Genomic DNA, 45,693 nt, shown 5'->3' with positions numbered 1-45,693 from the left:
CACCGAGAACCCGGTCCCGTTGCCCAGGTTGTAGATCCGGTGCTCGCCGGGCGCGGGCGGCAGCGCCCGCACCGCGGCGACCGCCGCCGCCCAGCTGGGCGTGCCGGTGGGCGCGATCGCCAACAGCCTGGTGTTCGACGTCGACGGCGCGCCGCTGCTGGTGCTCACCAGCGGGGCGCACCGGGTCGACGAGCCGCTGGTCGCCGACCTGCTCGGCGTCCCGCGGATCACCCGGGCCACGCCGGAGTTCGTCCGGCAGCACACCGGGCAGGCCATCGGCGGGGTCGCCCCGGTGGGGCACCCCGAGCCGATCGGCACGCTGGTCGACGTCGAGCTGGCCCGCTTCCCGCAGGTCTGGGCCGCCGCCGGGCACCCGCACACCGTCTTCCCCACCACCTACCCCGAGCTCCTCGAGCTCACCGACGGCACCCCGGCCGAGGTCGGGCCGGGGGCACAGACAGAGGAGGCGGTCCCCCGGTGACCGGCACCGCACCTGCCACCCGGGTGGCCGAGCTGCCCACCGCCTGGATGCGCGAGCACCTGCACGAGGCGCTGGCCATCTACGGCGCCGCGATGGGCTACAGCGAGTCGGTCGTCGCCGGCCGCTACGGCTACGCCGTCCAGCACACCGAGCGGCCCGGCTTCCGCGCCGTCGGGGCCTTCGCCGACACCCCGTCCGGGGAGCAGTTCGTCGGCTTCGGCTACGGCTACCTGGTGGCCCCGGGCCAGTGGTGGCACGACCAGGTGCGCAACGCCCTGGACCGGCGGACGGCGAAGCAGTGGCTGCCCGGCGCGTTCGAGGTCTGCGAGCTGCACGTGCACCCCGACCACCAGAGCCGCGGCATCGGCCGGCAGCTGCTGCACGCACTGGTCGAGGGGCTGCCCCACCCGGCCGCGCTGCTGAGCACCCCGGACACCGACACCAAGGCGTTCCGGCTGTACCACAAGGACGGGTTCGTCGACCTCGCCCGCAACTACAAGTTCCCCGGCGACGCGCGCCCGTTCGCCATCCTCGGCGCCCGCCTCCCGCTCACCCCGCCGCGGAGCTGATCCCCGTCGACACCTGCGACGCCGTCGTCATCGGCGCCGGGCACAACGGGCTGGTCGCCGCCGCCTACCTGGCGCGCGCCGGGCTGCACGTGGCGGTCGTCGAGGCCGACGAGGTGCTCGGCGGCGCGGTGAGCACGGTCGAGCGCTGGCCGGGGGTGCGGGTCGACCGCGGCTCCAGCGCGCACGTGATGATCCGGCACAGCGGGATCGTCGAGGAGCTGGAGCTCGAGCGGTTCGGGCTGCGGTACGTCGACTGCGACCCGTGGGGCTTCGCCCCCGCCCCGGTGCCCGGCGACCCCGGGCCCGACGGCCGGCCGCTGGTGTTCTCGAAGGACCTGGACGCCACCTGCGCCTCCATCGCCGCAGCCTGCGGGGACGCCGACGCCGCGGCCTACCGCCGGTTCGTCGAGGTGTGGAGGCCGCGCAGCCGCGCCGTCGTCGCCGCGTTCGGCGACCGGCCCGCGCCGTCCCGGCTGGTGCGGCACTTCTGGCCGATCGGCTCGGCCCGGCCGCGCACCTCCGGCGGGGACATCGCGGTCGACTTCCTGGGCTCCGGCGACTCGCTGCTGGACCGCTGGTTCACCTCCGAGCGGCTCAAGGCGGCGCTGGCCTGGTTCGGGGCGCAGTCCGGCCCGCCGATGTCCGAGCCCGGCACGGCCGCGATGATCGGCTGGGCCGCGCTGCTGCACGACGTCCCGCCGGGGCACCCGGTGGGCGGCTCGGGGCGGCTGACCGAGGCGCTGGCCGCCCGGGTGGTCGCCGACGGCGGCGGGGTGCACCTCGGCGACGCCGCCGTCCGGCTGCTCACCGACGGCGGCCGGGTGACCGGTGTCGAGACCGCGTCCGGACGGCGGTTCACCGCTCCCGTCGTGGTCGCCGCCTGCCACGTGGGCGCCACCCGCGCGCTGGCCGGCGACGCCGCACCGCCCGCGCTCGCCGCCGCCGACCCGCCGGTGGGCAACGGCTTCGGCCTGGTGCTGCGCGCGCTCACCGACGCCCCGCCGTCCTACCCCGGCGCGGGTGCCGAGTCGTTGCAGGGACTGCAACTGCTGTGCACCGACCGGGCGCAGCTGGCCCGCGCGCACGGCGACTTCCTGGCCGGCGAGCTGCCCCGCGAGCCGGTGCCGCTGGCGATGTCGTTCTCCGCGAGCGACCCGACGCTCGCCCCGCCCGGCCAGCACGTGGTCACCGTCTGGGGGCAGTGGTACCCGTACGCGCTCGCCGACGGCCGCGACTGGGACGCCCTCGCCGACGACGCCGCCGCCGCGCTCGTGGCCGCGGTCGACCGGTACGCGCCCGGCTTCGCACAGTCGGTACAGCGGCTGCACGTGCAGACGCCGGTGGCCCTCGAGCGCGAGTTGAGGCTGCCGCGCGGGAACGTCATGCACGTGGAGATGGGCCTGGCCAGCATGTTCAGCCTCCGGCCCACGCCGGCGCTGGCCGGCCAGCGGGTACCGGGGCTGGCCGGGCTCTACCTCGCCGGTGCCTCGGTGCACCCCGGTGGCGGGGTGCAGGGCAACTCCGGCCGGACGGCGGCCCGCCTGGTGCTCGGCGACCGGACCCGGCTGGGCCGGCTGCGCCGCCGGGCGGCCCGCAGGTGACCCGCGCGCTGACCGTGCCGCGCCGGCCGTCGCCCGCCTGGGTGCCGGCAGTCGCGCTGGTGCTCACCGCGATCGCCTACCCGCTCACCGACGGCGGCGGCCGGGACGTCGTCAGCTGGGCGATCGTGCTGCTCGGCGCGGCCGCCTCGGTGGCCGCCGCGGGCACCAGCCGGGGCCCGCGGGCCGCAGCGACCGTGCTGGTGCTGGTCGCCGTCGTCGCGGTCGTGTTCGAGGCCGTGGGGCTGGCGACCGGGTTCCCGTACGGCGAGTACTCCTACGCCGACACGCTCGGCCCGACGCTGCTGGGCGTGCCGTTCCTGGTGCCGCTGGCCTGGCTGATGATGGCCTGGCCGAGCTGGGTGCTCGCCAGCCGGCTCGCACCGCACCGCCGGCCGCTCCGGATCGCCCTCGCGGCGTACGTCTTCGCGGCCTGGGACGTGCTGCTGGACCCGCAGATGGTGCAGGCCGGCTACTGGCGGTGGGCGCACCCCTCCCCCGGGCTGCCCGGCATCGGCACGGTGCCGCTGACCAACCTCGCCGGCTGGCTGCTGGCCGGCATCGTGCTGATGACGCTGCTGGACCTCGCACTCGCCCGCACCCCGCGCACCGGTCCCGGCGACGCGGCGGCGCTGCTCGTGCTGGCCTGGATGACCCTCGGTGGCGCGCTGGCCCACGCCGGCTGGCTGGGGCTGCCCGGGTCGGCGGTGTGGGAGGTCGTGCTCGCCGTCCCGGTGCTGGCCGCCGTCGCCGTCCGGCTGCGCCGGTGAGCTCCCGGCTGGTCCGGGGCGCCGCCGCGCTGTCGGTGCTGGGCGCCGCGCACGCCGTCGTCAACACCCGGCTGCTGCGCCGCCCGCCGGCCGTGCCGCCCCCGGTGACCGCCCGGGTCGCGGTCGTCGTCCCGGCCCGCGACGAGGCCCACCAGATCGCCGGCTGCGTGGCCGCGGTGCTCGACCAGCGCGCGGTGCCGGACCTCGCGGTCGTCGTGGTCGACGACGGGTCGACCGACGGCACCGCCGCTCAGGTGCCCGCCGACGACCGGGTGCGGGTGCGCTCCGCGTCGCCGCCGGCGCCGGGGTGGCTGGGCAAGCCGAACGCCTGCGCGCAGGGCGCCACGGCCGCCGGGGACGCCGACGTGCTGGTGTTCCTCGACGCCGACGTCCGGCTGGCGCCCGACGCGCTGGCCGCCGCCGTCGCGGTGCTGGACGACGCCGGCCTGGACCTCGTCTCCCCCTGGCCCCGGCAGCTGACCGGGTCGGCCGCCGAGCGGCTGGTCCAGCCGCTGCAGCAGTGGCTGTGGGCGACGCTGCTGCCGCTGCGGGCCGCCGAGCGCTCCCGCCGTCCGTCGCTGGCCGCGGCCAACGGGCAGTTCCTGGTGGTCCGCCGGGCCGCGTACGACCGGGCCGGCGGCCACGCCGCGGTGCGCGGCGAGGTGATCGAGGACATCGCCCTGCTGCGCGCGGTCAAGGCGGCCGGGGGCCGCGGGGTGGTCGTCGACGGGTCGACGCTGGCCGTCTGCCGGATGTACGACGGCTGGCCGGCGCTGCGCGAGGGCTACACGAAGTCGCTGTGGGCCGCGCTCGGCGGCCGGCCCGCGGGCGCGGTGGCGGCGGCGACCGGGCTGAGCCTGGTCTGGCTGGTGCCGCCGCTGGCCGCGCTCACCGGCTCGCGGGCGGGGCTCGCCGGGTACGCCGCCGGCGTGCTGAACCGGGCGGTGGTGGCGGCGCGCACCGGGGGCCGGGTGTGGCCGGACTCCCTCGCCCACCCCGCGTCGGTGGCGCTGCTGGACGTGCTGGTGGCCCGGTCGCTGCGGGCCGGCCGCCGCGGCGACCTGCGCTGGCGCGGGCGCACCCTGACGATGGACCGGTGACCCAGCCCGCGCGCACGTCGTTCGACCCCGCCGAGATGTCCTCCGGCGCCTTCTACCGGGTGCTCAACTCGGTCGTCGTCCCCCGGCCGATCGCCTGGGTGTGCAGCCGCTCGGCCGAGGGCGTGCACAACCTGGCACCGCACTCCTTCTACACGGTGGCGTGCGTCGACCCGCCGGTCGTCCAGTTCACCTCGGTGGGCCGCAAGGACTCGCTGCGCAACATCGAGGCGACCGGTGACTTCACCGTCAACCTGACGCCCGAGCCGCTGTTCGAACAGGTCAACGCCACCGGCACCGACTTCCCGCCGGACCAGGACGAGGCCGAGCACACCGGGCTGCGGCTGGAGCCCAGCGACACGGTCGCCGCGATGCGGGTGGCCCAGTCACCGGTGTCGCTGGAGTGCACGCTGCACTCCACGCTGCGGCTGGGCGACAGCACGGTGGTGTTCGGCCGGGTCGAGCACATCAGCGTGTGGTCCTCCGCCGTCCGCGACGGGCGGCCGCGGATCGAGGAGCTGCGCCCGCTGGCCCGCCTCGGCGGCAACGAGTGGTCGACGATCGGCGAGGTCCTGGAGATCCGCCGGATCCCCTACCGCACCTGGGCCGAGGACCCGACGATCGGCGAGCGCCTCCGCGAGCGCTGATCAGGCCGGCAGGTGCGGCTCGACCTCGGCGGCGGCGTCGGCACCGAACGCGTCGGCGAACCGCTCGAGGAACGACGCCCGGGGCAGCGAGTACTCCTGGGTGCCGACCACCTCGACGGCGGCGGTGGCCACGGCCGACCCGACCTGCAGCGAGCGCTCCAGGCCCAGGCCCCACTGGCGGGCGGCGACGAAGCCGGCCCGCAGCGCGTCGCCGCCGCCGGTGGGCTCGACCGGCTTGGTCTCCGGGACGGCGATGACGTCGACCGGTTCCTCGCCGGCCCGCTCGACGCGCACCCCGCTGGCCGCCCGGGTGGTCACCCAGCAGCCGACGCGGGCGAGCACCTCGTCGTCGGACCAGCCGGTCTTCTGCAGCAGCAGCGCGTGCTCGTACTCGTTGGTGAACAGCAGCTCGGCGCCGTCGACCAGGTCGCGGATCATCTCGTCGCCGGCCCAGGCCAGCTGCTGCGAGGGGTCGGCGAGGAAGGGGTAGCCGCGGTCCCGGCACTCCTGCGTGTGGCGCACCATCGCGGTCGGGTCGTTCGGGCCGACGACCACCAGGTCGATGCCGCCCACCCGGTCGGCGACCGGTGCCAGCTCGATCGAGGACGCCTCGCTCATCGCGCCCGAGTAGAACGACGCGATCTGGTTGTTGGCCACGTCGGTGGTGCAGGTGAACCGGGCGGTGTGCTTGAGCTCGGACCAGTGCACGCTCGCGGTGTCGACGCCGTGCCGGGTGAGCCAGGCGTCGTAGTCGGCGAAGTCGTTGCCGACCGCGCCGACGAGCACCGGCTGCAGCCCGAGCACGCCGAGCCCGTAGGCCATGTTGGCGCCGGCCCCGCCCCGGTGCTGCACCAGGTCGTCGACGAGGAAGGACAGCGAGACGTTCGCCATCTTCCCCTCGACGAACTGGTCGGTGAACTTCCCGGGGAAGGACATCAGGTGGTCGGTGGCGATCGAACCGGTCACGACGACGGGCATGGGGAACTGCTTCCTCGAGGACGGCGGGACGCGGGCCGCGGCGTCCGCGGGGCGGGCACCAGGGTAGGGCCCGGCTCCCCACCCGGCCCGGGCCGTCATCCCCCGTCCTGCTCCCCGCCGAGCTCGCGGCGCAGCTGGACGCCGAGCTGCGCCGTCCCGACCAGCCCCAGCAGCGCGCCGACCGCCGCGCCGCAGGTGACCACCACCGCCGGGTCGACGACGGCCGCGACGACGCCCGCCCCGCCGAGGGTGAACCCGGTCATCGCCACCCGGGTGGGCCGCTCCCAGACCGAGATGGTGCCGGTCTCGCGCACCCCCGCCTGGCCACCGCGGGCCCGCAGGTAGTCCGGCAGCCAGCACAGCGCGCCGAACGCCGCCGCCAGCCAGCCCGGCGTCCCGGCCGCCCAGAGCGCCCCGGCGTAGGCGACCTCGGTGAGCCGGTCGACGGCGGAGTCGAGGACGAACCCGCGGCGCGACGCCCGGCCCCCGGCGATCGCCAGCGCGCCGTCCAGGGAGTCCAGCAGGCCGGACAGCCCGACGAGCAGCCCGGCGGCGACCAGCCACGCGCCGCCGGCGACGGCGGGGCCGACCGCGCCGGCGGCGACCAGCAGGCCGAGCGCGGTCGCGGCGATCGGCGGCAGCCCGGCCAGCGGGCGGGCCAGGGTGTGGGCCACGGTGAGCCAGCCGCGGACGATGCCACGGGAGGCGTCGGCGTCCCCGTGCCAGCGCGACCACGCCACGAGGTACTCGTCGCGGCTCAGGAAGGGGCGGCGGGGCACCGGTGCAGTCCACCATGGGGGTGTGCTCGCCGGTCTCTCCCCCGCCCGCCGCCGGCTCGTGCTGGGGCTGACCGGTGCGCTGCTGGTCGCCGTCCTGGCCCTGGTCGCGGCGGTCGTCGTCCCCCGGCTGACCGGCGAGGACCCCGCGCCGGTCAGCCAGGACCGGCTCGGCCCGGTGCTGCTCGTGCCCGGCTACGGCGGGTCGACCGCGTCGCTGCGCCCGCTGGCCGACCGGCTGCGCGCGGCCGGCCGGGACGCCGAGGTGGTCGCGGTGCCCGGCGACGGCACCGGCGACCTGGTCGCCTCCGCCGGGGCGCTGGACGACGCGGTCGACGCCGCGCTGGACCGCACCGGCGCCCCCGCCGTGGACGTCGTCGGCTACTCCGCCGGCGGCGTGATCGCCCGGCTGTGGGCGGGGGACGACGGCGGCGCCGACCGGGCCCGGCGGGTGGTGACCCTGGGCTCGCCGCACCACGGGACGACGATCGCCGACCTGGCCGGCTCGCTGGTGCCCGGCGAGTGCCCGGAGGGGTGCCGGCAGCTGGCCACCGACAGCCCCCTGCTGACCCGGCTCAACGCCGGCGACGAGACGCCGGCCGGGCCGACGTGGGTGTCGGTGTGGTCGACCGCGGACCGGACGGTGACCCCGCCGGACTCCGCCCGGCTCGACGGTGCGCTGGACCTGCCGGTCCAGTCGGTGTGCGCCGACTCGCGGGTCGCGCACGGCGACCTGCCCTCGGACGCGCTGGTGCAGGCCATGGTGCTGGCCGAGCTCGCCGCCGGCCCGCCGGTGCCGCTGGACGCCGGCGACTGCACCCGGCTGCGGGCAGGCTGAGCAGCCCCGCCCTCGGGGCGGTCAGTGCACCGAGAAGCCACCGTCGACGTGGACGGCCTGGCCGGTGACGTAGGCCGACGCCCGCCCGGCCAGGAAGACGGCCGCACCAGCGAAGTCGGCCGGCACGCCGTTGCGGCCGACCAGGGTGCGGGCGGCGAGCGCGGCGACCTGCACCGGGTCGCCGGCCATCCGGGCGTTGAGCGGGGTGGGGACGAACCCGGGCACCAGCGTGTTGACGGTGACCCCGGACGGCGACCACGCCTCCGCCTGCGACCGGGCCAGCGCCTCGAGGCCGCCCTTGGACACCCCGTAGGCGCCGCTGTCGGCGAACGCGCGGTGCGCCTGCTGGGAGCTGATGTGCAGGATGCGCCCGAACCCGCGGGCCGCCATGCCCGGGCCGAACCGCCGGCCGAGCAGGAACGGCGCCGTCAGGTTGACCGCCAGGGTGGTCGCCCAGACCTCGTCGTCCAGCTCGCCCAGCGGCGGCCGGAGGTTCACCCCGGCGCTGTTGACCAGCACGTCGGGCTCGCCGAACACGGCGGCGGCGTCGTCCCCGGCCCGCCGGACGCCGTCCCGGGTGGACAGGTCGGCGGCCACCCAGCCCGTGGTCCCGCCCAGCCCGGCGATCTCCTCGGCCGCCTCGGCGAGCGGCCCGGGACGGCGGGCGACCAGCACCACCCGGGCACCGGCCCGCGCGAGGGCACCCGCGATCGCCCGGCCGATGCCGGAGCTGCCGCCGGTGACGACGGCGACCTGGCCGTCCAGGGAGAACAGCTGGTGGAGGTAGCCGGCGGAGGTCACCGGGGCAGTGTGCCGTGGATCAGCCGCCCAGCTGCTGGACCGCGGCGGTCCAGCGGGGCGAGCCGGCGCGGTCGGCCACCTCCCGTGCCGCGGCCAGGTGCCCGTCGGCGGGCCGGCCCAGCAGGCGGGCCAGCCGGGCCAGGTGCACCCCCACCGGGCCGAGGGTGAGCAGGCCGCTGCCCGCTCCGGCCAGCTCGCCGTCGGCCGGCAGCAGCTGCGGGTACCAGCGCTCGGCGGCGGCCCGGTCGCCGAGCCGGACCGCGGCCTCCGCGGCGAGCGCCAGCCGCGCCTCGAGCAGCAGGTCCCGCGGCGGGTCGGGCACGGCGGCCAGCGCGGCGCGGGCCGCCGGCCGGTCGCCGGCGGCGAGCAGCACCAGCGGGCGGGCCTGCGCCGCGTACGGCCCGAGGTCGGCGTCCGCCGGCGGGTGCCCGGGGTCCAGCGAGAGCAGCGCCAACGGCAGCAGCCCCGGCTCCAGCCCGGCCATGCCGCTGCCCGGCAGCCGGGCCGCCGCGGCCCGGTAGGCCGCCGCGGCCGCACCGGCGCTCCCCCGCACCGCCAGCCGCAGCGCCCGGTACCAGTCGGTGAGCACCCCGACCAGCGGCAGCCCGGACCGGTCGGCCAGCTCCTCCGCGGCCGCCGCGGCGCGGTCGGCGACGTCCAGCTCACCCAGCCCCGCGTGCGCCTGCACGGCGAGCAGGTGCCCGGTGACCGCGGCGGTCCCCTGGCCGCCGGCGACCGCCAGCAGCTCACCGGCCAGCGCCGCGCGCTCCGCGGCCAGCCCGGCCCGGGCGAACGTCTGCAGGTAGCGGGCGTCCAGCGCCAGCGCGAGCAGCGCGGGATCGCCCAGCTCCCGGGCCAGCCCGGCCGCCTCGCGCGCCGCCTCGGCGCCGCGCGGCCCGTCGTCCGCCCGCCGCTCCAGCGCGACGGTCACCAGCAGCCGGGCGCGCTCCGCGGTCGCGCCGGCCGGCAGCCCGACCAGGGCGCGCTCGGCCGCTCCGACCAGCCGGGCGGACAGCGTCGGGTCGTCGTTCGTCGTCCAGACCGCCGGGACGGCGGACGCGCCCAGCACCGCCGCGGTCAGCACCGGGTCGCCCACCTGCTCGGCGAGGTCGAGGGCCACCGACCGCTCGGTGCGGGCCGCGGCCAGCCCGCCGGTGACCGCCAGCGCCCGCACCCGGCCGGTCGCCACCTCCAGCCGCAGCCGGGGACCGGCGTCCGGCAGCCGGTCCAGCACGGTCGCGGCGGCGCTCCACCAGCGGGCGGCCTCGTGCGGTGCGGACCGCCGTTCGGCCCGGTCGGCGGCCGCCCGGAACGCCGCCAGCGCACGCTCGGCGGGCACCGCGGTGCCCGCCTGCAGCAGGTGGTGGGCGACCGCGCCGACGTCGTCGGGCCGGAGGTCGGCCAGCAGGTCCGCGAGCGCGGCGTGCCAGCGGGCCCGGCGGGCGAGCGGGACGTCGCCGTACACGGTCTCCTGCACCAGCGCGTGGGCGAACCGCAGCCGGTCCGGCCCCGCCTCCGCGACGAACCCGGCGAGCAGCGCGGCCTCCACCGACGCCAGCACCGCGTCCTCGTCGCCGGCCAGCCGGACCAGGAGCTCGACGTCGACGTCCACGCCCTGGACGGCGGCCTGCCGCAGCACCGTCTGCGCCGGCGCGGGCAGCCGGGCGAGGCGGTGGCGGAGCACGTCGCGCACGCCCGGCGGCACCGACCGCAGCCCGGCCTCGGCCTCCCACAGCCGCAGCAGCTCCCGGGCCAGGAACGGGTTGCCGCCGCTGCGCACCTGCAGCAGGTGCAGCGCCGCGGGCGGCGGGAGCCGGTCGGTGAGCCCGGCGACGAGCTCCGCGGTCTGCGGTCCGGTGAGCCCGCCGAGGTGGACGCGCACGGGCTCGGCCCGGGCCACCCGGCCGAGCGCACCGGTGAGCGCCGGGCCGATCTCGGTCGAGCGGTGGGTGGCCACCACGAGCACGCGGGGCCGGACCGGGTCGGTGGCCAGGGTGCCCAGCAGGGCGAGGGTCTCCTCGTCGGCCCAGTGCAGGTCCTCCAGCACGACCAGCACCGGCGCGGCCGCGGCCAGCGCGGCCCGCACCGCGGCGTGCCGGGCGGACCGGGCGGCGGCCGGGTCGCCGGCCTGCCCGGCCAGGTCGGCGGGAGCGTCGAGCTGGGTGGTCACCTGCTGCCACGGCCAGGCCGGGGGCGCCCCGCCGACCTCGGGGCTCGCCGCGGTCGCGACCGTCCACCCGCGGGCGGTCAGCCGCGCCGCCAGCGCCCGGGTCAGCGCGGTCTTCCCCGCCCCCGCCGCGCCGGACACCAGCGCCAGCTGCGGCCGGCCGGCCACCGCGGCGGCCTCCAGCGCGGCGAGCTCCGCGTCGCGGCCGACGAGGGGCGCGGGCGCCGGCGCCGGCGCGGGCAGCGGCGGCCGCGCGCCGGCGACCAGGGACGGCGCCTGGGCCAGCACGTCGGCCTCCAGCCGGCGCAGCTGCGGCCCCGGGTCGAGGCCCAGCTGGTCGCGCAGCAGCTGCCGGGCCCGGCGCAGCGTGGCCAGCGCGTCGCCCTGCCGGCCGGCCCGGTACTCGGCCAGCGCGAGCAGCCGCCACGCCTCCTCGCGCAGCGGCTCCTCGGCGACCAGGGCGCGCAGCTCGGGCACCGTCTCGGCGGACCGGCCCTCGGCCAGCGCCGCCTCGGCCCGCCGCTGCCGGGCCAGCAGCCGCAGCTCCTCCAGCCGGGCGGCCTCGGCGCGCGCCCACGGCTCACCCGCGAACTCGGCGTACGCGGCGCCCCGCCACGACGCGAGTGCCGCGTCCAGCAGCACGCGGGCGTCGGCGGGGAGGCCGTCGTCCAGCAGGCCGGTGGCGGTGGTGACCTCGGCGGCGAACCGGTCGGCGTCGACCGCACCCGGCGCGGGGCGCAGCGCGTACCCGCCGGCCACGGTGACCAGCAGCGCCGACGGGGTGCGCGGGAGCCGGTCGGGCTCCAGCGCCTTGCGCAGCGCCCCGACGAACGTCTGCACCGCGCCGGCGGCGTGCTCCGGCGGCACCTCCCACAGGTCCTCGACCAGCCGGGGCAGCGGCACCGGCCGGCCGCGGGCGACCAGCAGCCGGGCCAGCACGGCGCGGTGCCGGGGGCCCTTGAGGTCGGCCGGCCGGCCGTCGTCGTCGGCGGCCAGCGGCCCCAGCACCCGGAACTCCGGCATCGACCGGGACGCTACTGCCCGCCCGGGCCGGTGCTGATCGGCTGCTGATCGGGACCGCCGAGGGTGGCGGTCATGACTCCCCCGACCATCACCGGTTTCACCCAGCAGCGGGTCGACGTCGCCGACGGCGTGGCCCTCCACGTCGCCGTCGGCGGCAGCGGCAGCCCGGTCGTGCTGCTGCACGGCTTCCCGCAGACCCACCTGATGTGGCGGCACGTCGCCGCCGACCTGGCCGCCGACCACACGGTCATCTGCCCCGACCTGCGCGGCTACGGCGCCAGCGACAAGCCGGCCGACGACGGGCAGGCGTACAGCAAGCGCACGATGGCCGCCGACGTCGTCGCCGCGGCCCGGGCGCTGGGGCACGAGCGGTTCGCGCTGGCCGGGCACGACCGCGGCGCGCTGGTCGCGATCCGGACCGGGCTGGACCACCCGGACGCCGTCACGCACCTGCTCTCCCTCGACGTGCTGACCAACCTCGACACCTGGGACGTGCTGTCCGGGCTGAGCGCCTCGGTCGCCTGGCACCTCTACCTGATGGCCCAGCCGGCCGGCCTGCCCGAGCAGCTGATCGGCGGCGCGCCGGACGCCTTCTTCGGCCACTTCCTCGACGTCTGGGCGCACGACCCCGCGGCGGTGCCGGCCGACGTCCGCGCGGCCTACCTGGCCGCCTGCCGCGACGCCGTCCCGTCGATCGTCGCCGACTACCGGGCGTCGGCCACGGTCGACGTCGCGCACGACCGCGCCGACCGGGCCGCCGGCGCCCGGTTGAGGATGCCGGTGACCGTGCTGCAGCAGGACTGGGGTCCCGAGCTGAGCTCCGGCGCGGCGGCGATGTGGGCGGCCTGGGCCGACGACCTCGAGCACCGCACCGTGACCGCCGGGCACTTCATGGCGGAGGAGGCGCCGGCGGAGGTGGTGGAGGCGCTGCGGGAGCTTCTCGCGCGCTGACCCCTTCGGGTCAGGTGCAATTCGATGGGGCATCACTCAACGTGTCGGGGTCATTACTGAGATGGGCGCCCGATCGGTGCCCGCTCATGACGCCACCTCGGAGGACCTCCTCGTGCGCACCACCCCGGCCCGCTCCCCGTTCCGCGACGCGGGCATCGCCACCAAGATCATCGCTGCGGTCTCGGTGGCGGTGCTCGTCGCCGTCGTCGTCGGCCTGCTGGGCCTGCGGAGCCTGGGCCACACCGCCGACGCGACCGACGAGATGTACCGCAAGCAGCTGCTGGGCTCCGCGGCGGTCGAGACGGTGCGGTCGGAGTTCTACGCCGTCCGGCTGGCCGGCACGAACTACGCCATCGCCCCGGACGCCGCCGCCCGCGCCGGCTACCTGCAGGACCGCAACGACGCCTACGCGGCGCTCGAGCAGGCCGCCCGGGACTACGAGGCCACCGGGCTCACCAGCACCGGCCAGCAGCTCATCGACGCCGTGCTGGACGGGGTCGCGCAGTACAAGCAGGGCATGGTGCAGCTGGACGCGCTGGCCGACGCCGGTGACCTGGCCGGCTGGTCGCAGGCCCGCGCGACGGTCGTCGCGCCGGTCGCCAAGGACGTGCTGGCGACCATCGACGAGCTGGCCGAGCGCCGGCAGACCAAGTCCGCGGCCAGCGCGGCCGCGGCGGTCGCCGAGTACCACTCCACCCGCACCGTGCTGCTGGTCGTGATCGTCGCCGGGGCCGCGCTCGCGCTGACCACCGGCCTGCTGGTGGCCCGCAGGATCACCCGCGGCCTGCGCCGGGTGCAGGCGACCGCCGAGGCGCTCGCCGCCGGCGACCTCACCCGCCCCGCCGGGCTCGGGTCGCACGACGAGGTCGGCCGCACCGGTGCCGCGCTGGACGGCGCGCTGGCCGAGCTGCGCACCGTGCTCGGCGCGGTCGCCGGCTCCGCGGACGCCGTTGCCGCCTCCTCCGAGGAGCTGTCCGCCTCGTCGGCGCAGATCGCCGCGGCCGCGGAGGAGACCGCCGTCCAGTCGACGGCGGTGTCGACCTCGGCCGAGGAGGTCAGCCGGAACGTCGCCACGGTCGCCGCGGGCGCCGAGCAGATGGGCGCCTCGATCCGGGAGATCAGCTCGAACGCGTCGGAGGCCGCGCGGGTCGCCGCCGACGCCGTCGCCGAGGCCCGGGCCACCACCGCGACGATCGAGCAGCTGGGCACCTCCAGCGAGCAGATCGGCGCCGTGGTCAAGACGATCACGAGCATCGCGGAGCAGACGAACCTGCTGGCGCTGAACGCGACCATCGAGGCCGCCCGCGCCGGGGAGGCCGGCCGCGGCTTCGCGGTCGTCGCCACCGAGGTCAAGGAGCTGGCCCAGGAGACCGCCCGGGCCACCGAGGACATCGCCCGCCGGGTGCAGGCCATCCAGGGCGACACCGCCGGCGCGGTCGCCGCGATCGGCCGGATCAGCACGGTCATCGGCTCGATCAACGACTTCCAGCTGACCATCGCCTCGGCGGTGGAGGAGCAGACGGCGACCACCAACGAGATGTCCCGGTCGGTGCAGGAGGCGGCCGGCGGGTCGACCGCGATCGCCGGCAACATCACCGGGGTGTCCACCGCCGCCGGGGCGACCACCGAGGCGCTCGGTCAGACCCGGGTCGCCGTCGACGAGCTGGCCCGGATGGCCGCCGACCTGCGCGCCGGCGTCGCCCGCTTCACCTTCTGACGAGGGTCCGCCCGGGACGTCACCTCCTGGTCAGGAGGTGACGTCCTTGGTGGTGAAGTTGGCCCACGCCGCCCCCAGCAGGACGACGACGTACACCGCCTGCAGGCCCAGCCCCCGCACCACGTCCCGCCACAGGATCGGCTCCCGGAACAGGTCGACGAACGCCAGCCAGTACCGGGTCGGCAGGTAGGGGGCGATCGAGCTGGCGGCGTCCAGGGTGAAGAGCAACGACGACGCGACCAGCACCCCCAGCGCCCCCAGCATCGCCACCAGCGGTGAGTCGGTGAGGGTGGAGAAGAACAGCGCGAACGCCGCGACGCCGAGCATCGACACGCTCACGTAGCCGATCGCCAGCAGGGTGCGCTGCACGATCTGGGCGCTGGTCAGGGTGGTGCCGCCCAGCGAGGTGCCGCCGATCGGCTGGACGTCGAAGAACAGCCGGCCCACCAGGTAACCGACCGCGGCCACCACGATCACGGTGACGAACACGAACGCGAACACCGACACCAGCTTCGCGACCAGCAGCCGGGTGCGGCCGGCCGGGCGGGCCAGCAGGTAGCGCAGCGTGCCGGCCTGCGCCTCCCCGGCCACCGCGTCGCCGGCGATCAGCGCGACGGCGATCGGCAGGAACAGCGGCAGCACGATCGCCAGCGCGGCCAACGGGTAGAGCGTGCCGTTGGTCAGCACCGCGGACAGGAACGCCGGCCCCTCCCCCGGCCGCGGCGCCAGGTCGGTGAGGCTGATCAGCACCCCGACCAGCACCGGCAGCGCGTTGAGCAGCGCGATGGTCACCCAGGTGCGCGGACGGCGGAACAGCTTGCGCAGCTCGACGGCGATCACCGGCGGGCCCCCGGCGCCTCGACCCGGTCGGCGCTGGTGCTCGCCGCGGCCAGCACCACCTCCTCCAGCGAGGGCCGCTGCAGCGCGAGCCCGGTGACCGGAACCCCGGCGGCCACCAGCGCCGCGTTCACCTCGGCCGGGTCGCTCCCGCGCACCACCGCCCGGGTCTCGCCCAGCGCGAGCACCCGCCCGTCGAGCGCGGCGCGCACCCGCTGCGGGTCGGGTGTCTCGACGACGGTCGCACCGGTCGGGGCGGTCAGCCGGGCCAGCTCGTCCTGCAGCACCAGCCGGCCGCGGTCGAGCACGCCGACCCGCGTGGCCAGCTGCTCGACCTCGGCCAGCAGGTGGCTGGAGAGGAAGACCGTCGTCCCGGTGCGGTTGAGCTCCAGCAGCAGGTCGCGGACCTCGTGGATGCCCTGCGGGTCCAGCCCGTTGGTCGGCTCGTCGAGCACCAGCAGCTCCGGACGGCGCAGCAGCGCGGCGGCCAGCCCGAGCCGCTGGCGCATGCCCAGCGAGTAGGCCTTCACCGGACGGCGGCCGACCCCGGCCAGCCCCACCTGCTCCAGCACCGTCTCGATCCGGGTGCGGCGGGTGCGGCGCGCACCGCCCGGGCCGGCGGCGTCCAGCAGCGCGAGGTTGGCCCGGCCGGAGAGGTGGCCGTAGTGGGCCGGGCTCTCGATCAGCGCGCCCACCCGGGGCAGCACCTTCCGCCCGGCCCGGGGCATCCGCTGCCCGAGCACCTCCACCTCCCCGGCGGTCGGCAGCACCAGGCCCAGGAGCATCCGCACCGTCGTCGTCTTGCCCGAGCCGTTCGCGCCGAGGAAGCCGTAGACGTCGCCGGCGCGGACGTCGAGGTCGATCCCGTCGACCGCCCGCACCTGCCCGTAGCGCTTCTGCAGCCCCCGGGTGGCGATCACCGTCGTCATCGGTCTCCTGATCTCAGGGTCGTGAGCACCCCGTCGGCGGCGGCGCGCAGCGCGTCGAGGGTGACGGTGCCCGACAGCAGCAGGCCGCCCCGTCCGCCGTCGACGAGCATCAGCCCCAGCGGCCCGGCCGACACCCGCACGCCGAGGTCGTCGACGACCGCGCCGGGTGCGGCGGTGAGCGTCGGGCGCAGCGCGTCGACGACCCGACCGGGCACGGCCGCGACCGCCAGCTCCGTCACGCCCCGGCCGTAGACGCCGACCTGGCCGGGTGCGCCCTCGACCGGGCGGCGGTCCAGCCCGGCCAGCGTGCCCGGCAGCGGCAGCCGGAACGCCCGGCGGCCGATGACGTCGAGCAGCTCGCGGGCCTGGTCGTCGCTGCGCACCGTCGCGCCCGCCGGCGGGGTGAACGCGGTCACCGACGCGGCCGGGCGCTCCTGCTCGAAGGACAGGAAGCCGGTGTCCAGCGACGGTGCCGCGGCCGTTCCGTGGACCCGCACCCGCAGCGGCACCCCGGTGCCGGCGTCGACCCAGACGTCGACCCGCTCGACCGACGCGGCGTCCGCGGCGGGGGTGATCCGCAGGCCCAGCGCGTCGCGCCCGGCGACCCGCTCGGCACCGGCCCGGCGGAGCTCGCCGTCGTCCGCCTCGGCCAGCAGCCGCCGGCCCAGCGCGCTGGGCAGCAGGTCCGGCGCGGTCGGCAGGGCGAGCGGGGTCGGCCGGGTGCGGGTCGCGCGGGCGTCCTCGTACTCCCAGGTCCAGGTGCCGTCGGCGTCGCGGTGGGTGCCGGTCTCGCCGGTGGGGGTGACCACGTCGACGCGCCAGTCCGCGGGGCCGCGGTACCAGGCGCGCATCGTCGTCCGGTCGCTGAGCAGGTCGGCCACCGAGGTGAGCTGCGCGCCCACCGGCAGCGCCAGGCCGCCCGCGGACTCCGCGTAGCCGGTGAACGCGACGTCGGCGGAGGCGAGCGCCCGGTCGCGGAGGTCGACCGCCGACACGTCGGCGTCGGAGGCGGGCAGGGCGCCGATCAGCGGCGGCAGCGCGGCGAGCACCGCCACGGCGGCCGCGACGACCGCCCAGCGGCGCGCCGCTCCGGTTCGCCGCCGACCAGCCACGACCCACCGTACGTCGGCGCCGGGCCGGGACGCGCTTGGACGTTCACGTGCACAGGGTCGGCACAGCCGACGGAGGGCGCGCCCGCGGCCGCTCCGGTGCCGATACCGTCGGGGCATGGACCCGACCGCCGACGGGGACGCGCTGTGGCCGACCCGGTACCTGACCGGCGACCGGCTGGTGGTCGTCCGCGGCAACGGGGCGACCGGGGCACCACCGACGCCGGCCCCGGCGTGGCCGGGCACCGCGCCGTCGGCGGCCGTCGAGGGGATGGCGGCCGTGGGCCGCTGGTGGCACCAGCTGGACGGCGGGCAGAAGGCCGTCCTGGTGGTGCTGCTCGTGCTGCTCACCGGCGGGCTGGGCCTGGTCGTTCCGCTGGCCGGGGTGCTCGCCCAGCGGGAGCTGGAGCAGCGCGGCACCCGACCGGCCGCCCTGCCGCCGGGGCGGCCGCCGTCGCCGGAGGCGGTGCTCGCCTCCTGGGACACCCTGGAGGCCCGGGTCGCCGCGGCCGCCGGCCGGGCCTGGGCGGAGACGCAGCGGGAACCGTCCTGGCACTCCCCCCACCTGGCCGCGAACCGGGCGGCGTTCGACGGCGCCGCCGAGGTCGACGCGATCGTCGACCTCGCCCTGCGCATCCAGCGCACCCGCTACGAGCTCGGTCCCCGCCCGGCCGGCCCGGCGGCGGAGTACTGGGACCGCCAGCGGACCGCCCTCGACCGCGCGGCGCACCAGCTGGGCCGCCGGGCGGACGCCCTCATCCGGCACCGCGACCAGGCCGCCGCGCTCTCGGTCGAGCTGCGGCACCTCGCCGACCTCGAGCGGCTGGAGCGCAGCGCGGTCGCCGTCGACGACCTGACGCTGGCCACCGCGGCCGGCGGCCCGGGCGAGCCCCGGCTGGCGCAGGTGGCCGACGACATCGCCGCCGTGCGCCGGGCGATGACCGACCTGGTGGACCTGATGACCCGCACCCGGGCGCCGCTGGTCGACCCGCCCCCGCCGTTGCCGGAGCGGGACCGGCCCAGCTGACCTAGCGTGCGCTGCATGGCTGCTCCCATCAGCGACGCCGTCGTCGTCGACGTGCTCCGGCGGGTCGACGGCGTGCTGGCCCCGCTCGCCCAGCGGCTGGGCCGCCCGCCGCAGGTGCCCGCCGCGCAGCGGGCCGCCTGGTGGGCCGACCGGGTGAGCCGGGTCGCCGCCGGCGTGTCCGCGGCCCCGCGGTTCGCCGGCAAGCTCGCCGACCTGCTGCCGCTGCAGAACACCGTCGGCTCGGCGGTGCAGGCGCTGGTCGTCGTCGGCGTCGCCACCGAGCACGGGCTGACCGACCCGGCAGCCCGGGTGTCGTTGCTGGCCCGGGTGCTGCTGGACCGCGACCTCCCGGCCGACCGGGTGCGCGGCCTGCTGCAGCCGTCCCGCGTCGGCTACGTCGCCGAGGCGTTCGGTGAGCGGCGGACCGGGGTGCGCGGCGCCGCCCGCAGCCTGTGGCGGGTGTCCCGGCTGCTGGGCCGCATCGACGACGCCCTGGACGCCCGGCCCAAGGGCAAGCTGCGCCACCGGGCGCTCGGCCAGCTGCCGGTGGTCGGCGTGGCCGGCGGCTACGCCGCCGAGCGGGAGGGCCTGCGCCGCGCCGCCCGGCAGGCGGAGCAGCTGCTCACCGGCGCCCCGACCGGCGACGGCGCGGTCAGCGGACCGCGGCCGTGAGCGCGGCGGTGTCCTCGGCCGGGACCCCGGCCAGCGCCGCGTAGACCTCCCGCGTCGCGGTCGACCGGTTCATGGTGATGAAGTGGATGCCCGGGATGCCCTCGGCCAGCAGCGTCCGGCACATCTCGGTGGCCACCTCCACGCCCAGCGCCCGGACGGCGGCCCGGTCCTCGGGGCGGTCGCCGTCCAGCGCGGCGAACCGCTCGGCCAGCGCCGGCGGGAACGCCTGACCGGACAGCTGCACGATGCGCTCGATCTGCCGGGCGTTGGTGACCGGCATGACCCCGGCGACGAGCGGGACGTCGCAGCCGCGGGCGGCGACCCGGTCGCGCAGCCGCAGGTAGTCCTCGACCTGGAAGAACATCTGGGTGATCGCGAAGTCGGCGCCGGCCCGGCACTTGGCCACGAACATGTCCAGGTCGGTGTCCGGGTCGGGTGACCGCGGGTGCCCCTCGGGGAAGGCGGCGACGCCGACGCAGAAGTCGCCGATGCCCTTGACCAGCTCGACCAGCTCGGCGGCGTACCGCAGCCCCGCCGGGTGCTCCCGCCACTCCGCCTGCGGGTCGGCGCCCGGCGGGTCACCGCGCAGGGCCAGCAGGTTGCGCACCCCCGCCGACGCCAGCCGGCTCACCACGTGGCGCAGCTCGGCGACGCTGTGGTCGACCGCGGTCAGGTGCGCCAGCGGCAGCATCGTGGTCTCCGCGGCGATCCGCTCGGTCACCGCGACGGTGCCCTCCCGGGTCGAGCCGCCGGCGCCGTAGGTGACCGACACGAACGAGGGCTGCAGCCTCTCCAGGTCGCGCAGCGCGGTCCACAGCTGCTCCTCGCCGGCCTCGTTCTTCGGCGGGAAGAACTCGAAGGACCACGTGGGTCGCCCGGTCCCGAGCAGCTCGCGCACGGTTGCGGTCATGCCTGGCGAGGGTACGGGTCAGCGGTGACCCAGCGCGCCCGGCCCATGGCGGAGTCATCGCGCACGGCCGTGTTGGGCAATACTCGCTCCGTGATCGTCGGTACGCCGCAGCGCGGCTCCCTCCCCGGCTCGCCCTCCGTGGCGGACGCCGCCGAGCTGGAGCGGCTGCGCGGCGTCGTCGGCGCGACCCTCTCGGCGTTCCTCACCGAGCAGCGCGACACGCTCGCCGCGATGGCGCCGGAGCTGGCCCCGGTCGCCGAGGAGGTCATCGCGGTGGCCGCCGGCGGCAAGCGGCTGCGCCCGGCCTTCGCCTACTGGGGGTGGCGCGGCTTCGGCGACCCCCTCGCCCCGGCCACCGAGGACGACGAGGCGGTGCTGCGCGCGGTCGCCGCGCTGGAGCTGGTGCACGGCAGCGCCCTGGTGCACGACGACGTGATGGACGGCGCCGACACCCGCCGCAACCGGCCGGCCACCCACATCGGCTTCGCCGACCGGCACCGCACCGGCACGCTGGACGGTGACGCCGCGGCCTTCGGGGTGGGCGCGGCGATCCTGGTCGGCGACCTGGCGCTGGTCTGGTCCGACGAGCTGCTGCGCCGCTCGGGCATCTCCCCCGCCGCGCTCGGCCGGGCCCGCCCGGTCTGGGACACGATGCGCACCGAGGTCACCGCGGGGCAGTACCTGGACCTGCTGCGCGCCGCCGGCGGCCTGCCCGGCCCGGCCGGTGCGCTGACCGTGGCCCGCTACAAGAGCGCCGGCTACACCGTGCAGCGTCCGCTGCAGCTGGGCGCCGCGCTCGCCTCGGCCGGGCCGGAGGCGCAGCGGGCCTGCACCGCCATCGGGCTGCCGCTGGGCGAGGCGTTCCAGCTGCGCGACGACGTCCTCGGCGTGTTCGGCGACCCCGAGGTGACCGGCAAGTCCGCCGACGACGACCTGCGCGAGGGCAAGCGCACGCTGCTGGTCGCGCTGACCGAGCAGGAGGCCGACGGCCCGGGCCGCGCGCTGCTGGGCGCCGCCCTCGGCGACCCCGCCGCCAGCGCCGCCGACCTGGACCGGCTGCGCGGGCTGATGGTGAGCACCGGCGCCCGGGAGCGGGTCGAGGAGCGGATCGCCGAGCAGACCGACCGGGCCCGCCAGGCGATCGCCGACGCGCCGCTGGCCGAGGACGCCCGGGTCGCGCTCGACGCGCTCGCCGTGGCCGCGACCTCCCGCACCGCGTGAGCGGCCTCCTGCACCGCGGTCCGCGCACCGTGCCCGGGCGCACCGACCGGGTCGTCGTCGTCGGCGCGGGCCTCGCCGGGCTGTCGACGGCGCTGCGGCTGCGCGGCGCCGGCCGCGAGGTGACCGTCGTCGAGCGGGCCGAGGGGCCCGGCGGGCGGGCCGGGGTGGTCACCCGGGCCGGCTACACGCTGGACACCGGGCCGTCGGTGTTCACCGCCCCGGAGGTGGTCGCCGACGCGCTGGCCGCCGTCGGCGAGCGGCTGGAGGACCGGCTCACGCTGGTGCCGCTGCAGACGACCTACCGGGCGCAGTTCGGCGACGGCTCGCACCTGGACGTGCACGCCGACCGGGACGCCTTCGCCGCCGAGGTCGAGCAGCTGGCCGGCCCGGCCGAGGCCGCTGCGCTGCGCGCCTACCTCGACGACCTGGCCGACCTCTACCGGCTGCAGCTGGACACCTTCATCGACCGCAACCTCGACACCCCGCTGGACCTGCTCGGCGCGCCGCTGGTGCAGCTGGTCCGGCGGGGCGGGTTCCGCCGGCTGTCCTCGCACGTCGACCGCGCGTTCACCGACGAGCGGCTGCGCCGGCTGTTCAGCTTCCAGGCGCTCTACGCCGGCGTCTCGCCGTTCCGGGCCATCGCCGCCTACGCGGTCATCGCGCAGCTGGACATCGGCGCCGGCGTCTGGCACCCCGTCGGCGGGATCGGCGCCGTGCCTCGCGCGCTGGCCGCCGCGGCCGCCGACGCGGGCGTGGTGTTCCGGTACGGCGCGGACGTCGCGGAGCTGGAGACCAGCGGTTCCCGGGTCACCGCCGTCCGGCTGGCCGATGGCGACCGGCTGCCGGCCGACGCCGTGGTGGTCACCGCCGACGCCCCGCACCGGCTGGTGCCGGGCCTGCGCGGACCGCGCCGGCCGGTGTACTCGCCGTCCTGCGTGGCGCTGCACCTCGGCGTCCGCGCCCCGCTGCCCGGGCAGGCGCACCACACGATCAGCTTCGGGAACAGCTGGCGGCAGGTGTTCGACGAGCTCACCCGCGACGGCCGCCCGATGAGCGACCCGAGCCTGCTGGTCAGCATGCCCTCGCGCACCGACCGGTCGCTGGCGCCGGGTGAGGGGCAGGTGCTCAGCGTGGTCGCGCCCACCCCCAACCTCGACCCGCGCAGCGGCGGCAACCCCGACCTGGACTGGCCCCGGCTGCGCGGCCCCTACCGCGAGGAGCTGCTGGCCACCCTCGAGGCGCGCGGCTGGACCGGGATCAGCGACGCGATCGAGGTCGAGGAGCTGCTGGACCCCCAGGACTGGGCCGCCCAGGGCATGGCGGCGGGCACCCCGTTCGCGCTGGCGCACACGTTCGGCCAGACCGGCCCGTTCCGCACCCCGACCCTGCCCCGGCGGGGACCGGAGAACGTGGTGCTGGCCGGGTCGTCGGTGCAGCCCGGCGTCGGGGTGCCCATGGTGCTGATGAGCGGCCGGCTGGCCGCCGAGCGGATCACGGGAGCTGCACGTTGACCACCACCGCCGACCGGCAGGCGCAGCTGGACGCCGCCTACCGGCACTGCGCCGCGATCGCCGCGCGGCACGGCAAGAGCTACCACCTGGCCACCCGGCTGCTCACCGCCGACCGGCGGCCCGCGGTGCACGCCCTGTACGCCGCCGCGCGCACCGCCGACGACTTCGTCGACGTCCCCGGCGCCGACCCGTCCGGTGACCTGCTGAGCTGGTCGAAGGCGCTGCTCGACGAGCTGGCGACCGGCTGGTCCGAGGACCCGGTGCGCCTGGCGCTGGTGCACACCTACCGCCGCTACGACATCCCGGTCGAGCACCTGGTCGACTTCCTCGCCGCGATGACCAGCGACCTCGACGTCACCGGCTACGCCGACCTCGACGCGCTGGACCGGTACATGTGGGGCTCGGCGTCGGTGATCGGCCTGCAGGTGCTGCCCGTGCTCGGCACGGCCCCCGGCGTGGTCCGGGCGGAGGCCGAGCCGCACGCCGTCGCGCTGGGCGAGGCGTTCCAGCTGACCAACTTCCTGCGCGACGTGGCCGAGGACGTCGACCGCGGCCGGGTCTACCTGCCCGCCGACCTGATGGCCGCCCACGGCGTCACCCGCGAGCAGCTCGCCCGCCGCGAGCACACCCCGGGCTTCACCGCGCTGATGCGGGAGATGGTCGCGGTCACCCGCCGCCGCTACGACGACGCCGCGCCCGGCACCCGGCTGCTCGCCCGCGAGTCGCGGGACTGCGTGCGGGCGGCCACCGACCTGTACGGCGGCATCCTCACCGAGATCGAGAAGGCCGACTACCGGGTGCTCGACCGGCGGGTGCGGGTCTCCCGACCGCGGCGCCTGGCCGTGTTCGCCCGCCGGTTGACCGCCGCCCAGCTGGCCAGGGTCAGCGTCACCATCGCCCAGCCGAACAGCAGGTCCTCGACCGGGGCGTAGGCGATCCGCGGGCCCCAGATCGCGCCCGGGTCGTAGGTCACCACACCGAGGCCGGTGAGCACGCCGTTCATCAGCAGCTGGAAGGTGATGATGATCGCGTACGCGGTCCAGTACGCCCGCCGCGTCACCATCCGCGTGCGGTAGACGGCCAGGTCGAGCACGAGCACCACCACGACGGCCGTGACGGCGAGCGCCGAGTAGCTCACGGGCTCTCCTCCTCGGCGGGGTAGCCGGCGTCCCACCCGGTCACCTTCCGCACCGCCTCCAGCGCGAGCACCGAGGCGAGCGGCACGACGAGGAAGAACAGCACCTCCTCGACCGGGATGCCGCCGGGCAGCCGGAGGCCGAGGGTGTAGCGGTCGCTGTAGTCCCAGTGCCCCTGGGCGATGGCGTACAGCACCCACACCACGAAGACGGTGAACTCCGGCAGCACCGCCAGCAGGAGCCGCCGCCACCGCGCGTAGACCCGCACGCCGAGGAAGACCTCCAGCGGCGCGGTCACGACGAGGCACCCGACCAGCAGCACCAGGTAGGTCAGGTGCCCCATCGCGGCGTCAGAACGCCAGGGCCTGGGCGCGCCGGGTGACCTCGGTGTGCCGGTCGTCGCGCAGCGCCTGCACCGGCGTGCCCGGCAGCGACTCGTCGTCCCGGAACAGCCAGTCGAACGCCTCCTGCTCGGAGTAGCCGCCGTCGAGCAGGACGGTGAGCAGGCCGGGCAGGTGCCGGAGCACCTCGCCGTCCTGGATGAAGTCGGCGGGGATCCGGCTGTTGCCGCTGCCCGGGACGGCGAGCATCTTGTGCTCGCGGAGCAGCTGGCGGACCCGGTTGGGCGAGACGCCGAGGACCTCGGCGACCTCCGCGGCGGTGAGCGTGTCCATAGGCCTCCAGCCTAGGGCGCCGCCCACCTGCGCCGACGGCTGGACGCCGCAGGGCCCCGCCGTCCAGCCGCTGGACCCCGGTCGGTGCGTCCGTCCAGCCCGACGGGTCACTTCCGCCACACGCCCCCGACAGGTCCGCGTCGCATCGTCCAGCGGCGCCCTTCCACTCCTAGACTCACCCGGTGTGGAGACCGTCGTGACCGACCCCGCGGTCGGCCTCGTCCTCGAGGGGCGCTACCGCCTCGAGGAGCGCGTGGCGCGCGGCGGCATGTCCACCGTCTACGCCGCCACCGACCTGCGGCTGGACCGCACGGTCGCGGTGAAGGTGATGGCCGAGCACCTCGCGCACGACCCGGCGTTCGTCGGCCGGTTCACCCGCGAGGCCCGCGCCGCCGCCATGCTGAGCCACCCCAACGTGGTGTCGGTGAGCGACCAGGGCAGCGACCAGGGCCTGGTGTTCCTGGTCATGGAGCTGATCCGCGGCCGCACGCTGCGCGACCTGCTGCAGGCCCGCGGCCGGCTCACCGTCGGCGAGGCGTTCGCCGTGCTGGAGCCGGTGCTCGCCGGGCTGTCCGCCGCGCACCGGGCCGGCATCGTGCACCGCGACGTGAAGCCCGAGAACGTGCTGATCGCGACCGACGGCCAGGTCAAGGTCGCCGACTTCGGCCTGGCCCGCGCGCTGGCCGGCACCGGGCAGACCAGCCACACCGGCGGCGTGCTCATCGGCACCGTCGCCTACCTCTCGCCCGAGCAGCTCGAGCGCGGCCGCAGCGACGCCCGCAGCGACGTCTACGCCGCCGGGATCGTGCTCTACGAGCTGCTCACCGGGCACCCGCCGTACGCCGGCGACACCCCGCTCGCCGTGGCCTACCAGCACGTCCACCACGACGTGCCGGCACCGTCGGAGGAGGTCCCGGGCCTGCCCTGGCAGGTCGACGACCTGGTCACCCGCAGCACCCGCCGCGACGTGGCGGCCCGCCCGCTGGACGCGGGGGCGTTCCTCGCCGAGATCACCCACCTGCGCGCCGACCTCGGCGTGGCCCGGGTGCCGGTGCCCACCGGCCGCGGCGCGGAGAACCCGACGACGACGCTGCGGCCCACCAACCGGGCCACCGCGCCGCGCCCCCGGCACCCCAGCTCCCCGCAGACCGCCGGCGACCCGCACACCGAGGTGCTGCCCGGCGGCCGGTCCCGCGGCACCTCGATGCTGCCGGGCATGGGTGCCGGCCCGACCACGCACGTCGCCGGCGCCCGCCCCGGGGTCGCCCCCCGGCGCCCCGGCGTGCCGGCGCACATCCGCCGCCGCCGCGCCCGGCTGGGCATCGCCGTCGTCCTGCTGCTGGCGGTGACCATCGGCGCGATCGCCTGGTGGTTCGGCTCCGGCCGCTGGACCGACGTGCCGGCGGAGCTGGTCGGGCAGACCCAGGCCGACGCGTTCGGGCACATCCAGGAGGCGGGCCTGGACCCCAAGGTGGTCGACGAGCAGTTCAGCGAGACCGTGCCGAAGGGCACGGTCATCAAGGCCTCCCCCGACGCGGGTGAGCTCATCCGCGGCGACGACGTGCAGCTCGTCGTCAGCAAGGGGCTGGAGCGGTTCACCGTCGACCCCGGGCTCACCGGCAAGACCCTCGACGAGGTCAAGGCCGCGCTGGCGAAGACGCCGGTCACCCTGCAGACCGCCGAGGACTACGACGCCAAGGTGCCCGCCGGCAGCGTCATCCGTTTCGACCCGCAGGCCGGCACCGAGCTCAAGCGCGGTGACACCGTGACCGCGGTGGTCAGCCAGGGCCACGAGCCGGTCAAGGTGCCCGACGTCGTGGGCGCCCAGCCCGACGCCGCCCGCGACACCCTCGAGCAGCTCGGGTTCACCGTCGCCGACGTGCAGCACTCCCGCAGCGCCGACGTGCCCAAGGGCACCGTCATGACCGTGTCGCCCACCGGCACCCAGGACTACGGTGCGACGATCACCCTGACCGTCTCCGACGGCGTCCCGCAGGTGCAGGTGCCCGACGTGACCGGGAAGTCCAAGGACGAGGCCGTCGCGGCGCTGCAGGCCGCCGGGCTCAAGGCCGACGTGCAGACCTTCATCTCCGGGAACCGGGTGTTCAACCAGAGCCCGAAGAAGGGCGAGACCGTCGACCAGGGCAGCACCGTCAAGATCCTCATCAGCTTCGGAGGCTGAGCTCCACCCGTGGCAGCACCGCACACCACAGCCCTGCCCGCGATCGGCGCGCACGTCCAGACGAAGGGCGGCCTGGCCAGGGGCGGGCTCGCCTACACCGACGCGGTCGCCGCCCGCGCCGTCCAGGTGTTCGTCGGCAACCCCCGCGGCTGGCGGCTCACCGACGGCGACCCCCGGCAGGACGCCGCGTTCGTCGAGGGCTGCGCCGAGCGCGGGGTGCCGGCGTTCATCCACACGCCGTTCCTGGTGAACGTCGGCTCCCCCACCGAGGCGACCGTCGAGCAGTCGGTCGCCTCGATCGCGCACAACCTGCGCCGCGGCACCGAGCTCGGCGTCCGCGGCGTCGTCGTGCACGCCGGCTCCGCCGTCGGCGAGGACCGGTACGAGGCGGCGCTGGCCCAGCTGCACGACCGGCTGCTGCCGGTGCTGGAGGCGCTGCCCGACGGCGCGCCGCGGCTGCTCGTCGAGCCCACCGCCGGCGGCGGCAAGGCGCTCGCCGCGACCGTCGAGGACCTCGGCCCCTACTTCGCGGCGCTGGAGGACCACCCGTCGGTCGGCGTCTGCTTCGACACCTGCCACGTCTGGGCCGCCGGGCACGACCTGGCCACGCCCGGCGGGATGACCGCCACCCTCGACACCCTGGTCGCCACCGTCGGCACCGGGCGGCTCGGCCTGGTGCACGCCAACGACTCGCTCGACCCGTGCGGCTCGGTGCGCGACCGGCACGCCACCATCGGCGCCGGCACCATCACCGCCGGCCCGTACGGCACCGGACCGTTCGCCGAGCTGCTCGCCCACCCGGAGACGGCCGGTGTCGCGGTGGTCGTCGAGACGCCGTCCGAGCGGGACGGCGTCGCCTGGGCCGGCCACGCCGCGGACATCGCACTGCTGACGGCGCTGCGCGACGGCACCGCCACCTCCGAGGCCGCCGCCTGACCCACTTTCGGCGCCGAAAGTGGTCCTGCTTCCGGCGCCGGAAGTGGGTGGTGGGGCTCAGACCAGGCTGCTGAGCACCTTCGCGGCGTGCTCGACGCCGGCGCGGTCGACGTCCAGGTGGGTGACCAGCCGGATCCGCCGGGAGCTCACGTGCCCGACGAAGACGCCCTGCGCCTCGGCCTGCGGGATGACCGCGTCGGCGTCGACGTCGTCCAGCACGACCATGTTGGTGTGCACGGTCGCCGGGTCGACGCCCAGGCGCTCGGCGAGGAAGCGGGCGTTCTCGTGGTCCTCGGCCAGCCGCTCGACGTGGTGGTCCAGCGCGTGCAGCCCGGCCGCGGCCAGGACGCCGACCTGCCGCATGCCGCCGCCGAGCCGCTTGCGCCACAGCCGGCCCTGCGCGATCCGCTCGGCCGAGGCGACGAGCACCGAGCCCACCGGCGCGCCCAGGCCCTTGGACAGGCAGACCGACGCGGTGTCGGCGAGCCGGCCGTACGTCTCCAGGGGGACGCCGCTGGCCACGTGCGCGTTCCAGATGCGGGCGCCGTCCAGGTGGACGGCCACGTCGTTGTCCCGCGACCAGGCGAACAGCTGCTGCAGCTGGTCGAGCGGCTGGACCAGCCCGCCGCCGCGGTTGTGCGTGTTCTCCACCGCGATCGCGGCGGTGGCGGTCAGGTGCCAGTCGTCCTTGGGCCGCACCTGGGCGATGAGCTGCTCGGCGGACACCTGCCCGGCGTCGCCGAACCCGCCGCCCCCGGTGCCGGAGACGACGGTGCGGCTGGAGATCCCGAACAGCGCGGCCGCGGCACCCATCTCGTAGGTGAACACGTGCGCGTCGGCGTCCCCGAGCACCTCCTGGCCGGGCTCGCAGACCAGCCGCAGGGCGATCTGGTTGCCCATCGTCCCGGACGGGACGAACAGCGCGGCCTCGTGGCCGAACAGCACCGCGACGCGCTCCTCGAGCGCGGTGACGGTGGGGTCCTCGCGGTAGACGTCGTCGCCGACCTCGGCCTCGGCCATGGCCCGGCGCATGGCCGCGGTCGGGCGGGTCAGCGTGTCCGAGCGCAGGTCCACCCGGCCGTCAGCCACGGAGCATCTCCGTCACGAGGAAGGCGAGCTCCAGCGACTGGCCGGTGTTCAGCCGGGGGTCGCAGGCGGTCTCGTAGCGGCTGTTGAGGTCCTCGTCGCTGATCTCCATCGCGCCGCCGAGGCACTCGGTGACGTCCTCACCGGTGAGCTCGACGTGGATGCCGCCGGGCCAGGTGCCCAGCGCGCGGTGCACGTCGAAGAAGCCGAGCACCTCGTCGACCACCCGGTCGAAGTGCCGGGTCTTGTACCCGGTGGAGGACTCGTGGGTGTTGCCGTGCATCGGGTCGCACTGCCACACGACCTGGTGGCCGCTGGCGGTCACCTTCTCCACGATGCCGGGCAGGACGTCGCGGATCTTCCCGTTGCCCATCCGGCTGATCAGCGTGAGCCGGCCGGGCTCGCCCTCGGGGTCCAGCCGCTCGACGAGCTCCACGGCCTGCTCGGGCGTGGTGGTCGGGCCGATCTTCACGCCGATCGGGTTGGCGAGCTTCGAGGCGAACTCGATGTGCGCGCCGTCCATCTGCCGGGTGCGCTCCCCCACCCACACGAAGTGCGCGGAGAGCGCGTACGGCCGGCCCTGGTGCACCCGCAGCAGCGCCCGCTCGTAGTCCAGGATCAGCGCCTCGTGGCTGGAGTACAGCTCGACCTCGCGCAGCGCGGAGTGGTCGATCCCGCAGGCCCGCATGAACGCCAGCGCCCGGTCGATCTCCCGGGCGATGACCTCGTACCGGACGCCGGCCGGCGACGTGGCGACGAAGTCCTTGTTCCAGTCGTGCACCGCGTGCAGGTCGGCGATGCCGCCGCGGGCGTACGCCCGGATCATGTTCATCGCCGCGGCCGAGTTCGCGTACGCGCGCACCAGCCGGTTCGGGTCGGGGATCCGGTCCTCGAGCACCGGGTCGAGGCTGTTCACCATGTCGCCGCGGTAGGAGGGCAGGCCCAGGGCGTCGGTGTTGGAGCTGCGCGGCTTGGCGTACTGCCCGGCCACCCGGCCGACCTTGACCACCGGGACGCTCGCCCCGTAGGTGAGCACCACGGCCATCTGCAGCAGCGTGCGGGTGGTCGCCTGCAGGTGCGGCTCGGTGTTCAGGTCGAAGGTCTCGGCGCAGTCGCCGCCCTGGAGCAGGAAGGCCTTGCCCTGGGCGACGTCGGCCAGCTGCGACCGCAGCGCGTCGACCTCGGCCGGCGCGACGATCGGCGGGACGGACGACAGCGTCGACAGCACGGCGTCCAGGGCACCCCGGTCGGGCCAGTCGGGCTGCTGGGCGGCGGGCAGCTCCCGCCAGCGGTCCAGGTCCGGGACCAGGTCAGCGGGCTCAGGCAGGCTCACGACGTCGAGGGTACGGCGGGCCACCGGCGGCCCGGCCCGCCGGTTCCGGTCAGCCGAAGAGCACCTCCAGCTCGGCGTACCGCTCCGCGGGCACCAGCTTGAGCTCGGCGGTGGCCGCGGCGATCGGCACCCGGTCGATGGCGGTGCCGTGCAGCGCCACCATCACGCCGTCCGCGCCGTCGTGCAGCGCGTCGACGGCGGCCAGCCCCAGCCGCGTGGCCAGCACCCGGTCGAACGGCGTCGGCGTGCCGCCGCGCTGCAGGTGCCCGAGGACGACCGCCCGCGCCTCCCGCCCGGTCCGCTCCTCCAGCACCGCCGCCAGCGCCGGGCCGATCCCGCCGAGCCGCACGTGCCCGAACGCGTCGGTCTCCCCCGACGCCGTGGTCAGCTCGCCGCTGGCCGGCCGGGCGCCCTCGGAGACGACGACGACCGGCGCCCGCCCCGCCGCGAACCGGTGCTCGCAGTGCGCGACCACCGCGTCGACGTCGAAGGGCCGCTCGGGCACCAGCACGACCGTGGCCCCGCCGGCCATCCCGGCCTGCACCGCGATCCACCCGGCATGCCGGCCCATCACCTCGACCACCAGCGTGCGGTGGTGGCTGTCGCCGGTGTCGTGCAGCCGGTCGATCGCCTCGGTGGCCACCCCCACCGCGGTGTCGAACCCGAACGTGTAGTCGGTGGCGTCCAGGTCGTTGTCGATCGTCTTGGGCACCCCGACCACCCGGGCCGGCAGCTGCCCGGCGAGCCGGCCCGCCACGCCCAGGGTGTCCTCGCCGCCGATGACCACCAGGCCCTCGACGCCGAGCTGCGCCAGCGTCGCGCGCACCCGGGCCGGGCCGTCGTCGGTGGCGTGCGGGTTCGTGCGCGAGGCGCCCAGCACCGTTCCGCCGCGGTCCAGCAGCCCGTCGACGGCGGCGACGGTCAGCGGCACCGTGTCGCCGTCCAGCACCCCCCGCCAGCCGTCGCGGAAGCCGACCACCTCGTCGCCGTGCACGGTGACGCCCTTGCGCACGACCGCGCGGATCACCGCGTTGAGGCCGGGGCAGTCGCCCCCGCCGGTGAGGATGCCGACGCGCATGAGCGCCTCCGGGGTGCCGGGCTCCGCTGGGTGGCGGTCATGCTGCCGCAGCGGGCCCGGGGATGGGCGGCCTCGCGGCCTGCGACCGGACCTCCAGCCGAGCCGGGTGTCGGTCCGGCAACGGCGGGGCGTCAGCCGACCCGTCCGTCCCAGCCGCCCCGGTCGCCCCGCCCGTGCGGTCCGCCGCAGGCGGCGCCCTGCCGATGGACAGGTCGGAGCGGGGCATCCCGCTCGGGGGAACGTGGGAAGTGGGCACGCACATCGTGCATGGGGGCAACGTGCGCTGGGGCATCCGGACGAAGGTGGTGGCGCTGGCCGCGGCGTGCGCCGCGGTCACCGGTGCGGCGACCGTGGGGGTGAGCCAGTGGCGCAGCGGTCAGTTCGCCGACGACGCGGCCACCGACGTCGCCGCGCTGGTCAAGGACAGCATCGAGCGCACCGCTGACGGCGTCTACGACGTCGTGTCCACCCAGGGCGAGTCGACCGCCGCGACCGTCGACGACGACCTGGCCGTGGCGAACTACGTGCTCGCCCAGTCCGGCGGGGTGAGCCTGGGCCCGGCGAGGACCACCGTCGCGTGGGACGCGAAGAACCAGGTCACCGACGAGGTCACCCCCGTGACGCTGCCCCGCGTCCAGGTCGGTGGCCAGTGGCTGGGCAAGAACACCGACGTCAACACCCCCACGCCCGTCGTCGACCAGGTCCGCGACCTGGTCGGGGGCACCGCGACGGTGTTCCAGCGGATGAACCCCGCCGGCGACATGCTCCGCGTGGCCACCAACGTGGTCGGCGCGACCGGTTCCCGCGCCATCGGCACCTACATCCCGGCCGTCGGCGCCGACGGGAAGCCCAACGCGGTCATCAGCTCGGTGCTGCAGGGGCAGGTCTACAAGGGGACGGCGATGGTCGTCGACTCCTGGTACGTCACCGACTACCAGCCGCTGTTCGACGGCGGCGGCAACGTCATCGGGATGATCTACGTCGGCGTGAAGCAGGAGAACCTGCCCGCCCTGCGCGAGAGCCTGCAGAACACCACGGTCGGCGAGCACGGCACGGTGACCGTCTTCGGCGGCGCGGGCACCCGCGCCGGCACCGTGCTGGTCAGCGAGGACGCCGCGACCGACGGCAAGAACATGCTCAAGAGCAAGGACGCCGACGGCGCCGGCTACGTGAAGAAGATCGTGGACGAGGCGGTCGGGCTGGACGCCGGCGAGCAGGCCACCGTGCGCTACCGCGACGCCGACACCGGGTCGCACACCGTGCAGGTCGCCTACTACCAGCCGTGGGACTGGGTCATCGCCGTCGACGCCCGGGACAGCGACTTCTCCGCGCCGCTGGACCGCCTCGCCGGGGGCCGCAGCTCGATGCTCACCGCGCTGGTCGTCGCCGCGGTGCTGATCTCGCTGGCCGGTGCCGCCGTCGCCTGGTGGTTCGGGGTGCGGCTGACCGCCCCGCTGCACGCGCTGCGCCAGCGGATGGTGGAGATCAGCGAGGGCGAGGGCGACCTCACCCAGCGGGTCGACGACTCCGCGGACGACGAGGTCGGCGAGCTGGCCGGCGCGTTCAACCGGTTCGTCGACAAGGTCGCGGGCACCATCCGGGACATCGGCTCGTGCGCCGCGTCGCTGGCGAGCTCGGCCTCCGGGGTCGCCCAGGTCGCCGACGGGCTCAGCAGCCGGGCCACCCGCAGCCGCGACCAGGCCAAGCACGCCCACCAGGCCGCCGCGGACATCAGCTCCGGGGTGTCGTCGGCCGCCGCCGGCGCCGAGCAGATGGGCGCGGCCATCCGGGAGATCGCCCGCAGCGCCAGCGACGCCTCGCACGTCGGCGCCGGTGCGGTGGAGCTGGCCGGCAGCACCGAGGCGGCGATCGCCGCGCTGGGCGAGAGCTCCGCGCAGATCAACGAGACGGTGAAGGTCATCACCGCGGTCGCCGAGCAGACCAACCTGCTGGCGCTCAACGCGACCATCGAGGCGGCGAGGGCCGGGGAGGCCGGCAAGGGCTTCGCGGTCGTCGCCACGGAGGTCAAGGAGCTGGCGCAGGAGGCGTCCCGGGCCAGCGAGGAGATCCACCAGCGGGTGCAGTCGATCCAGGCCGACACCAGCGCCGCGGTCGCCTCGATCAGCCGGATCGTCGGCGTCATCCGGGAGATGAACGACCACCAGACGACGATCGCCAGCGCGGTCGAGGAGCAGACGGCGGTCACCAACGAGCTGTCCCGCAGCGTCGTCTCGGTGGCCGACGGCGCCCAGTCGGTGACCGGCACGATGACCGAGGTCAGCACGGACGCCGAGCAGACCGCGGCCGACGTGGACACCGCCCGGGCCGCGGCGAGGGAGCTCGACCAGCTCTCCGGCGAGCTCACCCGGCTGATCAACGCCTTCACCGTCTGAGGTGGAGTCCCAGCGCAGCGGAGAGCGGTGCGCTGGGACTCCACTCAGGCGTTCATGGCGTGCCAGCGGGTGAGGTTGTAGCGGGCGTCGACCAGGGCGTCGTGCACGCCGTTCGGCTTGGCCGGCAGCGGCGGCTGACCGAGGTCGTCCCACCGCTGGCGCAGCTCCCGGGTGAACCGCGGGATCGGCCGGGGCAGCGCGCGCATGTCGCCCCACAGCTGGCACAGCGCCACGTGGTCGTAGGCGCCGATCCAGGCCCACAGCTCGATCTCCTCACCGGGCGAGGTGAGGAACGACAGCAGGTCCTCGCGGATCCGGCTGCGCGACCGCCAGGCCCTGTCCGCCGGGGGCGGCAGCTGCTCGAGCACGTTGCGCCGGACCCACGGGATGGCCCGGTCGGGGTCGAACTCGGTGCTCACGGCGTAGAACTCGCGACCGGTCTCGTCGACGACGCCGATCGACACCAGGTCGATGGTGGTCCCGTCCTCGATGAACTCGGTGTCGTAGAAGAAGCGCCGCACGGTCACCCGGCCACGGTAGAGGTGGCCCCCGGCGGCGGGTCGTCGGTGATCTCGTCCGGCGGCGGTCCCGGCTCGCGCCACTCCTCCAGCACGGCCAGCGCCTCGACCTCCACCAGCTGGTCGGGGTGGCCGAGCACGGTGACCCCGACCAGGGTGCTCGGCGGCTCGTGGTCACCGAACGCCGCGGCGACGGCCTTCCAGGCGGACTCGAGGTCGGCCCGGTCGGTGGTGGCCACGTAGACCGTCGTCTTCACCACGGCCGGCAGGCCCGCGCCGGTGGCCTCCAGCGCGGCGGCGAGGTTGGCCATCACCTGGCGGGCCTGCCCGGCGACGTCGCCGACCGCGACGGTGGCGCCGTCGGCGTCCAGCGGAGCGGCGCCCGCCGAGACGACCAGCCGGCCGGGATCGGCCACCGCGGCGTGCGCGTACGGGGCGGGAGCGAGGTCGGGCGGCCGGACGAAGTGGACGCTGGGCACCCGCCGATCATGGCGGCGGGTGCGCCCGCCCGCACGTCAGCCGGCCGATCGTGGTCAGCCGTCCGACCGCGCTGCCTAGGCTGCGGGCGTGCCGGTCCCCGAGTTCATCCGCAGCCTCCGCGAGCGCATCGGGCACGACCTGCTGTGGCTGCCCGGCGTCACCGGGGTGGTGTTCGACGACGTCGGCCGGGTGCTGCTGGGGCGGCGTGCGGACACCGGCGAGTGGGCGCTGCCCAGCGGCATCCCGGAGCCCGGCGAGCAGATGGCGGAGGCGCTGGCCCGCGAGGTCGCCGAGGAGACCGGCGTCGAGGTGGTCGTCGAGCGGCTGCTCGGGCTGTGGACCCACGACCCGCTGACCTACCCGAACGGCGACGTCTGCCAGTTCGTCGACCACGCCTTCGCCTGCCGGGCGACCGGCGGGCGGGCGCACGTCGCCGACGACGAGTCGCTGGACGTCGGCTGGTTCGCCCTCGCCGACCTGCCCCCGCTTCGCGGGTCCCAGCGCGAGCTCGTGGCGCTGGCCCTGCGCCCGGACACGCCACCCGTCTTCTGAGCAGCGTTGTGTACAGCCGTACACATCGTTGTGTACGGTCGTCCGCGTGGCAAAGCAGGCAGCGGTGCGCAGCCCGCGGCGGCACGACCCCGACCGGGCCGACCGCATCGTCGACGTCGCCCTGGACGTCATCGCCGAGCACGGGGTGGCCGGGGCGACCTCCCGGGTGATCGCGGCCGCGGCCGACGTCCCGCTCGGCTCGCTGACCTACCACTTCCGCGGCCTCGACGACCTGCGCGAGCAGGCCTTCCGCCGGCACGCCGAGCGGATGGCGGCCGTCTACGAGGCGCACTTCGCCCGGGTGCACGACCACGACGACCTCGTCGAGGCGGTCACCGACCTCATCCACGGCGAGGCCGGCGCCGACGACCGCGACTGGGCCATCGCCTACGAGCTCTACCTCGCCGCGCTGCGCGACCCCGCGCTGCGCGAGGTCACCGAGTCGTGGATGCGCCGCAGCCGGTCCGTGCTCGAGCGGCACACCGACCCGCTCACCGCCCGCGGCGCCGACGCCCTGGTCGAGGGGCTGGTCATGCACCTGGTCCTGTCGACCGGCGCCATGCCGCGCGCCGACGTCCGCACCATCGTGGCCCGTGTCCTCGGGCCCGCACCCCAGTCAGGAGCACCGCAGTGACCCGCGCCGACGAGACCGTCTCGGCACCCGGCACCCGGGGGCGCGCCGCCACCCGGGCCACCTACCTCGCCTTCGCCGGCGCGGGGTTCGCCTTCGCCAGCTGGGCCTCGCGCATCCCGCAGGTGCGCGACGAGCTCGAGCTCACCCCCGCGCGCCTCGGCCTGGCGCTGCTCGCGATCGCGGCCGGCTCGGTCGTCTCGCTGCCGCTGGCCGGCCCGCTCATCCACCGGATCGGCTCGCGGCGCGCGGTCACCGCGATGGTGTTCCTGCTGGCCGCCGCGCTGGTGGCGGTCGGGGTGGGGCACTCCGCCGGCATCTGGGCGCTGGCGGTCGCGCTGTTCGTCATGGGCTTCGCCAACGGCGCCTGGGACGTCGGGATGAACGTGCAGGGCGCCGTCGTCGAGCGGCTGATCGACCGGCCGATCATGGCCCGCTTCCACGCCGGCTACAGCATCGGCACCGTCGCAGGCGCCCTGGTGGGCGCGGCGATGGTCGCGCTCGACGTGCCGGTGGCCGCGCACCTGGTCGCGGTCGCCGTGGTCATCGTCGCCGTGGTGCCGGCGGGCGTCCGGGCGTTCGTGCCGGACGTCGACGAGGCGTCGGCACCGACCGGCGAGCGGCACAGCGCGCTGGCCGCCTGGCGCGAGCCGCGGACGCTGCTGGTGGGCGTGTTCGTGCTCGCCTTCGCGTTCGCCGAGGGCACCGCGAACGACTGGACCAGCGTCGCGCTCATCGACGGCTACGGCGTCTCCGAGGCGGTCGGCACGCTGGGCTTCGCGGTGTTCCTGGCGGCGATGACCGGGGTGCGCTGGATCGGCCCGGGGCTGCTGGACCGGTACGGCCGGGTGGCCGTCGTCCGGGCGACCGCGGTGGCGGCCGTCGTCGGCCTGGTGCTGTTCGTGTTCGGCGGCTCGGCGCCGGTCGCGTTCCTCGGGGCGCTGCTGTGGGGCGCGGGTGCCTCGCTGGGCTTCCCCGTGGGCATGAGCGCGGCGGCCGACGACCCGGTGCGCGCGGCGTCGCGGGTCAGCGTGGTCGCCTCGATCGGCTACTGCGCATTCCTCGCCGGCCCCCCGCTCATCGGCTTCCTCGGCCAGCACTCGTCGGTGCTGCACGGGCTCACCGTGGTCGCGGTGCTGATGGCGGTGGCGACGCTGATCGCCGGCACGCTGCGGCCCCCGGCCGAGGTCGACGGACCCGGCTGACCCGGCCGCCGGCTCAGCCGAGCGCGGCGCTCGCCGCCCGCAGCTCGTCCAGCGCCGTCGCCACGTAGGGGGCCAGCTCCCCCGCGTTCTCCCGCTCGGCCTCGGTCCAGGCGGCGTAGCCCCGCTTGAACGCGAGCAGGCCCAGCTCCGCCGCCAGGTGCGCCGGGACGTCCGGGACGCCCCGGGCGACCAGCGCCCCGGTCATCGCCGCCGCCAGCCCGACGCTCTTCAGCGCGTCCCGCTCCTGCAGCTCGGTGCTGGCGGCGACCGCGGCGCGCAGCCGCGGGCCGAGCTCCCGGTTCAGCGGTCCCATCGCGCCGGCCGCCCGCTCCAGTCCGGCCGCGACCGCCGCCAGCGGGGTCGCGTCGCCCGGCGCCTCGGCGATGCCCTCGGCGAGCAGCCGGCCGAGCACCTCCTGGCCCGCCACCAGCAGCTCCCGCTTGTCCGGGAAGTGGCGGAAGAACGTGCTCCTGGTCAGCCCGGCCCGCTCGGCGATCTGCGCGACCGTCGTCGCGTCGTACCCCTGCTCGACGAAGAGGTCGACGGCCGCCACGACCAGCCGGTCCCGCGCGCCGGGTTCCCATCGAGCCATGCCCCCATCGTAGTGACGGGACAACAGTCCCATCACCCTGCTAGCGTGATGGGACAAGAGTCTCATCACTGTGGGGGAACACCATGCGCGTCTTCATCACCGGCGGCACCGGGCTCGTCGGCTCGCCCGTCGTCGCCGAGCTCACCGGCCACGGGCACAGCGTCGTCGGCCTCGCCCGCTCCGACTCCTCCGCGGCGGCGCTCGAAGCGGTCGGTGCCACCGCACTCCGCGGCGACCTCGCCGACCTCGCTGCGCTCCGCGCGGGCGCCGAGCAGGCCGACGGCGTCGTCCACCTGGCCTTCGGCAACGACTTCAGCGGCCCCGAGGCGCTGGCGGCCAACGTCGCCGAGGAGGGTGCCGCCCTGGCCGCGCTCGGCGAGGTCCTCGTCGAGAGCGACCGCCCGCTGGTCACCGTCTCGGGCACGCCGTGGATCCCGGGCCGGGCCTCGACCGAGTCCGACCCCCTCGCGACCGACGGGCCCGTCGGCGGCCGTGCCCGGTCGGTCGACGCGGTGCTCGCGCTGGCCTCCCGCGGGGTCCGCAGCGCGGCCGTCCGGCTGCCGCGCACGGTGCACGACCAGGGCGACGGCGGGTTCGCCGGGCTGCTCACCGGCATCGCGCGCCGCACCGGCGTCTCCGGTCACCCCGGCGACGGCAGCCAGCGCTGGCCCGCGGTGCACGCCCGCGACGCCGCCGTCCTCTTCCGGCTGGTCCTCGAGGGCGCGCCGGCCGGCACCGCCTGGCACGCCGTCGACGACGAGGGGGACGCCGTCCGGGACATCGCCGCCGTCATCGGCCGGCGGCTGGGCCTGCCGGTCCGGTCCGTGCCGGAGGAGACGTTCGGCCCGGTCGGCCCGATCTTCGCCCTGGACCAGCCGGCGTCGAGCGCGCACACCCGCGCCACGCTGGGCTGGCAGCCCCGGCACCCGCGCCTGCTGGCCGACCTGGAGCTCATCGAGCCGTGACCGGCGCGGCGGGCTGCGCCGCGCCGGTCAGCGGGTCCTTGGCGTAGGCCAGCTGCGGCCCGTCCCGGTGCGGGGGCAGCTCGCCGGGCAGCCGGCGCCAGCCCGCGGCCTCGTACAACCGGACGGCGGCGCGGTTGGCGGCCAGCACCTGCAGCGCGCCGCGCCGGTACCCGGCCCGCGCCAGCTCCTCCTCCAGCCGCCGCAGCACGCGACCGCCCAGCCCCGCGCCCCAGCGCTCGGGTGCGACGGCGACCAGGCTCAGCTCGGCGTCGTCCGCCGGCCCGCGCCGGGTGCCCACCCCGCAGGCCACCAGCTCGCCGCCCGACCAGCCCAGCAGCACGACCGCGCCGGGCCTGCCGAGGCGCCGGCGGACGGCGTCCAGCAGGTCGGGGCCCGGCCCGGCCGGCAGCGGCCGGCCGTCCCGGCGGGCGGTGGCCCGGGCCCACAGCCGGGCGACCGCCGGCGCCGCCTCCGGCCCGGCGAGCGCCCAGTCGGGCACCCCGCCGGGTTGCGTCAGCCCGCCAGCGACGACGGCAGCCGGTCGGCGGCCTCGGTGGGCGGTGGCTGCAGCCGGCCGATCACCTCGCCGGCGCTGGCGCCGGTGGTGTCCATCGACTTCTTCACCTTGGCGCCGTAGAGGTCGACGTACTGCTGACCCGACAGCTCCATGATCTCGTACATGATCTCGTCGGTGATCGACCGCTCGACGAACCGGTCACCGGCCAGGCCGTAGTAGCGGGAGAAGTCCAGCGGCTCCCCGAACCGGACGGACACGCGCACCAGGTTCTTGCTGATCCGCCGGCCCAGCGCACCGGGGACGGGCAGCCGGCGCGGCTCGTAGACCATCGCCACCGGCACCACCGGCACCTCGGTCTCCAGCGCCATCCGGGCGACCCCGGTCTTGCCCCGGAACAGCCGCCCGTCGGGCGAGCGCGTCCCCTCCGGGTAGATGCCCAGCACCCGGCCCGACCGGAGGATCCGGATGCCGGTGCGGATCGCGTCCTCGGCCGCCGAGGCGTTCGTGCGGTCGATCGGCACCTGACCGCTGCCGGCGAAGAACACCCGCTGGGCGAAGCCCTTCACGCCCGACCCGCGGAAGTACTCGGCCTTGGCCAGGAACGTCACCCGCCGCCGCAGCGACAGCGGCATGAACACCCAGTCCGACGCCGCCAGGTGGTTGCTGGCGAGGATCGCCGCACCGGACCGCGGCACGTGCTCGACACCGTGGACCTGCGGCCGGAAGACCAGCTTCACGATCGGCCCGACGGCCACGAACTTGAGGAACCAGTAGAACAACGCGCCTCCCTCAGGGGCTGTCAGACTAAGGAAGGGCTGCCGCACGCCACAATGCGGCGTCCGACCAGCCGCTCGCAACCGCCCGCCCCCGGAAGGTCCCCATGCCGCAGGCCACCTCGGGAACGCCCGCAGCCGCGCCCTCGCGCCCGGCCGGGTCCCGCCGCGCGGGCGTGCCCCGACCAGCCGTGCCGGTGCGCCGGTGACCGCCCCGCACCGCGGCCGCGGCCGCCGCGACAACGGCCTGCAGGCACCGCTGTGGGCACCGCTGCGCGACGTCGACCCGCGCGTGGGCGAGCACCTGCTGGACCTGCTCCGCGAGGAGGGCATCGCCGCCTACCTCGAGCCGGCGACCGACGTGCAGCCCTACACGCGCTCGGTGTACCTGCCCAGCCCGCCGTCGGACCGGTTGTTCGTCGACCGCTCCCGCCGCGCGGACGCCCGCCAGGTCGTCGACCGGCACGGCGACACCGCCGACCGGCCGGGTGAGTCCGGGACGACGGCGCCCGGGCCGGTCCCCCGGCCCGCCACCGACACCCCGAGCCGCCGCCCCATCGACGACGACCCGGAGTTCGCCGCGATCGTCGCCGCCTTCGAGGCCGACCACGGCGCCGTCCCGGCCGTGGCGGAGGAGCCGGCCCCGGTGGCCGAGCCCGCGCCGGCCCGGCCCGAGCCCGCCGTCCCGGAGTCGACGGTGCTCAACTCCCTCGAGGACCACTACGAGCCCCCGCCGCCTCCCCCGGTGCCGATGCTGGCCCCGGCGCGGCTCTACTCGCTGCTGCTGATCCTGGTGGGCGTGGTGCTCATCGCCGCCCCCACCCGGCTGGGCCTGTCGCTCGACGTCGGCCTGGTGCTCGGGGTCGCGGCGGTCGTCACCGGCGGCGCCGTCCTGGTGTCGAAGATGCGCGACCACTCGGTCGACGACGGCGACGACGGCGCGGTGGTCTAGCCGGGGTGCACCCGTCGCGGTGACCGCGACGGGTCCACCCCGCTCAGAGGTCGCCCTCGCAGACGGCGCGGCGCACCAGGTCCGCGGCGCCGACCAGCCCGGCCTGCGCCCCGCGCGCGGCGGCCACGATCGCCGGGCCGGGGCGGAACCCGCGCCCGGGCAGCGCCCGCTCCAGCCGCTGCCGGGCCGGCCCGAGCACCGTCTCGCCCAGCACGCTCACGCCGCCGCCGATCACCACGACCTCCGGGTCGAGCACCGCCGACAGGTCCGCGATCCCCTGCCCCAGCCAGGTACCGACCTCGGCCAGCAGCTCGGAGGCCAGCGGGTCGCCGTCCGCGGCCGCCCGGGCGACCACCTCACCGGTGATCTGCTCGAGGTCGCCGCCCACCCGGTCCAGCAGGGTCACCGCGGCCGCCGGTGAGCTCGCCGCGACCTCCCGGGCGGTGAACCCGAGCGCGTTGCCGCTGGCGTACTGCTCCCAGCAGCCGCGGTTGCCGCACGCGCAGAGCCGGCCGTCGGGCACCACGCGCATGTGGCCCCACTCGCCGGCCACACCGTGCGCGCCGCGCTGCAGCCGGCCGTCGATCACGATGCCGCCGCCGATGCCGGTGCCCAGCGTGATCATCAGCATCAGGGCGCTGCCCTGCCCGGCGCCGTAGCGGTACTCCGCCCACGCCGCGGCGTCCGCGTCGTTGCCCACCCACAGCGGGCGCTGCAGCCGGACGGCGAGGTCCTTGCGCAGCGCCTGGTTGCGCCACGCCAGGTGCGGGCTGAACAGCACGGTGTCACCGGTCCGGTCGAACCACCCGGCCGCGCCGATGCCGACGCCGACGATCGGGCCGCCGTGCCGCTCGGCCAGCTCGTCGACGACCGCGGCGATCGCGTCCTCGGTGGCCGACACCGACTTGCCCGGGGTCGCGCGGCGGGCGGTGTCCGAGATCGTGCCGTCCGGGGCGACGACGCCGCCGGCGACCTTCGTGCCGCCGATGTCGATGCCGATCGCCGGCAGCGAGGCGGCGTCCTCGGCGCAGTCGTAGGGAGCGGCGGTCACGCGACGTCGATCCGCTGGACGGGACTGGGGGCGGGGGCCTGCTGGCTCACGGTCTCCTCGGCAGGGACGGAGGTGTCGGGGGTCGGGTCCGGGTCGGCCGCGCTGCCGTCGGGAGTCGTTCGGGACGCCGAGGCGCGCAGCACCTCGGCGGTGGAGGAGAGCACGTCGGCCAGGCCCTCGAGCAGGGCGGGGCCGCGCTCCCGCCAGGTCGCCTGCGCCGCGCACAGCGGGCAGGACCGGGCGGCCGGGTCGTCGCTCGCGTGGTGGTGGGCGGTGCCCACGCCGTCGAGCAGGCCGACGACGAGGCGCCGTCCCTGCTCGACCCAGTCCGGCATCGGTGCGGTCATGCCCGGCTCCCCTCGGCGGCCAGCAGTCCGGCGGGCCACTGCGCGGGGTCCGGCGTGAACCGGACCTGCAGGGTGGCCGCGGCGGTGCCGGGTGCGGTCAGCGCCCCGCCGGCGACGGTGCACCGGCGCAGCAGCGGGTCCAGCGGCAGCGACCGGCGCATCCCGGCCGCGGTCACCACCAGGTCGTCCTGCCAGCGGGTCAGCTCGACCTCGCCGCGCCGCGCCCAGGGCAGCGGCAGGTCCAGCACCCAGCCGTCGCCGTCCCGGCGCGGGTCCGGCCGCGCGGCGACGGCCCCGGCGCCCGCGGGCACGGCGGCGTCCAGCTGCTCGAGGGCGGCGACGTCGGCCGGTGGTGCCGGCGCCTCGCGCACGGTGCGCACCGCGGCGGCGCGTTCCCGCACCCGCGCGAGGGCGTCGTCCTGCACCGCGGCCCGCGCCTCCCACCAGGTGCCGGCCCCCTCGGGCAGCAGCCGGGCGACGGTCACCGAGCTGACCGCGGAGCCGAGCAGCGCGAGCGCGGTCGTCGCCTCGGCGAGCACGTCGGCCGCGGTGGGCAGCGGCGGCAGCACGAGGTGGACGGCGGCCTCGGCCAGCGGGACGGCGTCCAGCAGCTCCTCGACCCCGGCGACCCCGCCGAGCAGGCCCGCGGCCACCCCGCCGCGCCCCGGCGTCGCCGCCGAGCGCAGCGTCGCGAGCACCCGCAGCCGGGTCGGCGCCACCTGACCGAGCCACCAGCGCAGCGCCGCCGGCAGCGCCAGCAGGCCGGTCGCGGCGGGCAGCGGGCCGGCGTCGACCACCAGCACGTCGGCCGCCCCGGCGCGGGCGTGCCCGGCCAGCGCGGCCAGCAGCGCGAACTCCCCCACCCCGGGCAGCGGCACCGCGGAGCTGGCCGGCGGCACGGTCAGCAGCGGGACGGCGCCGGTCAGCGCCTCGGCGTGCCGCGCCCAGAACCGCTCGAGCGCGGGCTGCGGGGTGACGACGTCGACGGTCACCGCGTCGGTCAGCCCCGCCGTCCGCGGCGGCCGGGTGGTCACCAGCACGCATCGGCGGCCGGCGGCGGTCAGCCGCAGCGCGGTGGCGGCCGCGACCGTGGAGCTGCCGGCCCCTCCGGGGCCGGTCACCAGGAGGATCTCCACGCTCAGCCCTCGACGCGCTTCTTGAGCTCCTTCAGCGCGGTGTCGAGGATGACCTTCTCCGCCTTGCGCTTGATGAGCCCGAGCATCGGGATCGACAGGTCGATGGTGATCGAGTACGTCACGGTCGTGCGGCCACCGGACTCCACCAGCGTGTAGGAGCCGTCCTGGCGCTTCTGCATCTGGCCCTGCACGAGGGTCCAGGTCACCTGGCGGTCGCCGTCCCAGGTGTAGTCCAGGACGTAGTCGTCCTTCACCGCGCCGGCGTCGAGCACGAAGTGCACCCGGCGGCCCCGGCCGTCCGGTCCGGTCTCCAGCACCTCGACCTGCTTGGCCGCCGTCACCCACTGCGGGTAGGCGGGGAAGTCGGCGATCACCGCCATGACGTCGGCCGCGGGCGCGTCGACGACGATCGACTGGGTGGACTGATCGGCCATGGCCGCAGGGTAGTCGGTCGGCCGCCGCGACCGGCCCGCGTCGGGGGGCGCGGGTGCCCCGTGCGGGTGGCGGCTGAGCTGCTGCCCGAAGATCGCCGGGGATAGATTGGGTGCTCGACCCCGAGCCCGGGGCGCAGGGCGACGTGGCCCGGGACCGGGCTGGGCAGAGAGGACCGGCGTGCGCGAGCTGAGCGTTCCCCCCACCGCGACGGTGGGCCCCGACGACGCCCTGACCGACATGGTGGCCCGCAACGCGGCCACCCACGCCGACGAGGTCGGCTTCCGGGTCCAGCGCGACGGTCGCTGGGTCGACGTCACCCACGGGGAGTTCGCCGCCCAGGTCGCCGGCGTCGCCAAGGGCCTGGTCGCGGCGGGCCTCGAGCCCGGCGACCGGGTCGGCCTGCTGGCCAAGACCCGCTACGAGTGGACGGTCCTGGACTACGCGATCTGGACCGCCGGCGGCGTCGTCGTCCCGGTCTACGAGACCTCCAGCCCCGACCAGATCAGCTGGATCCTGTCCGACTCCGGCGCGCGTGCGGTCGTGGTGGAGAGCGCCCGGCACGCCGCGGACGTCGAGTCGGTGCGCGCCGAGGCGCCCGACCTCGGGCCGCTGTGGGTCATCGACGACGGCGCGCTGGACCAGCTCACCGCGGCCGGCGCCGACGTCCCCGACACCGAGCTCGCCGCCCGCCGGGCGACGCTGCGCGCCGACAGCCTGGCCACGCTGATCTACACCAGCGGCACCACCGGCCGGCCAAAGGGCTGCGAGCTGACCCACGCGAACTTCCTGTTCGAGATCCGCAACGGCATCAGCCTGCTGGACAACTACCTGAACAGCAGCGGCTCGCTGCTGCTGTTCATCCCGCTGGCCCACGTGCTCGCCCGGGTGCTGCAGATCGGCGCGATCGACAACCGCGTGGTCATCGGGCACACCCCCGACACCCGCGACCTCGTCGGCGACCTCGGCCGGTTCAACCCGACGTTCCTGCTGGCCGTGCCCCGGGTGTTCGAGAAGGTCTACAACACCGCCAAGGCCAAGGCGGACGACGACGGCAAGGGCAGGATCTTCGACCGGGCCGCCCAGGTCGCCGTCGACTGGTCCAAGGCGCAGGACACCGGCGGCCCGGGACTGCTGCTGCGCGCCCAGCACGCGCTGTTCGACCGGCTGGTCTACGGCAAGCTGCGCGCCGCCACCGGCGGCCGCACCGTCGCCGCCATCTCCGGCGGCGCGCCGCTGGGCGAGCGGCTGGGCCACTTCTTCCGCGGCATCGGCATCACCGTCTTCGAGGGCTACGGCCTCACCGAGACCACCGCAGCCGCCGCGGTGAACCACGACTCGGCCATCCGGATCGGCACCGTCGGCCGGCCGCTGCCCGGCGTCGACGCCCGGATCGCCGAGGACGGCGAGGTGCTGCTGCGCGGCGGCGTCGTCATGCGCGGCTACTGGCGCAACGAGCAGGCCACCCGGGAGGCGATCGACGCCGACGGCTGGTTCCGCACCGGCGACATCGGCGAGCTCGACGACCAGGGCTTCCTGCGGATCACCGGGCGCAAGAAGGAGATCCTGGTGACCGCCGGCGGCAAGAACGTCGCCCCCGCCGTCCTCGAGGACCGGCTGCGCGCGCACAAGCTGATCAGCCAGTGCCTCGTCGTCGGCGACCAGCGGCCGTTCATCGGCGCGCTGATCACCCTGGACGTCGAGGCGCTGCCGGCCTGGCTCAAGAGCGTCGGCAAGGACCCCGGGCTCACCCCCGAGCAGCTGCGCGAGGACGCCGCGCTGCTCGGCGAGCTGGACACCGCGGTCGCCGAGGCGAACAAGGCGGTCTCGCACGCCGAGGCGATCAAGAAGTTCCGCGTGCTCGCGGTGGACTTCACCGAGGAGAACGGCACCCTCACCCCGAGCCTGAAGCTCAAGCGGGCCGTGGTGATGAAGGAGTTCGGCACCGAGGTCGAGGCGCTCTACGCGAAGTAGTCGGAGTGGGTGGGGGGGGGGGGGGGGCGCCGCGCCGCCCCCCCCCCCCCCCCCCCCCCCCCCCCCCCGGCGGCGGGCGGCGAGGGGGCGCACCGCCCCCGCGCGCCCGCCCCACGCGCCC

Annotated in this window: 45 protein-coding genes and 1 pseudogene; 23 read left to right on the top strand and 23 right to left on the bottom strand. The window is 76.5% G+C overall.

Features of this window, described 5'->3' with window-relative positions; all coding sequences use genetic code 11:
* Window positions 1-106 precede the first annotated feature (106 nt).
* From AB0J00_RS21240 to AB0J00_RS21215, 6 genes are read left to right on the top strand one after another with little or no spacing between them, the layout of a single operon-like run.
* Window positions 107-481: a YbaK/EbsC family protein gene (locus AB0J00_RS21240; RefSeq protein WP_357748894.1), complete on the top strand. Its 375-nt coding sequence runs from the start codon at window positions 107-109 to the stop codon at window positions 479-481.
* Complete coding sequence (locus tag AB0J00_RS21235; protein WP_357748891.1) at window positions 478-1,050, top strand: GNAT family N-acetyltransferase; 573 nt, start codon at window positions 478-480, stop codon at window positions 1,048-1,050. Before AB0J00_RS21240 ends, AB0J00_RS21235 begins: the two co-directional genes overlap by 4 nt.
* Complete coding sequence (locus tag AB0J00_RS21230; protein WP_357748896.1) at window positions 1,047-2,651, top strand: NAD(P)/FAD-dependent oxidoreductase; 1,605 nt, start codon at window positions 1,047-1,049, stop codon at window positions 2,649-2,651. The genes AB0J00_RS21235 and AB0J00_RS21230 overlap by 4 nt, the downstream gene beginning before the upstream one ends.
* Window positions 2,648-3,418 (top strand): carotenoid biosynthesis protein, encoded by a 771-nt coding sequence (locus tag AB0J00_RS21225; protein WP_357748888.1) that lies wholly within the window; start codon window positions 2,648-2,650, stop codon window positions 3,416-3,418. Before AB0J00_RS21230 ends, AB0J00_RS21225 begins: the two co-directional genes overlap by 4 nt.
* The gene (locus AB0J00_RS21220; RefSeq protein ID WP_357748885.1) at window positions 3,415-4,518 is read left to right on the top strand and encodes a glycosyltransferase family 2 protein; all 1,104 of its coding nucleotides are present in this window, start codon (window positions 3,415-3,417) and stop codon (window positions 4,516-4,518) included. Before AB0J00_RS21225 ends, AB0J00_RS21220 begins: the two co-directional genes overlap by 4 nt.
* The gene (locus AB0J00_RS21215) at window positions 4,515-5,162 is read left to right on the top strand and encodes a flavin reductase family protein (protein ID WP_357748883.1); all 648 of its coding nucleotides are present in this window, start codon (window positions 4,515-4,517) and stop codon (window positions 5,160-5,162) included. The genes AB0J00_RS21220 and AB0J00_RS21215 overlap by 4 nt, the downstream gene beginning before the upstream one ends.
* On the opposite strand, the gene AB0J00_RS21210 is transcribed toward AB0J00_RS21215, so the two are convergent.
* Both AB0J00_RS21210 and AB0J00_RS21205 read right to left on the bottom strand, forming a co-directional pair.
* Window positions 5,163-6,140: a carbohydrate kinase family protein gene (locus tag AB0J00_RS21210; RefSeq protein WP_357748881.1), complete on the bottom strand. Its 978-nt coding sequence runs from the start codon at window positions 6,138-6,140 to the stop codon at window positions 5,163-5,165.
* Window positions 6,141-6,235: 95 nt separating this feature from the next.
* On the bottom strand, window positions 6,236-6,919 hold the full coding sequence (locus tag AB0J00_RS21205; RefSeq protein WP_357748878.1) for a CDP-alcohol phosphatidyltransferase family protein: 684 nt from the start codon (window positions 6,917-6,919) through the stop codon (window positions 6,236-6,238).
* Between the two features lie 22 nt (window positions 6,920-6,941).
* Between AB0J00_RS21205 and AB0J00_RS21200 the strand changes: the two genes are divergently transcribed.
* Entirely contained in the window at window positions 6,942-7,754 is an 813-nt protein-coding gene (locus AB0J00_RS21200; RefSeq protein WP_357748875.1) for an alpha/beta fold hydrolase, read from the top strand.
* A gap of 21 nt (window positions 7,755-7,775) precedes the next feature.
* Here AB0J00_RS21200 and AB0J00_RS21195 read toward each other — a convergent pair whose 3' ends face one another.
* Together AB0J00_RS21195 and AB0J00_RS21190 are read right to left on the bottom strand one after the other, a co-directional pair.
* On the bottom strand, window positions 7,776-8,555 hold the full coding sequence (locus tag AB0J00_RS21195; protein ID WP_357748873.1) for an SDR family oxidoreductase: 780 nt from the start codon (window positions 8,553-8,555) through the stop codon (window positions 7,776-7,778).
* 19 nt (window positions 8,556-8,574) lie between these two features.
* On the bottom strand, window positions 8,575-11,745 hold the full coding sequence (locus tag AB0J00_RS21190) for a BTAD domain-containing putative transcriptional regulator (protein ID WP_357748870.1): 3,171 nt from the start codon (window positions 11,743-11,745) through the stop codon (window positions 8,575-8,577).
* A gap of 72 nt (window positions 11,746-11,817) precedes the next feature.
* Here AB0J00_RS21190 and AB0J00_RS21185 point away from each other — a divergent pair, with 72 nt between their 5' ends.
* Window positions 11,818-12,696 (top strand): alpha/beta hydrolase, encoded by an 879-nt coding sequence (locus AB0J00_RS21185; protein WP_357748867.1) that lies wholly within the window; start codon window positions 11,818-11,820, stop codon window positions 12,694-12,696.
* Window positions 12,697-12,808: 112 nt separating this feature from the next.
* Window positions 12,809-14,413 (top strand): methyl-accepting chemotaxis protein, encoded by a 1,605-nt coding sequence (locus AB0J00_RS21180; RefSeq protein WP_357748864.1) that lies wholly within the window; start codon window positions 12,809-12,811, stop codon window positions 14,411-14,413.
* A 30-nt stretch (window positions 14,414-14,443) separates the two neighbouring features.
* Here AB0J00_RS21180 and AB0J00_RS21175 read toward each other — a convergent pair whose 3' ends face one another.
* From AB0J00_RS21175 to AB0J00_RS21165, 3 genes are read right to left on the bottom strand one after another with little or no spacing between them, the layout of a single operon-like run.
* Complete coding sequence (locus AB0J00_RS21175; protein WP_357748862.1) at window positions 14,444-15,253, bottom strand: ABC transporter permease subunit; 810 nt, start codon at window positions 15,251-15,253, stop codon at window positions 14,444-14,446.
* Window positions 15,250-16,179, bottom strand: coding sequence for an ATP-binding cassette domain-containing protein (locus AB0J00_RS21170; protein ID WP_357748859.1), 930 nt, complete (start codon window positions 16,177-16,179; stop codon window positions 15,250-15,252). The genes AB0J00_RS21175 and AB0J00_RS21170 overlap by 4 nt, the downstream gene beginning before the upstream one ends.
* The gene (locus tag AB0J00_RS21165) at window positions 16,176-17,291 is read right to left on the bottom strand and encodes a transcriptional regulator (protein WP_357748857.1); all 1,116 of its coding nucleotides are present in this window, start codon (window positions 17,289-17,291) and stop codon (window positions 16,176-16,178) included. The genes AB0J00_RS21170 and AB0J00_RS21165 overlap by 4 nt, the downstream gene beginning before the upstream one ends.
* 115 nt (window positions 17,292-17,406) lie before the next feature.
* On the opposite strand from AB0J00_RS21165, the gene AB0J00_RS21160 reads away from it, so the two are divergent.
* Both AB0J00_RS21160 and AB0J00_RS21155 read left to right on the top strand, forming a co-directional pair.
* A complete protein-coding gene (locus tag AB0J00_RS21160) occupies window positions 17,407-18,315 on the top strand; it encodes a hypothetical protein (RefSeq protein ID WP_357748854.1) in 909 nt (302 codons plus the stop codon).
* Window positions 18,316-18,330: 15 nt separating this feature from the next.
* Complete coding sequence (locus AB0J00_RS21155; RefSeq protein WP_357748851.1) at window positions 18,331-18,987, top strand: hypothetical protein; 657 nt, start codon at window positions 18,331-18,333, stop codon at window positions 18,985-18,987.
* On the opposite strand, the gene metF is transcribed toward AB0J00_RS21155, so the two are convergent.
* Entirely contained in the window at window positions 18,968-19,897 is a 930-nt protein-coding gene (gene metF / locus AB0J00_RS21150) for a methylenetetrahydrofolate reductase [NAD(P)H] (protein ID WP_357748849.1), read from the bottom strand. The genes AB0J00_RS21155 and metF overlap by 20 nt on opposite strands.
* A 90-nt stretch (window positions 19,898-19,987) precedes the next feature.
* Here metF and AB0J00_RS21145 point away from each other — a divergent pair, with 90 nt between their 5' ends.
* From AB0J00_RS21145 to AB0J00_RS21135, 3 genes are read left to right on the top strand one after another with little or no spacing between them, the layout of a single operon-like run.
* Window positions 19,988-21,118, top strand: coding sequence for a polyprenyl synthetase family protein (locus AB0J00_RS21145; protein WP_357748846.1), 1,131 nt, complete (start codon window positions 19,988-19,990; stop codon window positions 21,116-21,118).
* On the top strand, window positions 21,115-22,629 hold the full coding sequence (gene crtI, locus AB0J00_RS21140; protein WP_357748843.1) for a phytoene desaturase family protein: 1,515 nt from the start codon (window positions 21,115-21,117) through the stop codon (window positions 22,627-22,629). Before AB0J00_RS21145 ends, crtI begins: the two co-directional genes overlap by 4 nt.
* Complete coding sequence (locus tag AB0J00_RS21135) at window positions 22,626-23,561, top strand: phytoene/squalene synthase family protein (protein WP_357748840.1); 936 nt, start codon at window positions 22,626-22,628, stop codon at window positions 23,559-23,561. The genes crtI and AB0J00_RS21135 overlap by 4 nt, the downstream gene beginning before the upstream one ends.
* Here the strand turns inward: AB0J00_RS21135 and AB0J00_RS21130 are convergent.
* From AB0J00_RS21130 to AB0J00_RS21120, 3 genes and pseudogenes are all read right to left on the bottom strand, one after another.
* Window positions 23,558-23,722: pseudogene (locus AB0J00_RS21130) on the bottom strand (lycopene cyclase domain-containing protein); the annotation flags it as partial. The gene AB0J00_RS21135 and the pseudogene AB0J00_RS21130 sit on opposite strands and share 4 nt — an antisense overlap.
* A gap of 41 nt (window positions 23,723-23,763) precedes the next feature.
* On the bottom strand, window positions 23,764-24,108 hold the full coding sequence (locus AB0J00_RS21125; RefSeq protein WP_357748837.1) for a lycopene cyclase domain-containing protein: 345 nt from the start codon (window positions 24,106-24,108) through the stop codon (window positions 23,764-23,766).
* A 7-nt stretch (window positions 24,109-24,115) separates the two neighbouring features.
* Entirely contained in the window at window positions 24,116-24,439 is a 324-nt protein-coding gene (locus AB0J00_RS21120) for an Rv2175c family DNA-binding protein (RefSeq protein ID WP_357748834.1), read from the bottom strand.
* A 184-nt stretch (window positions 24,440-24,623) separates the two neighbouring features.
* Between AB0J00_RS21120 and pknB the strand changes: the two genes are divergently transcribed.
* Together pknB and AB0J00_RS21110 are read left to right on the top strand one after the other, a co-directional pair.
* Window positions 24,624-26,621 carry a Stk1 family PASTA domain-containing Ser/Thr kinase gene (gene pknB / locus AB0J00_RS21115; RefSeq protein ID WP_357748831.1) on the top strand — a complete coding sequence of 666 codons (1,998 nt, stop codon included), beginning with the start codon at window positions 24,624-24,626 and terminating at the stop codon, window positions 26,619-26,621.
* 9 nt (window positions 26,622-26,630) lie between these two features.
* Entirely contained in the window at window positions 26,631-27,557 is a 927-nt protein-coding gene (locus AB0J00_RS21110) for a deoxyribonuclease IV (protein WP_357748828.1), read from the top strand.
* 57 nt (window positions 27,558-27,614) lie between these two features.
* Here the strand turns inward: AB0J00_RS21110 and AB0J00_RS21105 are convergent, their stop codons facing one another.
* Genes AB0J00_RS21105 through AB0J00_RS21095 form a run of 3 tightly spaced genes read right to left on the bottom strand, consistent with a single transcriptional unit; the run spans window position 27,615 to window position 31,054 of the window.
* Window positions 27,615-28,646, bottom strand: coding sequence for a GntG family PLP-dependent aldolase (locus tag AB0J00_RS21105; RefSeq protein ID WP_357748825.1), 1,032 nt, complete (start codon window positions 28,644-28,646; stop codon window positions 27,615-27,617).
* The gene (locus AB0J00_RS21100; protein WP_357748823.1) at window positions 28,639-29,976 is read right to left on the bottom strand and encodes a class II 3-deoxy-7-phosphoheptulonate synthase; all 1,338 of its coding nucleotides are present in this window, start codon (window positions 29,974-29,976) and stop codon (window positions 28,639-28,641) included. The genes AB0J00_RS21105 and AB0J00_RS21100 overlap by 8 nt, the downstream gene beginning before the upstream one ends.
* 49 nt (window positions 29,977-30,025) lie before the next feature.
* Complete coding sequence (locus tag AB0J00_RS21095; protein WP_357748820.1) at window positions 30,026-31,054, bottom strand: ATP-dependent 6-phosphofructokinase; 1,029 nt, start codon at window positions 31,052-31,054, stop codon at window positions 30,026-30,028.
* 248 nt (window positions 31,055-31,302) lie between these two features.
* Here AB0J00_RS21095 and AB0J00_RS21090 point away from each other — a divergent pair, with 248 nt between their 5' ends.
* Window positions 31,303-33,447, top strand: a complete 2,145-nt coding sequence (locus tag AB0J00_RS21090) for a methyl-accepting chemotaxis protein (RefSeq protein WP_357748818.1) — start codon at window positions 31,303-31,305, stop codon at window positions 33,445-33,447.
* A gap of 44 nt (window positions 33,448-33,491) precedes the next feature.
* Here the strand turns inward: AB0J00_RS21090 and AB0J00_RS21085 are convergent, their stop codons facing one another.
* Entirely contained in the window at window positions 33,492-33,974 is a 483-nt protein-coding gene (locus tag AB0J00_RS21085) for a polyadenylate-specific 3'-exoribonuclease AS (RefSeq protein WP_357748815.1), read from the bottom strand.
* Window positions 33,971-34,444 carry a RidA family protein gene (locus tag AB0J00_RS21080; protein WP_357748812.1) on the bottom strand — a complete coding sequence of 158 codons (474 nt, stop codon included), beginning with the start codon at window positions 34,442-34,444 and terminating at the stop codon, window positions 33,971-33,973. The genes AB0J00_RS21085 and AB0J00_RS21080 overlap by 4 nt, the downstream gene beginning before the upstream one ends.
* An 88-nt stretch (window positions 34,445-34,532) precedes the next feature.
* On the opposite strand from AB0J00_RS21080, the gene AB0J00_RS21075 reads away from it, so the two are divergent.
* From AB0J00_RS21075 to AB0J00_RS21065, 3 genes are read left to right on the top strand one after another with little or no spacing between them, the layout of a single operon-like run.
* Window positions 34,533-34,997, top strand: coding sequence for an NUDIX domain-containing protein (locus AB0J00_RS21075; RefSeq protein WP_357748809.1), 465 nt, complete (start codon window positions 34,533-34,535; stop codon window positions 34,995-34,997).
* 46 nt (window positions 34,998-35,043) lie between these two features.
* Window positions 35,044-35,631 carry a TetR family transcriptional regulator gene (locus AB0J00_RS21070; RefSeq protein ID WP_357748807.1) on the top strand — a complete coding sequence of 196 codons (588 nt, stop codon included), beginning with the start codon at window positions 35,044-35,046 and terminating at the stop codon, window positions 35,629-35,631.
* Window positions 35,628-36,833, top strand: coding sequence for an MFS transporter (locus AB0J00_RS21065; protein WP_357748804.1), 1,206 nt, complete (start codon window positions 35,628-35,630; stop codon window positions 36,831-36,833). The genes AB0J00_RS21070 and AB0J00_RS21065 overlap by 4 nt, the downstream gene beginning before the upstream one ends.
* Before the next feature lie 13 nt (window positions 36,834-36,846).
* On the opposite strand, the gene AB0J00_RS21060 is transcribed toward AB0J00_RS21065, so the two are convergent.
* Window positions 36,847-37,425 carry a helix-turn-helix domain-containing protein gene (locus tag AB0J00_RS21060; RefSeq protein ID WP_357748801.1) on the bottom strand — a complete coding sequence of 193 codons (579 nt, stop codon included), beginning with the start codon at window positions 37,423-37,425 and terminating at the stop codon, window positions 36,847-36,849.
* A gap of 83 nt (window positions 37,426-37,508) precedes the next feature.
* Between AB0J00_RS21060 and AB0J00_RS21055 the strand changes: the two genes are divergently transcribed.
* Entirely contained in the window at window positions 37,509-38,390 is an 882-nt protein-coding gene (locus AB0J00_RS21055) for an SDR family oxidoreductase (protein WP_357748798.1), read from the top strand.
* On the opposite strand, the gene AB0J00_RS21050 is transcribed toward AB0J00_RS21055, so the two are convergent.
* Window positions 38,377-38,889 carry a GNAT family N-acetyltransferase gene (locus AB0J00_RS21050; RefSeq protein ID WP_357748795.1) on the bottom strand — a complete coding sequence of 171 codons (513 nt, stop codon included), beginning with the start codon at window positions 38,887-38,889 and terminating at the stop codon, window positions 38,377-38,379. The genes AB0J00_RS21055 and AB0J00_RS21050 overlap by 14 nt on opposite strands.
* Window positions 38,890-38,903: 14 nt before the next feature.
* On the bottom strand, window positions 38,904-39,686 hold the full coding sequence (locus AB0J00_RS21045) for a lysophospholipid acyltransferase family protein (protein ID WP_357748792.1): 783 nt from the start codon (window positions 39,684-39,686) through the stop codon (window positions 38,904-38,906).
* Between the two features lie 199 nt (window positions 39,687-39,885).
* Between AB0J00_RS21045 and AB0J00_RS21040 the strand changes: the two genes are divergently transcribed.
* On the top strand, window positions 39,886-40,632 hold the full coding sequence (locus AB0J00_RS21040; RefSeq protein WP_357748789.1) for a hypothetical protein: 747 nt from the start codon (window positions 39,886-39,888) through the stop codon (window positions 40,630-40,632).
* 43 nt (window positions 40,633-40,675) lie between these two features.
* Here the strand turns inward: AB0J00_RS21040 and AB0J00_RS21035 are convergent, their stop codons facing one another.
* Genes AB0J00_RS21035 through AB0J00_RS21020 form a run of 4 tightly spaced genes read right to left on the bottom strand, consistent with a single transcriptional unit; the run spans window position 40,676 to window position 43,600 of the window.
* On the bottom strand, window positions 40,676-41,683 hold the full coding sequence (locus AB0J00_RS21035; protein ID WP_357748788.1) for an ROK family protein: 1,008 nt from the start codon (window positions 41,681-41,683) through the stop codon (window positions 40,676-40,678).
* Window positions 41,680-42,030, bottom strand: a complete 351-nt coding sequence (locus AB0J00_RS21030; RefSeq protein ID WP_357748786.1) for a hypothetical protein — start codon at window positions 42,028-42,030, stop codon at window positions 41,680-41,682. Before AB0J00_RS21030 ends, AB0J00_RS21035 begins: the two co-directional genes overlap by 4 nt.
* A complete protein-coding gene (locus AB0J00_RS21025; protein ID WP_357748783.1) occupies window positions 42,027-43,151 on the bottom strand; it encodes an ArsA-related P-loop ATPase in 1,125 nt (374 codons plus the stop codon). The genes AB0J00_RS21030 and AB0J00_RS21025 overlap by 4 nt, the downstream gene beginning before the upstream one ends.
* A gap of 17 nt (window positions 43,152-43,168) precedes the next feature.
* Window positions 43,169-43,600: an SRPBCC family protein gene (locus tag AB0J00_RS21020; protein WP_357748780.1), complete on the bottom strand. Its 432-nt coding sequence runs from the start codon at window positions 43,598-43,600 to the stop codon at window positions 43,169-43,171.
* A gap of 178 nt (window positions 43,601-43,778) precedes the next feature.
* Here AB0J00_RS21020 and AB0J00_RS21015 point away from each other — a divergent pair, with 178 nt between their 5' ends.
* Window positions 43,779-45,572 (top strand): long-chain fatty acid--CoA ligase, encoded by a 1,794-nt coding sequence (locus AB0J00_RS21015; RefSeq protein WP_357748777.1) that lies wholly within the window; start codon window positions 43,779-43,781, stop codon window positions 45,570-45,572.
* Window positions 45,573-45,693: the final 121 nt, after the last annotated feature.

The organism is Modestobacter sp. NPDC049651, from assembly GCF_040659695.1.
GTDB lineage: Bacteria > Actinomycetota > Actinomycetes > Mycobacteriales > Geodermatophilaceae > Modestobacter.
Note: the sequence above shows the minus strand (reverse complement) of the source record. Positions and strands in the feature narration are given on the sequence as shown.

What these genes read in the sequence shown, in the direction of transcription:
- AB0J00_RS21030 (WP_357748786.1), bottom strand. Translation starts at nt 42,030, where the DNA reads ATGACCGCACCGATGCCGGACTGGGTCGAGCAGGGACGGCGCCTCGTC.
- AB0J00_RS21210 (WP_357748881.1), bottom strand. Translation starts at nt 6,140, where the DNA reads ATGCCCGTCGTCGTGACCGGTTCGATCGCCACCGACCACCTGATGTCC.
- AB0J00_RS21020 (WP_357748780.1), bottom strand. Translation starts at nt 43,600, where the DNA reads ATGGCCGATCAGTCCACCCAGTCGATCGTCGTCGACGCGCCCGCGGCC.
- AB0J00_RS21060 (WP_357748801.1), bottom strand. Translation starts at nt 37,425, where the DNA reads ATGGCTCGATGGGAACCCGGCGCGCGGGACCGGCTGGTCGTGGCGGCC.
- AB0J00_RS21155 (WP_357748851.1), top strand. Translation starts at nt 18,331, where the DNA reads ATGGCTGCTCCCATCAGCGACGCCGTCGTCGTCGACGTGCTCCGGCGG.
- AB0J00_RS21190 (WP_357748870.1), bottom strand. Translation starts at nt 11,745, where the DNA reads ATGCCGGAGTTCCGGGTGCTGGGGCCGCTGGCCGCCGACGACGACGGC.
- AB0J00_RS21120 (WP_357748834.1), bottom strand. Translation starts at nt 24,439, where the DNA reads ATGGACACGCTCACCGCCGCGGAGGTCGCCGAGGTCCTCGGCGTCTCG.
- AB0J00_RS21125 (WP_357748837.1), bottom strand. Translation starts at nt 24,108, where the DNA reads ATGGGGCACCTGACCTACCTGGTGCTGCTGGTCGGGTGCCTCGTCGTG.
- AB0J00_RS21055 (WP_357748798.1), top strand. Translation starts at nt 37,509, where the DNA reads ATGCGCGTCTTCATCACCGGCGGCACCGGGCTCGTCGGCTCGCCCGTC.
- AB0J00_RS21170 (WP_357748859.1), bottom strand. Translation starts at nt 16,179, where the DNA reads ATGACGACGGTGATCGCCACCCGGGGGCTGCAGAAGCGCTACGGGCAG.
- metF (WP_357748849.1), bottom strand. Translation starts at nt 19,897, where the DNA reads ATGACCGCAACCGTGCGCGAGCTGCTCGGGACCGGGCGACCCACGTGG.
- AB0J00_RS21095 (WP_357748820.1), bottom strand. Translation starts at nt 31,054, where the DNA reads ATGCGCGTCGGCATCCTCACCGGCGGGGGCGACTGCCCCGGCCTCAAC.
- AB0J00_RS21185 (WP_357748867.1), top strand. Translation starts at nt 11,818, where the DNA reads ATGACTCCCCCGACCATCACCGGTTTCACCCAGCAGCGGGTCGACGTC.
- AB0J00_RS21160 (WP_357748854.1), top strand. Translation starts at nt 17,407, where the DNA reads ATGGACCCGACCGCCGACGGGGACGCGCTGTGGCCGACCCGGTACCTG.